The 57,671-nt window shown below is 49.1% G+C and carries 49 protein-coding genes and 1 pseudogene (1 of these 50 running past the window's edge); 21 read left to right on the top strand and 29 right to left on the bottom strand.

From position 1 onward, the window contains the following. From L7E55_RS08920 to L7E55_RS08905, 4 genes are all read right to left on the bottom strand, one after another. Positions 1–95, bottom strand: partial view of a flavin reductase family protein gene (locus L7E55_RS08920; RefSeq protein WP_277443798.1) — the 5' portion only. 484 nt of this gene lie to the left of the window's left edge; 95 of the gene's 579 nt are visible here — the first part of the coding sequence; it begins with the start codon at positions 93–95; its stop codon lies beyond the left edge, outside the window. A gap of 183 nt (positions 96–278) precedes the next feature. Continuing rightward, entirely contained in the window at positions 279–3,473 is a 3,195-nt protein-coding gene (locus L7E55_RS08915) for an AAA family ATPase (protein ID WP_277443797.1), read from the bottom strand. Next, a complete protein-coding gene (locus L7E55_RS08910; protein ID WP_277443796.1) occupies positions 3,473–4,768 on the bottom strand; it encodes a metallophosphoesterase family protein in 1,296 nt (431 codons plus the stop codon). The genes L7E55_RS08915 and L7E55_RS08910 overlap by 1 nt, the downstream gene beginning before the upstream one ends. A gap of 165 nt (positions 4,769–4,933) precedes the next feature. Beyond that, positions 4,934–6,493, bottom strand: coding sequence for a methyl-accepting chemotaxis protein (locus L7E55_RS08905; RefSeq protein WP_277443795.1), 1,560 nt, complete (start codon positions 6,491–6,493; stop codon positions 4,934–4,936). A gap of 386 nt (positions 6,494–6,879) precedes the next feature. Here L7E55_RS08905 and spoVT point away from each other — a divergent pair, with 386 nt between their 5' ends. Both spoVT and L7E55_RS08895 read left to right on the top strand, forming a co-directional pair. Then, positions 6,880–7,416, top strand: coding sequence for a stage V sporulation protein T (spoVT, locus tag L7E55_RS08900; RefSeq protein ID WP_277443794.1), 537 nt, complete (start codon positions 6,880–6,882; stop codon positions 7,414–7,416). Positions 7,417–7,596: 180 nt separating this feature from the next. Next, positions 7,597–7,782 (top strand): hypothetical protein, encoded by a 186-nt coding sequence (locus L7E55_RS08895; protein ID WP_277443793.1) that lies wholly within the window; start codon positions 7,597–7,599, stop codon positions 7,780–7,782. A 13-nt stretch (positions 7,783–7,795) separates the two neighbouring features. On the opposite strand, the gene hydG is transcribed toward L7E55_RS08895, so the two are convergent. The 7 genes from hydG to L7E55_RS08860 all read right to left on the bottom strand — a co-directional run bounded on the left by hydG (position 7,796) and on the right by L7E55_RS08860 (position 16,504). Beyond that, positions 7,796–9,202 carry a [FeFe] hydrogenase H-cluster radical SAM maturase HydG gene (gene hydG, locus L7E55_RS08890; RefSeq protein WP_277443792.1) on the bottom strand — a complete coding sequence of 469 codons (1,407 nt, stop codon included), beginning with the start codon at positions 9,200–9,202 and terminating at the stop codon, positions 7,796–7,798. A 36-nt stretch (positions 9,203–9,238) separates the two neighbouring features. Beyond that, entirely contained in the window at positions 9,239–10,291 is a 1,053-nt protein-coding gene (hydE, locus tag L7E55_RS08885; RefSeq protein WP_277443791.1) for a [FeFe] hydrogenase H-cluster radical SAM maturase HydE, read from the bottom strand. A gap of 51 nt (positions 10,292–10,342) precedes the next feature. Further along, complete coding sequence (hydF, locus tag L7E55_RS08880) at positions 10,343–11,575, bottom strand: [FeFe] hydrogenase H-cluster maturation GTPase HydF (RefSeq protein WP_277443790.1); 1,233 nt, start codon at positions 11,573–11,575, stop codon at positions 10,343–10,345. A 5-nt stretch (positions 11,576–11,580) separates the two neighbouring features. Next, complete coding sequence (locus L7E55_RS08875) at positions 11,581–12,999, bottom strand: aspartate ammonia-lyase (RefSeq protein WP_277443789.1); 1,419 nt, start codon at positions 12,997–12,999, stop codon at positions 11,581–11,583. Between the two features lie 12 nt (positions 13,000–13,011). Continuing rightward, positions 13,012–13,275, bottom strand: coding sequence for a TM1266 family iron-only hydrogenase system putative regulator (locus L7E55_RS08870; RefSeq protein WP_277443829.1), 264 nt, complete (start codon positions 13,273–13,275; stop codon positions 13,012–13,014). A gap of 264 nt (positions 13,276–13,539) precedes the next feature. Further along, positions 13,540–14,829 carry an MFS transporter gene (locus L7E55_RS08865; protein WP_277443788.1) on the bottom strand — a complete coding sequence of 430 codons (1,290 nt, stop codon included), beginning with the start codon at positions 14,827–14,829 and terminating at the stop codon, positions 13,540–13,542. 94 nt (positions 14,830–14,923) lie between these two features. Further along, positions 14,924–16,504 (bottom strand): thiamine pyrophosphate-binding protein, encoded by a 1,581-nt coding sequence (locus L7E55_RS08860; protein WP_277443787.1) that lies wholly within the window; start codon positions 16,502–16,504, stop codon positions 14,924–14,926. Positions 16,505–16,716: 212 nt separating this feature from the next. On the opposite strand from L7E55_RS08860, the gene L7E55_RS08855 reads away from it, so the two are divergent. Genes L7E55_RS08855 through L7E55_RS08845 form a run of 3 tightly spaced genes read left to right on the top strand, consistent with a single transcriptional unit; the run spans position 16,717 to position 18,704 of the window. Then, on the top strand, positions 16,717–16,932 hold the full coding sequence (locus L7E55_RS08855; RefSeq protein ID WP_277443786.1) for a hypothetical protein: 216 nt from the start codon (positions 16,717–16,719) through the stop codon (positions 16,930–16,932). Position 16,933: 1 nt separating this feature from the next. Next, positions 16,934–17,248: a spore coat protein gene (locus tag L7E55_RS08850; RefSeq protein ID WP_277443785.1), complete on the top strand. Its 315-nt coding sequence runs from the start codon at positions 16,934–16,936 to the stop codon at positions 17,246–17,248. A gap of 31 nt (positions 17,249–17,279) precedes the next feature. After that, a complete protein-coding gene (locus L7E55_RS08845) occupies positions 17,280–18,704 on the top strand; it encodes an FMN-binding glutamate synthase family protein (protein ID WP_277443784.1) in 1,425 nt (474 codons plus the stop codon). A gap of 143 nt (positions 18,705–18,847) precedes the next feature. Here the strand turns inward: L7E55_RS08845 and L7E55_RS08840 are convergent, their stop codons facing one another. The 3 genes from L7E55_RS08840 to L7E55_RS08830 form a co-directional block, all read right to left on the bottom strand. Further along, a complete protein-coding gene (locus L7E55_RS08840; RefSeq protein ID WP_277443783.1) occupies positions 18,848–20,215 on the bottom strand; it encodes a citrate/2-methylcitrate synthase in 1,368 nt (455 codons plus the stop codon). 385 nt (positions 20,216–20,600) lie between these two features. Continuing rightward, complete coding sequence (locus L7E55_RS08835; RefSeq protein ID WP_277443782.1) at positions 20,601–20,981, bottom strand: DUF4363 family protein; 381 nt, start codon at positions 20,979–20,981, stop codon at positions 20,601–20,603. Between the two features lie 25 nt (positions 20,982–21,006). Continuing rightward, complete coding sequence (locus tag L7E55_RS08830; protein WP_277443781.1) at positions 21,007–21,687, bottom strand: YetF domain-containing protein; 681 nt, start codon at positions 21,685–21,687, stop codon at positions 21,007–21,009. 182 nt (positions 21,688–21,869) lie between these two features. Here L7E55_RS08830 and L7E55_RS08825 point away from each other — a divergent pair, with 182 nt between their 5' ends. Beyond that, the gene (locus L7E55_RS08825; RefSeq protein ID WP_277443780.1) at positions 21,870–23,912 is read left to right on the top strand and encodes a hydantoinase/oxoprolinase family protein; all 2,043 of its coding nucleotides are present in this window, start codon (positions 21,870–21,872) and stop codon (positions 23,910–23,912) included. A 2-nt stretch (positions 23,913–23,914) separates the two neighbouring features. Next, positions 23,915–25,573, top strand: coding sequence for a hydantoinase B/oxoprolinase family protein (locus L7E55_RS08820; RefSeq protein ID WP_277443779.1), 1,659 nt, complete (start codon positions 23,915–23,917; stop codon positions 25,571–25,573). 311 nt (positions 25,574–25,884) lie between these two features. Here L7E55_RS08820 and L7E55_RS08815 read toward each other — a convergent pair whose 3' ends face one another. The 4 genes from L7E55_RS08815 to L7E55_RS08800 are packed head-to-tail and all read right to left on the bottom strand — an operon-like array spanning position 25,885 to position 30,163. Further along, positions 25,885–27,618, bottom strand: a complete 1,734-nt coding sequence (locus L7E55_RS08815) for an NADH-dependent [FeFe] hydrogenase, group A6 (RefSeq protein WP_277443778.1) — start codon at positions 27,616–27,618, stop codon at positions 25,885–25,887. Continuing rightward, on the bottom strand, positions 27,619–29,253 hold the full coding sequence (gene nuoF, locus L7E55_RS08810; protein WP_277443777.1) for an NADH-quinone oxidoreductase subunit NuoF: 1,635 nt from the start codon (positions 29,251–29,253) through the stop codon (positions 27,619–27,621). It abuts the gene before it with no gap. Between the two features lie 27 nt (positions 29,254–29,280). Next, a complete protein-coding gene (locus L7E55_RS08805) occupies positions 29,281–29,658 on the bottom strand; it encodes a (2Fe-2S) ferredoxin domain-containing protein (protein ID WP_277443776.1) in 378 nt (125 codons plus the stop codon). Next, positions 29,642–30,163: an NADH-quinone oxidoreductase subunit NuoE family protein gene (locus tag L7E55_RS08800; RefSeq protein ID WP_277443775.1), complete on the bottom strand. Its 522-nt coding sequence runs from the start codon at positions 30,161–30,163 to the stop codon at positions 29,642–29,644. The genes L7E55_RS08805 and L7E55_RS08800 overlap by 17 nt, the downstream gene beginning before the upstream one ends. Positions 30,164–31,074: 911 nt before the next feature. Between L7E55_RS08800 and vanR the strand changes: the two genes are divergently transcribed. From vanR to L7E55_RS08775, 5 genes are all read left to right on the top strand, one after another. Further along, positions 31,075–31,782, top strand: coding sequence for a VanR-ABDEGLN family response regulator transcription factor (gene vanR / locus L7E55_RS08795; RefSeq protein WP_420852030.1), 708 nt, complete (start codon positions 31,075–31,077; stop codon positions 31,780–31,782). Further along, the gene (vanS, locus tag L7E55_RS08790) at positions 31,760–32,899 is read left to right on the top strand and encodes a vancomycin resistance histidine kinase VanS (protein ID WP_420852029.1); all 1,140 of its coding nucleotides are present in this window, start codon (positions 31,760–31,762) and stop codon (positions 32,897–32,899) included. The genes vanR and vanS overlap by 23 nt, the downstream gene beginning before the upstream one ends. A 92-nt stretch (positions 32,900–32,991) precedes the next feature. Continuing rightward, on the top strand, positions 32,992–33,966 hold the full coding sequence (locus L7E55_RS08785) for a D-alanyl-D-alanine carboxypeptidase family protein (RefSeq protein ID WP_277443772.1): 975 nt from the start codon (positions 32,992–32,994) through the stop codon (positions 33,964–33,966). A 164-nt stretch (positions 33,967–34,130) separates the two neighbouring features. Beyond that, on the top strand, positions 34,131–34,355 hold the full coding sequence (locus L7E55_RS08780) for a type II toxin-antitoxin system HicA family toxin (protein WP_277443771.1): 225 nt from the start codon (positions 34,131–34,133) through the stop codon (positions 34,353–34,355). Positions 34,356–34,394: 39 nt separating this feature from the next. Beyond that, positions 34,395–34,739 carry a type II toxin-antitoxin system HicB family antitoxin gene (locus L7E55_RS08775; RefSeq protein WP_277443770.1) on the top strand — a complete coding sequence of 115 codons (345 nt, stop codon included), beginning with the start codon at positions 34,395–34,397 and terminating at the stop codon, positions 34,737–34,739. 236 nt (positions 34,740–34,975) lie between these two features. Here L7E55_RS08775 and L7E55_RS08770 read toward each other — a convergent pair. Together L7E55_RS08770 and L7E55_RS08765 are read right to left on the bottom strand one after the other, a co-directional pair. Further along, a pseudogene (locus L7E55_RS08770) lies at positions 34,976–35,513 on the bottom strand (MATE family efflux transporter); the annotation flags it as partial. Positions 35,514–35,520: 7 nt separating this feature from the next. Next, the gene (locus L7E55_RS08765) at positions 35,521–35,967 is read right to left on the bottom strand and encodes a MarR family winged helix-turn-helix transcriptional regulator (RefSeq protein ID WP_277443769.1); all 447 of its coding nucleotides are present in this window, start codon (positions 35,965–35,967) and stop codon (positions 35,521–35,523) included. A gap of 143 nt (positions 35,968–36,110) precedes the next feature. On the opposite strand from L7E55_RS08765, the gene L7E55_RS08760 reads away from it, so the two are divergent. The 9 genes from L7E55_RS08760 (at position 36,111) to L7E55_RS08720 (ending at position 45,080) form a co-directional block, all read left to right on the top strand. Beyond that, positions 36,111–36,323: a hypothetical protein gene (locus L7E55_RS08760; RefSeq protein WP_277443832.1), complete on the top strand. Its 213-nt coding sequence runs from the start codon at positions 36,111–36,113 to the stop codon at positions 36,321–36,323. 111 nt (positions 36,324–36,434) lie between these two features. Further along, positions 36,435–37,307 carry a carbohydrate ABC transporter permease gene (locus tag L7E55_RS08755; RefSeq protein WP_277443768.1) on the top strand — a complete coding sequence of 291 codons (873 nt, stop codon included), beginning with the start codon at positions 36,435–36,437 and terminating at the stop codon, positions 37,305–37,307. Positions 37,308–37,441: 134 nt separating this feature from the next. Continuing rightward, positions 37,442–38,326, top strand: a complete 885-nt coding sequence (locus tag L7E55_RS08750; RefSeq protein WP_277443767.1) for a carbohydrate ABC transporter permease — start codon at positions 37,442–37,444, stop codon at positions 38,324–38,326. A gap of 56 nt (positions 38,327–38,382) precedes the next feature. Beyond that, positions 38,383–39,549 carry an efflux RND transporter periplasmic adaptor subunit gene (locus L7E55_RS08745; protein WP_277443766.1) on the top strand — a complete coding sequence of 389 codons (1,167 nt, stop codon included), beginning with the start codon at positions 38,383–38,385 and terminating at the stop codon, positions 39,547–39,549. Then, positions 39,546–40,976: an ABC transporter permease gene (locus L7E55_RS08740; RefSeq protein WP_338091201.1), complete on the top strand. Its 1,431-nt coding sequence runs from the start codon at positions 39,546–39,548 to the stop codon at positions 40,974–40,976. The genes L7E55_RS08745 and L7E55_RS08740 overlap by 4 nt, the downstream gene beginning before the upstream one ends. Before the next feature lie 14 nt (positions 40,977–40,990). Further along, positions 40,991–42,118 carry an ABC transporter ATP-binding protein gene (locus L7E55_RS08735; RefSeq protein ID WP_277443765.1) on the top strand — a complete coding sequence of 376 codons (1,128 nt, stop codon included), beginning with the start codon at positions 40,991–40,993 and terminating at the stop codon, positions 42,116–42,118. A gap of 32 nt (positions 42,119–42,150) precedes the next feature. Then, entirely contained in the window at positions 42,151–43,530 is a 1,380-nt protein-coding gene (locus L7E55_RS08730) for an ABC transporter substrate-binding protein (RefSeq protein WP_277443764.1), read from the top strand. A 172-nt stretch (positions 43,531–43,702) separates the two neighbouring features. Beyond that, positions 43,703–44,638, top strand: coding sequence for a D-alanine--D-alanine ligase (locus tag L7E55_RS08725; protein WP_277443763.1), 936 nt, complete (start codon positions 43,703–43,705; stop codon positions 44,636–44,638). A 31-nt stretch (positions 44,639–44,669) separates the two neighbouring features. Then, on the top strand, positions 44,670–45,080 hold the full coding sequence (locus L7E55_RS08720) for an ECF transporter S component (protein ID WP_420852028.1): 411 nt from the start codon (positions 44,670–44,672) through the stop codon (positions 45,078–45,080). Positions 45,081–45,177: 97 nt separating this feature from the next. Here the strand turns inward: L7E55_RS08720 and L7E55_RS08715 are convergent, their stop codons facing one another. The 9 genes from L7E55_RS08715 to L7E55_RS08675 all read right to left on the bottom strand — a co-directional run. Continuing rightward, a complete protein-coding gene (locus L7E55_RS08715) occupies positions 45,178–46,911 on the bottom strand; it encodes an NADH-dependent [FeFe] hydrogenase, group A6 (RefSeq protein WP_277443762.1) in 1,734 nt (577 codons plus the stop codon). Positions 46,912–46,928: 17 nt separating this feature from the next. Next, positions 46,929–49,955 (bottom strand): NADH-quinone oxidoreductase subunit NuoF, encoded by a 3,027-nt coding sequence (gene nuoF / locus L7E55_RS08710; protein ID WP_277443761.1) that lies wholly within the window; start codon positions 49,953–49,955, stop codon positions 46,929–46,931. A 27-nt stretch (positions 49,956–49,982) separates the two neighbouring features. Continuing rightward, the gene (locus tag L7E55_RS08705) at positions 49,983–50,360 is read right to left on the bottom strand and encodes a (2Fe-2S) ferredoxin domain-containing protein (protein WP_277443760.1); all 378 of its coding nucleotides are present in this window, start codon (positions 50,358–50,360) and stop codon (positions 49,983–49,985) included. Further along, positions 50,357–50,908 (bottom strand): ATP-binding protein, encoded by a 552-nt coding sequence (locus tag L7E55_RS08700; protein ID WP_277443759.1) that lies wholly within the window; start codon positions 50,906–50,908, stop codon positions 50,357–50,359. Before L7E55_RS08700 ends, L7E55_RS08705 begins: the two co-directional genes overlap by 4 nt. A 71-nt stretch (positions 50,909–50,979) precedes the next feature. Beyond that, complete coding sequence (locus L7E55_RS08695) at positions 50,980–51,486, bottom strand: NADH-quinone oxidoreductase subunit NuoE family protein (RefSeq protein WP_277443758.1); 507 nt, start codon at positions 51,484–51,486, stop codon at positions 50,980–50,982. Positions 51,487–51,898: 412 nt separating this feature from the next. Further along, positions 51,899–52,744, bottom strand: a complete 846-nt coding sequence (locus L7E55_RS08690; RefSeq protein ID WP_277443757.1) for a hydrogenase iron-sulfur subunit — start codon at positions 52,742–52,744, stop codon at positions 51,899–51,901. Positions 52,745–52,776: 32 nt separating this feature from the next. Continuing rightward, entirely contained in the window at positions 52,777–55,875 is a 3,099-nt protein-coding gene (locus L7E55_RS08685; RefSeq protein ID WP_476748208.1) for an FAD-dependent oxidoreductase, read from the bottom strand. 49 nt (positions 55,876–55,924) lie between these two features. After that, complete coding sequence (gene fdhD / locus L7E55_RS08680) at positions 55,925–56,716, bottom strand: formate dehydrogenase accessory sulfurtransferase FdhD (RefSeq protein ID WP_277443756.1); 792 nt, start codon at positions 56,714–56,716, stop codon at positions 55,925–55,927. Positions 56,717–56,734: 18 nt separating this feature from the next. Then, positions 56,735–57,671, bottom strand: a 937-nt coding sequence (locus tag L7E55_RS08675) for a (Fe-S)-binding protein (protein ID WP_277443755.1), incomplete at its 5' end; no start/stop codon positions are given.

The raw sequence follows: 57,671 nt of genomic DNA, 5'->3' as shown, positions 1-57,671 counted from the left end.
CTGTTTTTTCCGACAGATGTTACCAGCACGGTCGGAATTGGTAAAAGAACCGTCGAAGGCACTTTGGTTATCTTCTTAATGGTAACTGAAACCATCCCCTTTAATTTTTTTAATTTATTTTGATAAAATTAGTAATATACGAATGATACTTAATTATATACCTTTTACAACTAATTTCACAGTATAAAAACTAACCTTCCCGGGTACAGATTAATTTCCGGTCCGTTATTGCCATTACAGGCAACCTCGTCTTCAAACCTTTGGAAGTCATGCGCGGCTCATATTTTCACACCGTCTTGCAGCCGGATTAATCCAAAATCATCCGGGTATTCGTTGAACGCTTCAAGGATATGCTCATGGCAGGTAAACAATATGACTTGCCGTTCACGGCTAAATTCCCCGAGCACTTTCACCGCGCCCCTGAGCCTTTCGCGGTCAAAGTCCACCAAGATATCATCCAGAATAACCGGCAGGCCTACACTGCCGTACTGGCGGGCGAGAGCCAGACGTATTGAAAAATAAAGTTGTGACGCCGTGCCACGGCTAAGTCCGGCCACAGCCACCCTGCCGCCATGCGGCGACTCCACCTCCAGCATATCAGCCCGGCCCACAGGGGCAATTACCATGGTATACGCCCCACCGGTCATCGGCTTGATATATCCGGAAGCTCTCTGCAAAACCGCCGGCTGCCGTTCACGCTCATGACGCTCTTTAGCCATTCTCAACAGGCGCAAACAGAGGGCGCGCACTTGCCACTCCCGCGCTTTGTCCTGCATGGAGGCAATTAACATTTCTTTCTCCTGTAAACGTATGGCCAGTTCTTCCCCATTCTCCAGCAAAGCGATCTGGTTATCCACCCTGCCGATTTGTTCCCCGGCTTCTTTTATTTTCTTTTCCAACTCCCCAATCAAGGCTGCAATACTGTCAAGTTCCCGCTCATGATCTGTTCCTACAGATTGCTCTAATTCTCGCTCCAGTTGAGCGCTTTCCCCGGGCAAACCGGCAATGATCTTTAAATCCCGTTCAAAGGTTTGAGCTTCCCTCGCCAGCCGCTTTCCTTCATTGTAATAAAACGCCCGGCGGCGGAAATCCTCCGCGTCAATCGCACCGCCCGCAGCCAGTAAAGCTTCGAATTCTTTTTGCAAGGTGTGCAAAGCGTTCTCCTGCCGTAGTTTTTGCTCGCGCAACCCATCCAGCTCCGCCTGTAAGTGTTCTTTTCCTTCAGCCAGCTTGGCGGTTTCCGACAACAATTCACCCAGCCTGATTGTCCTGTCACAGGCTGTTTCCATAGTAACAGCGTCGTATCCGACATTGGCAAGCAAGTTGTTCAGCCTTGTTAAAAATGCTTCGCTCTGTTGCCGCGTTTCTTTCTCCAACGCTAGAGACTTCTGCCATATAATATAACTCTTTTCCGCTTCTTCACAAGCGTCAAAGAACACCAGGGCTCCGGAGGGGGTAAGGCCCTGCGGCAAACCATGTTCTTTCAGCCAGTCAAGCCACTCTCCGCCAAGGTTAGCCAGAGTCCTGTCCGCCTGTTCAAGCTCCTTAGCAGCACCGGACAGTCTCTGCAATTCCATGTCTAAATTATTCTTTGCCTGTGCCACAACGCGTTTGAGGTCCTCCGCCCGCGCCAGAGCCAGTTTTTCTTCCTCCAGCGCCCGCCGGGCGGCGGCGATTTCTTCTTCCGCTACCACCGGCTTGCCCACCGCGGTCATGGCCGCTGCTTTCAACTCCTCAGCCAGTTCGTTTTCCCGGCGTGAAAGCTGTTCTATCTCGCCGGCCGTACCGTTAATGCGCTGACTGATATTTAAAAGATTTTCCTCCAGCCTGGTGCGGCGCGCTTCCATTAATACAGCCGCATGACGCCCGGCCAGCATCACCGTTGCCCAAAACGCGACCCCCGCGGCCAGTGTCAGAAAACCTGAGATTATCCCGCCGAAAAAGGCGGCGGTAATAGACACCGCTAGGACTACCGGCATAACAATCTGCAGCCAGCGAGGCAAAAGCCGGGATTGCAGCGTATCAAGCTCACTTTCCGCATTCCTTTTCTGCTGTTCCAGTTCCGCGAGACGGACGCGCAACGACTCAAGGCCGGCTCTTATCTGAAAGAGTCGCCTCATTCCACTTTCAAGAACATCCAGCGCCTGTTCACGGCCGGCCGGCGGCTGGTCCACAGGCGGAACCGGGATTTTGTGCGCAGCCAGTTCAGCCGTGGCGTTCCGGAATATCCATTCTTTATCTCCGGCGTTGTTCTTTAAACGGGCAATCTCACCCCTGAGGTTTTCGCGCCGGCTTTCCCCTGCAGTAAACTTCTGTTTATAACCTTCAACTATTTTCCTGGCGGACAAAGAAGTATCTATTGATGCCAGCCGCGTCTGATCATATTCATTGCCCAGTTTGTATATTTGCTTATGGTATTCTTCCCTTGCATGTTTAACCTCAGCAACCTGTTCCGGCAACCGCCGCAGCCTTTCCAACTGGAGGCCGCGTTCATTTTCCAGGGCTTTAATTTCAGCGGAATATTCAAGCAGCGAATATTCAACCAAAGTGTTATCCATACGCCTTTGCAACTGGTTTGCCAGCATGTCCGTGTCAGTTCGGGCAAGAACGAGGTCCCGCGCTTTATCCTCAAGAGCCTGCAGTCTTTCCACACCGGGTTCCGGAAAAGAAGATACGTGAGGCAAATTAGCAAGCTGCAAACGGGCTTCTTTCAGGCGCAACCAGCTTTCCCTCGCTATGATTACCGCTTCCAAACGCCGTTTGCGCGACTCCGCATCCCTTCTTGCCTGCTCCAATCTTTCCCTGTCCGCCCGTAAAGACAATGCTTCCTGCTTCAACCGATCATACTGTTCCGGTTCCTTCTGTAGCAGGCGGACAACTGCTTCGACATTCTCCAATTCCTTGATCAATTGATTGATGGCGGGCTTCGTCCCGGCAGGCTTGAACAGGTCGTTCAATTCCTCATGCAAGCGGTTTGTCCCGGCCGTGAGCCGGCCCGCCCGCAGTCCGGCGCCGGCGCCGTACACATGGGCACTTACCTCTCCGGCTTCCAGTTCTTTCAAACGGCGCATTTCTTCCACGTCAAAGCCAAACACATTACGGAACACCAGCGGCGTAATGCCCCGAAGAATCCTGTCCGCCAGGAACGTCTCATCCCCCGCCGCACCGCCCGGCAGTGTCACGACAACCTTCCCCCGTCTGCCGCGCAGCCTCCGCTCGACCTTGATAGACTCCCCGTTTTCGTCCGCGAAAACGAGAAAACCGCCCGGGCTGCCGCCCCGCAACGGCTCCCAAACACGCCCGCCTTTAACCTTGAATCCAAAAAGCATCACCCGGATAAATTCCATCAAGGTAGATTTGCCGGCTTCATTCATCCCGTATATTATCGTGATGTTTTTGTCCAGATCTTCCCGCCGCAAGTGCAAATCGTGCAGGATGCCAAACCCGTCCGCCATCAATTCAGCCAGGCGCACTATTCTTCACCGTCCCAGAGCAAATCCACCGCTAAATCCCCGGCCGCTTCAAGCAATTCCCCCAATTCATCATCATCCGGCACAGTCAGATACCGCCCCGCCCGGGGGTGCTCAATCAAAGCAGCCAGCGTTTTGCGCAGCTCCGCTTTTAAATCCTGGTTAACCCGCCCTTTCTTAACCAGGCTCAGGAAATCGCCCAGCAAGGTATCGGTATCGGCCAGTTCATTTTTGTCCACCTCCGCGCTGGTGGCAACCCGCACCGAATCAAGCCACAAAAAGTCTTCCTCTGCCGCGGGCAGCCGGCTTCTCAACTCCTGAACCAGGTTTTCAGCGTATGAAGCGCGGACCAGGTTCTTATGAAGAGATCCCCGCCCGTTTAACAATACACGCGCCACGATTGGTTTCCCACCCGCAGCCGCCCTAAAGCGGAACAGCTTGTCCTCTATATTTTCCAACAAAGTCAGATCATCAGCAATTCCCTCAATAGATACAGCCACTGATTCCCACCTGACCGGGGCTGTAGAGAAAAATTCAACCGCCACATCACTGTTTTCCGTCACACGAACCAGCAAACAGCCTTTTTCTCCGGTTTCCCGCGGGTGTCTGCCCTGCGGGCACCCGGGGTAAGCAACACAAGGCCCGGCCGGGTTGAGAATCGCCCGGTTATGAACATGTCCCAGCGCCCAGTAGTCGAAACCTTTCCGGAGAAGGTCGTCCAACCTGCATGGAGCGTAATTTTCGTGCCCTTCAATACCACCGACATTGCAGTGCAACAGAGCAATCGCAAAGGGAGTCCCGGCGCCGCGCGCGAAGCGGCTGGAATAATTCTCAACCACGGCCCGCCCGGGATAGCTGATGCCGGATACGCTGGCAATCTCCCGCCCGTCCCGGACCACCGGTCTTGACTCCACATCTTTATCGGAAAAAATATGAACAGTATCAGGCAGCTTAATTTCCGCCCGCCACCCGGAGCAATGATCATGGTTGCCATGAACAACAAAGGCCGGTATGCCGGCGTCGGCCAGCCTGGCCAGACCATCTCTGAACCTGAGTTGAGCGCGCAAGCTTTTATCGGCGACATCGTAAATATCTCCTGCCAACAGTAAAAAATCAACTTTTTTATCAATGCACAGATCCACGATATTGCTAAAAGCGTCAAAGGAACTGTTTCTCAACCGGCGTAAAACACAATCAGGCATCCTCCCGTCGCCGGACACAGCCCGTTCCAAGCCTTTAAACTGGCTGTCCAGATGCAAGTCTGCGGCATGTACAAAAGTTAAGCTGCCACTTCCCAAAGCATAGCCCTCCATTCGCTTACTTACCTGAGACTGAGATAAGTTAACGCCGCAATAATCATTATTAGCATCATCATTAGCAAAAGCCGGACTCATTCTATTTTATCAAGTCCGGCTTTCAATTAAAACCAATAAACTTTATTATTCAGGGACTCAGTATTCAATTTATACCCTAAACCGCCTGGTAACCTCTTCCAGCTTATGAACCAACCCGGCCAGGTCCTGAGCGGTATTTGACACTTCGTCCATTGCCGACGTTTGCCTATCGGTTGTGCCCACAACTTGACCGATCCCCGTGGACATCTGCATGGCAGCTTCCGAAACCTCCTGAAACCGGGAATGCAGTTCATAGACAACATCATAAATCCGGGTGAACTCCGTACCGGCTTCTTGTACGGTTAAAGAACCGTCACGCACCTTGTGCTGGCTGTCGGCCATCATCTGAACCGCATTTTCCGCTTTACCCCGGATCATGCGGGTGATTTCGTTAATTTCGTTGGCGGCTTCCGAGGATTGTTCAGCCAGTCTTCTCACCTCTTCGGCTACAACCGAAAATCCCTGGCCATGTTCGCCCGCGCGCGCCGCTTCAATAGCCGCGTTTAAAGCCAGCAAATTTGTCTGACCGGAAATCTGGGTAATCAACTCAGCAATCTGGGTAATCTTTTCAGTATTTTTGGCTAAATCCTCGATTGTATCAGCGGTAAGAGCCGTGAATTCACTAATCGTATTCATCTGTGTAATGGCAGAATCAATTTTATCCTTGCCGCTTTTCGCATAGTTGTTAGCTTTCTCCGACGCTTCAGAAACCAATTGAGTGTTGTCCGACACTTGACCAACCGTCGTTACCATTTGGCTGATTGATGCTGCCGTTTCGCTAGCTCCGGCGGATGTCTCCTCAGCCTGGGCAACCAACTGCTCTGTTGAGTTGGCTATTACTCCACTACTCGTGACGGTGTGCTTGATCAGCTCTTTTAAGCTGCTGACCATATAGTTAAACGATTGCGCCATCTTCCCAAGTTCATCATTAGATTTGTAATCGAGCTCTTTGGTAAGGTCACCTTCAGAGATTTTTTCTGTAAATTCAATAAACCGGGTAAGAGGTTTTGCAAAAATTTGTTGTAGCGTGAAATAACAAATCGCCAAACTTAATATTAGTCCAACTATCCCCGCAAAGAGAATGCTGAAAGCGAACTTTTCGACCGTCTGGTCGTAAAGACTGTTTGGCACCCCAACGTAAAAAATGCCGATTATTTTTCCCTGCCCGTCTTTGATCGGCTCATAGGCGGTTTGGTTCCATGTTCCCACCACCTGGGCTTTGCCTATATAAGTCTTGCCATCCTTCAGCACTGCCTGGGCTACTTCTCCGGCGACACTGGTACCGATCGCCCGCTGTCCCTCAGGCGTTTTTACGTTTGTGGCCACTCTTTTGTCACCCTGGAAAATAGTTACAGTATCACTGGTATAGCTGCCGATCAGATCAACCATTTCATAATTCTCATTCATTTTTGTCTCGCCTTTATAGATCTGATCATCCTTGATCGACCAAGGCCCGGGATACCGCTGGTCGAGTAAGGCGCTACCCATATTCAGATCAGACTTTAATTTTAACTGGGCTGACTCAATTAAGCGGTTGTTCATTGATTTAACAGAATACACGCCAATAATTGTTACAAGCAGTATCAGTACGAGTGAAACCATTAATACCAGTTTAAGACGAATAGTCATACTTGCTTGACGCCTCCCCTTTTCCGAATCCTTTATCTCTCTGTGAGCTCATCCCGTATTGAACTATTTATCACCTCCCTCATTTGAGATATCGCAATTATGGTTAGAACTCTTTACCATGTAAACCATCAGCCGGAATTTAGACTTTATGTCATAAAATTCTACAATATCAAAAGGGATCCTTCCATTTGAGAAAAAAATTGCAAAATATTTCTTGCCATAATTTGCATATCATAATGTCCCCATGGTCATTTTGCCGATTTTTCTTACTAAACTCATTATTCCTGCCGTAGCGGCTGATATTTTGAATAAAGATTTTTTTTCCTAACTTGATTAATTAATCTTTCGCTTGCGTATAATAAATCTAAAAAAGGGGGTGAAAGAAGATGAAGGCAACTGGAATCGTGCGCCGAATCGATGATCTGGGCAGGGTGGTAATCCCAAAGGAAATCAGGCGGACGATGCGGATTAGAGAAGGAGATCCCCTCGAGATTTTCACCGACAGGGAAGGTGAGGTAATCTTAAAGAAATACTCGCCCATTGGCGAATTAGGCGAGTTTGCCACAGAATATGCTGATTCCCTTAATGAAACTCTGGGCCATATCTCTTGCATCGCAGACAAAGACTCGATCATCGCAGTGGCGGGCGCCCCGAAAAAGCAGCTTATGAACAAACAGATCGGCAATATCGTGGAAAACGTAATGGCAGAGAGAAAAATGGCTGTATTCAATGAACCTTGTTACTTAACTTCCGATGAAGATATTAATTACAACTCAGCGATAATCGCGCCCATAATAGCATCAGGTGACGCAGTTGGCGCGGTAATTCTCGCAACCAAGGAACCAGACGTACAAATGGGCAATCTGGAAACCAAACTTGCTGAAACCGCTGCCGGTTTCCTGGCGAAACAAATGGAATCATAGAACCAGGCAAAAACTCGAAGCGGCTACCCCAGGCCTAGCCTAACGGCAAAGCCTGTTTTTTTTGGCTGCTGTTCAACAGCCAGTAGTCAGTAGCCAGAATATTTTGGGACGATAAACAGTAACTATTATCTAGGCACAGCGTTATCACCGTTCACTCAGAGGAAAGGGGACACACCTTCCTTGGTTAAACTAAAAACGAAAGTTTTTTGGGAAATCAGGGAAGGAATGTCCCCAATTAATTCCGCGCCGACAGCACCTCAGCTTGTTTCGGACCGGACTAGCGCCGCTGCAAAGGCGGCGATTGACTTGTTTATTGAAATCGCAAGTAAAGGAAATAATCATTTTATACTGACTACTGAATACTGACTACTTGTTTTTCTTAAAAGTACAGGTCCCTTGCCCCACCAGTAATTTGCTCCAGCCTGCGTTCCACCTCCCGCGCTACCGCTTGCCTGCCAACAAGCTCAAGATGCCTGGCTATTGTTTCCTCGCCCACTTGCCTTGTTTCAGGCGAAGCATAATCCAGCAAAAATTCTTTGAAGGTTAGAATGGCATTGGGCTGACAGACGTTTTGAATTTCCCCGCTCTTTGCTAGCGGCATAAAGCGGTCACCAGTCCGGCCGCTCCGGTAGCAAGCAGTGCAGAAGCTCGGAATATAACCGGAACGGCAAACGCTGCGGACAACTTCATCCAGACTGCGCAGATCTTCAAGTTTGAATTGGGGAGCTTCGTCCCCTTCACTTATGCCCATTTTATCCTTGCAATACCCGCCGACGCCGGTGCTGGAACCGGCGCTGAGCTGGGAAATGCCCACGGAGAGAAGCTCATCCCGAAATACCGGGCGTTCCCTGGTGGAAATGAGCATTCCCGTATAAGGCACCGCCAGCCGGATGATCGCGACTACTTTCTTAAAGTCAGCGTCCGGCACCAGGTAGGGGAAGGAGTTCAGGTCCATGCCCGCCGCCGGCTTCAGGCGCGGCACTGAAATCGTATGCGGGCCGACGCCGCAGACTTCCTCCAGGTGCAAAGCATGCAGCAGGATTGCCATCACTTCATACTTGTAATCGTACAGGCCGAATAATACCCCTAAACCGACATCATCTATACCGCCTTCCATCGCCCGGTCCATCGCGCAGGTGTGCCAGTCGTAGCCGGACTTGTGGCCGGAAGGGTGCGCCGCAGCGTAGGTGGGCCGGTGGTAAGTCTCTTGAAACAGGATATAGGTGCCGATTTTCGCTTCCTTGAGAAGTTTATAGTTTTCAACGGTGGTGGCGGCAATATTCACGTTAACCCGCCTGATGCTGCCTCTTTTTTCTTTAACTGAATAAATAGTATCGATAGATTCCAACACATAATCTATCGGGCAATTAACCGGGTCTTCACCGCATTCCACAGCCAGGCGCTTGTGGCCCATGTCCTCCAACACCTTGACTTCCTGAATAATCTCCTGCCGGGAAAGTCTGTGACGCCGGAAATTATTGTCCCGCCGGTAACCGCAGTAGACACAGTTATTGACACAGTAGTTGCTGATATAAAGAGGCGCGAAAAAGACCAGGCGCCGCCCGTAAATATTTTCTTTTATCTTGCTCGCGACGCGGTATATTTCAGCCAGCAAGTCAGGGTCATCCACCTGCAGCAACACCGCCGCTTCCTCAGGCGCCAGACCTTTAGCGTCTCCCGCTTTTTTTATGATTCGCTGCGCCGCCTCGCGGGGAACGTTTCGAGCTTCATTCAACAACCTGACAATAAGAGCGTCATCGATAAAATCAGCCTTTGATATCGCCAAATTAATCACTCCTTAATTTTTTGTAACAGGTAAAGTTTATATTGTGCAATAGTCTGGAGAATGCCCGTAACCCGTACCCACCCGGCGGCCCGCGTTTTCCACTATTTTCATTGCCCTGGCGTAGCTTTCTTCCGGGGTGTCGGACAACCCGGTTTTGCCGGGGTATATTTGGTAGCTTGCCCGGTACGCGGGAGGGGTCATATTCGGCATAATCACGTTCGCCCCGCACCGCAACGCCTTATCCCTGCCGCGCCGGTCAATTGTACCGGTGGCCGTGGTGGCGGGCATGTGCGCACGGGGCAGCGCGAGCCGGGCGGCGGCCAGTGTTTTTAATGTCAGCGCCAGTGTCCCGCCGGGGCATTCTCCCAGGGGAGTTTGACTGTTTGGAACAAACGGCCCGATTCCGGCCATTTCCACCCCCGTCTCGCGCATCAAAAGGATGTCTCCGGCTAAAGTTTCCACAGTCTGTCCGGGCAATCCGACCATGTTCCCGGAGCCGACCTGAAATCCCAACTCACCAAGCCATTTAAGCCTATTTACCCGATCCGCCAGGCTGGTGCCCGGCCGCAGGCCGGCGAAGAGTTCCGCATCGCAAGTTTCGTGCTTGAGCAAATAGCGGTCGGCGCCTGCCTCACGCATTTTTTGGTACTCTTCCCGCAGCCGGTCACCAATAGAAAGCGTAACCGCAACATCCATCTCTTTTTTTAATAAATATACAGTATCGGCAAGGATATCCGCCGTATAATAGCTGTCTTCGCCGGATTGGAGCACAATGGTCCGGCAGCCCAATCCGGCGGCCTTATGGGCGCTCTCCAATATCTCGCTTATAGTCATCCTGTACCTGGAAAGTTGCCGGTTATCACGCCGCAAACCGCAATAAAGACAATTTTTCGTACAATGGTTGGAGAATTCAATGATACCCCTGATGTGTACCTCATCGCCCATAAATTGTTGGCGGACCTGATCGGCAAGGCTAAAAAGAGCGGCGCTTTCTTCCTTATCCGCGTCAATCAGAACAACCAGCTCTTCTTTCGACAACTCCTGCAAATCAGCGGCTTTTCCCAACGCTTCAATAAATTCCGCTCTCATCCAATCCACTCCTCGACCTTCGGACATATAACGCGGCGCATGTTCGTCCTGCTACCTTTCCAACAACCGGCCGGCGGAAGGGAAAGGAGTCAGCGCCCGTTTTAATATGCCGTGCAGGTAAGCGATTAACACGCCGTAATTTACTATGGGCACCCCTGCTCCAACTGCTTCCGCTATTCTGTGCAGCATCTGCTTGCGGTTAATCATACACGCGCCGCAATGGACGATTAGCTGATACCGGTTTAAATTCGCCGGCATTTCGATCCCGCTGGCCCACTCAAAATGAAGCTCGCCGCCCACCCGTTGGCGCAGCCAGCGGGGAATCTTCACAGTGCCGATATCGTCGGCCACACGGTGATGAGTGCAAGCTTCCGCAATCAGGACCCGGTCTCCCGGTTTCAAGCGGTCCACCGCCCGCACCCCGGATACCAGCGCCTCAAGGTTGCCCTTATGGCGGGCAAACAGAATGGAAAAAGAGGTCAGCATGATATCCCCGGGGGTGTCGGCGTCCACCTTCAAAAAGGCCTGTGAATCGGTGACCACCAGCCTGGGCTTACGGTTCAGGTCCTGGAGCGCCTGCTTTAATTCCCGCTCTTTAACCACCATGGCGCAGGCGTCGTTGTCGAGGATGTCCCGGATGGTCTGCACCTGGGGGAGAATCAGCCTGCCTTTGGGAGCCGCCAAGTCAATCGGCACTACTAAAACCACGGTGTCGCCAGGGTTGATCAAATCGCCGACAATCGTCGGGGAAGCCCATTCCTTGGGCGCTGACTTGATTATTTCTTTTTTCAGATCTTCAATACCCTGCCGGGTCACCGCGCTAACCGGCACCACCCGGACACCCAGCCTTTCGCTTAACTCTTCCGGCGTTAACCCAGGGTTCAGGTCAACCTTGTTCAATACCCCGATCACCGGCACGCCCTGTTCCTTAGCTTTGCCGACAAGGCTTGACTCATAATCTCCCGTGTCCTGCCCGGGATCCACAACCAGGAGCATTAAATCCGCTTTATCAAGCACTTCAAATGTCTTTTTTACCCTCAACTCACCCAGTTCACCCAAATCGTCTATGCCGGCTGTGTCAATGATCACCACCGGCCCAACCGGCAAAATCTCCATTGACTTATACACCGGATCAGTAGTGGTGCCGGGCACTTCGGAAACGATGGCGATCGTCTGGTTGGTCAGGGCGTTGATTAAACTTGATTTCCCCGCGTTGCGCCTGCCGAAAATGGCAATGTGCAACCTCTCGCCGCGCGGCGTCTCATTCAGCCCTCCCGCACTCATGCAAATCAACCCTCCTTTTTTAAACGTCTGGACCCGGCTACACCCGGCCTGGTTAGTTCACCCGGGGTAAGTATTTCTTCCAAGTCTTCCTCCGTTAACAGGCCGGAATCAAGGAGCACTTCTCTTAGCCGCTTTTTCTTGAGCGCCGCTTCCCGCACCATATTGGCGGCTGGCTCATATCCCAGGTGCGGCGTCAAGGCGGTGATGAAGGCGTGGCTTTCTTCCAGCCAGCGCCGGCACCTGGCCTCGTCAGCCTTAATCCCCCTGATGCACTTTATATTAAATATGTTCACCGCGTTGTTCAATATTTCCAGGGATTGCAACAGGTTGTGCGCTATGAGAGGTAAAAAAGCGTTCAATTCGAGTTGGCCGGCGGACGCGGCATAGGCAATCACCTGATCGTTTCCCATCACCTGATATGAGACCTGGGTCACCATTTCAGTCATTACCGGATTGACCTTGCCCGGCATAATGGAGGAACCAGCCTGCGCTTCCGGCAGGTTGATCTCGGCCAAACCGCCCAGCGGGCCGGAAGAGAGCAGTCTGAGGTCCCCGGCGATTTTAGCCAGATTGACCGCGCATGCTTTCAAAAGGCCGGAGACCTCAACAAAAACGTCGGCGTTCTGGGTCAGGTCGACAGTATTCTCCGACCTGGCCAGACCAAATCCCGTAATCATCCTCAATTCCTCAATCACATTAAAAATATAGTTCAAATCAGCGTTCAAGCCGGTGCCCACCGCCGTCCCCCCGAGGTTGACCTGGCGCAGCCGCTCCTCCACTTTATACAGCCGCCAGCGGTCCCTGGCGACAGCCTCGGCGTAGGCGCTGAATTCCTGGCCCAGCGTCACAGGGACCGCGTCCTGCATTTCGGTACGCCCCAACTTGAGGACGCCGGCAAATTCCGCCTCCTTGTCCTGGAGGGCGGTTTGCAGACCGGCGAGTGAGTCGCTCAACTCCAGCACCATGCCGATTGCGGCTACCCGCAAGGCGGTAGGGAAAACATCGTTGGTAGACTGAGATAGGTTTACATGCTTCAGCGGGTGCACCAAATGGTAATCTCCCTTATTGCCGCCGATTATTTCGATGGACCGGTTGGCGATTACCTCGTTCACATTCATGTTGACAGAAGTACCGGCGCCACCTTGAAACGGATCTACGATGAACTGGTCAGCCAGACCCCCGGCAGCCACTTCGGCTGCGGCGGCTGCCACGGCCGCTCCAATTTCCCGGTCCAGAAGCCCGGCGCTTATATTGGCCAGGGCCGCGGCCTGCTTAACCTGCGCCATTGCCCGGATCAAAACCGGATGCGCTTTCATGCCGGAAACCGGGAAGTTGCCCGCCGACCTTGCGGCATGGATACCATAATAGGCGTCCCGCGGCACTTGCATTTCTCCCAGCAAGTCTTTTTCGATACGGTACTGCATGGCAACCTCCATTTAATCTACCGACGGCTTTTTCTTAACCAATGCCGATTTTACCTGAACACCCTTAATACCGCCCAGTTTTCCGGTCATAGCCCCAATTTCGTCAGTTGTACCGTCAATGATCAGGGAAATAACAGATAGATTACGCTCCCGGTAAGGTACTCCCATTCTCCCGACTATTATTTCGGAAAACTCGCTAAGAATGCCGTTAATCTTCCGGGCGGCATTCTCGCGGTCTTCCACCACTATTCCGATAACCCCGATGCGTTCTTCCAAAACCATCACCATCCTCTTGTGATTTATAAAAATAAAGCCCTTTTCCCGCAACAATGCGAAAAAAGGGCTGCTAAGCTAAAACTGATGTACTTTCTCCTTGAGAGCAGGGACTTCCCTTTTTCGCAGAGTTGAATTTGTGACCCTTGGGCACGGAAAACCCCATACCCTCAGGTAAAATCTAGCTTGCTATGCTTATTTTATCACTACTCAGCTTGAGAATCAATGCCTCCTTCAATCAAAAAACCGATGACAGCCGGTTCTCCATTATTTAGCAATACTTCGTTTGCGTGAGTCGGGTGTCCCGGTCAAACCCTTGTAAAGCGGTAGTTTGCCGGCAAAAACAACTGACCCGATAATACAGGATATTCCACAGATCAGCACTGTCTCAGGGGTTCCTATAATATGTGCCAGGCTACCGGCCAGCAGGCTCCCGATGGGAGCCATCCCCATGAAAGCCATTGTATAAAAACTCATTACCCTGCCACGTTTTTCGTCATCAACTATGATTTGCAGCAAAGTGTTGCAAGAAGCCATTTGAGTGATCATACCGAAACCGGTAACCAGCATTAAAAACATGGACAGCCAAAAAGATTTGGATAGCGAAAAAAGTATCAAGCCGGCACCAAAAATACTAACAGCGATCGTTATGTTCCTGCCTAAACCATGAAGCTCCTTTCGCGAAGCCAGGTAAACAGCTCCGATTAAAGCGCCTGTTCCGGACGCGCCCATCAAAAATCCAAGGGTGTGCGGCCCACCATTCAATATTTCTTTTGCAAAAATAGGCATTAACACCGTGTACGGCATACCAACCAAACTGATCAGACCGATAATAAAAATAATGTACCTGATGGGCTTATAACCAAAGGCATAGACGAAACCTTCCTTCAGTTCATTAAATATAAGCTCTTTGCCGTTGACTTTTTCTTTTTGTTCGATTTTCATCGCTAACAAAGCGATAATCACGGCTATATAGCTGAGTCCGTTAAGCAGAAAACATATTCCCTCACTTACAGTGGCAAGCAATATCCCCGCTATCGACGGGCCAATCAGCCGGGCGCCGTTAAACATTGAGGAGTTCAGGGCGATAGCGTTTCCTAAATCCTCTTTCTTATCGACGATATCTACGACAAATGACTGTCTTGTGGGCATGTCAAAAGAATTGACCAGGCCAAGGAAAAAACTAAGAGGAATAATGTGCCATACCGTCACGTTTCCCGTCAGTACCAGAATGGCTAAAATAAAAGCCTGAATCATTGAGAGAGTTTGTGTCACTAATAGTATCCGCCTGCGGTTCAACCGGTCCGCCAGCACACCGGCAAAAGGGGTCAGAAAAAAGGTCGGGATTTGTCCGGCAAATCCAACGATACCTAGCAATAGCGCGGAATTGGTCAGGTCGTATACCAGCCAGCTCATGGCGATGTTCTGAATCCAGGTACCCACTAGTGAAATTCCCTGCCCGCCGAAAAAAAGGCGGTAATTTCTATAGCGGAAAGAACGAAACGTGTGTTTAATACCGCCGGTTTTGTTATCATTCTTAGATTCAGTTGAATTCATTTAGATATTTTATCCCCCTCTTGCTTTTCCTAAAACTCAAGATCAAATTTATGAGTTAACTAGTGAGAGTGTAAACTTTACTAACAGGTCATACTTAATTATCCGCGCAAATGACTTCCACCAGGGCGGGTTTTCCCAATTCTAACGCGGCTCTAATTGTGTTTTGGATATCCGCCGGATCATCAATACGATAGCCTTCGGCGCCGCATGACTTCGCGAACTGGACGAAATCCGGCACTGTTAATTCGTATCCGGAAGGAATCAATCCTTCGGCAAGCATTTTATTCTTTTCTATGCTGTAAATATGATTTTTAACAATTATAACGCAAATGTCCAGACTGTAACGCACACAAGTCAGAAGCTCACTCATGGAAGCAATAAAGCCGCCATCCCCGACCATGGCTATCACCGGTTTTTTCGGGCAGGCGAATTTCGCTCCGATAGCGGCGGGCAGGCCGCAGCCGATACTGCGCCACCTGCCGGAAAGCAAAATCTCTTGTTGTTCCCCCTGAAAACCCAGATTGAACCAATGGGTAAATTCACCGATGTCGAGCGCAATAATTGCCTCGCCAGGCATTATATTATTAAGATCCAGCATTAGTCTTAAAGGGCTGATTGGCTTGGTATTGTTTGCTGATTCCGCCGCTAACTCCTGTCTTCTATTTTGTACCAACCTCTTAATTTCCTCCAACCAATCCCGGTTAAAGCTATGACCATCCAGTCTTTGAAGCAAATTCTCCAAAATTAAACCGGTATTCCCGCTAATACTCTCAACGGTATTTTGGTAAATATTTTCGAAGCGGTCATTTATTTGGATAACACTTGTGCCTTGTGGAATGAATTCCCGCTCATAAGAAGCGGCTCCAATTATGATTATACAATCCGCCTCGTGAAGAACTGGGGGAAGGTAGGCTTTCCCTATTCCTCCTAAATTCAACTCATGTTGGCCGGCAATTTTGCCTTTGGCTTCCCGGGCGACTATTAACCCCGCGCCTAACAGATCGACAAGTTTAAACACTTGCTCCTTAACTATCTTTGCCATGCGTCCTGCGATAATAAGCGGTTTTTGAGAACACTGGACAACCTGTAAAATGTTATCCAGGCTGCCTGAAACAAACGGCGCGGAATTTATTTCCACGAAGCTGGCAGACATAGTTTCAATAGAAACCGCTTTGGCAAATACATCTTTGGGAATTGATGTATGGGCGACTGAATTATTTAATTTCGCGGTTCGCACTGCTGCGACAAGCATACTTAACACTGACCCTGGCTCAACGGCAATGTTGGTTTGCTCTACAAAGCTACTAAACAAAGCTTGCTGATCAAAGTACTGTTTTACCCCGGCGCCGATTTCTTTTGATTCTACTTGACCGGTAATGGCTAAAACAGGACTTCCATCCATGAAGGCATCCGCCAAGCCGTTTAACAGGCTTACCGCTCCCGGCCCCGCGCTGGCGGCGCATACAGACAGCTTACCGGTTAATCTGGCTTCATAAGAGGACATGAAAGCGGCATGAACTTCCCCGGTGACAGCGATAAATTTAATTTTATCCTGGCGGGATATCGCGTCCAGCAAAGGAAATATCGCATCACCGAGCACACCGTAGATTCTTTCCACGCCCCATTCAGCCAGTTGGGCTAAGATCAGATCAGCAACGTTGCCATTAATGCGCATCCTGACAGTCCCTTCGTTTCAAATTGTTAGGGACATTCCTCCCATAATTGGGGACATTCCTCATTCGTTGGGGACATTCCTCCGACCCCAAATTCAGGCTCAAAAGAGAGGTGTGTCCCCTTTCCTTTATAATATTTTCACAGTTTCAATGAAAAATTCAGGATATAAAAGAGAAACCGGGGAAAAATAAAAAAAAGTCAGGAGGGGGAAAAATGGAACAGCTAACTCAGATGGAATTGCTGCAGCTTGAGGAATTATTGAGAGCGGAAGAACTGGCGGTGAAAAAGAGCGAGTTTTTCGCGGATAACTGCCATGACGCGGATTTAAAGAAAATATTTCAAGAAAGCGGCGGAGTCCACCGGGGGCACATGGACGGGCTTCTGAGGCAACTACGCAGCTTAAACGGCAAAGCGACGGGGGCTCACTAATATGATGTCACAACCAAGAAAAGGAGATGATTTGCTGGTGAATCTTGACGACAGGGACATGATCACAGATGTTTTGTTCATGCAGAAGCAGCTTATTGACACTTACATGACAACTGAGCGTGAGTCCGCGAACAGTCATTTAAGGGAAGCATTGCATGATTTTCATCAGGAGGAAGAAAACCTGCATGCAAAAATATTTCACAGCATGCACCAGCGGGGCTGGTATAAGACCCCGGTAGCCGGTCAGCAGGCTATTGAAAACGCTATAATCAGCTGGGAGCAAAAACTGGTGAGACAACCGGAGCTAAGAGCGTAACATATCATTCCCAAAGGGCAGGTGATCTTTTTTGTTTGCATGGCTAACACGTAAAATTACCAACGCGGTTTCGGACAGCATGATGAGCCGGATGCTTCAGGACCCGTATACGGAAAATATGTATTCCATGTTTCCGATTGCAAATAAAATAGGTTTCAGAAACATTGTTGAGGCAAGCATGAGAGCAGAGTCTGGGAAACCCATTGAGCGCCCTTTGGGAAGCCCGGTGGTGCTGTCTCCGTGGGAAAAGCTTTTGTTTAATCCTGTCCACCTGTTTAAAATGCCGACTCAAGACGGTGTGGGAATTCATACGGGTGTGACTATCGGTCCCAAAGCCAAAAAGCCGTTGCATTTAGAAATTCCAATTATCATCAGCGGCATGTCCTACGGCGGCGCGTTAAGTTTAAAAGCGAAGGTGGCATTGGCCAGGGGGGCGTCAATGGCTGGAACAGCCACAAATTCCGGTGAAGCTCCATTGGTTGAAGAAGAAAGAAAAGAAGCCCGTTATTTCATTGGGCAATACAATCGCGGCGGCTGGATGAATACCCCGGAACAACTGGCCCAACTTGACGCTATTGAGATTCAACTCGGGCAGGGGGCGCAGGCCGCCGCGCCGATGCGCACGGAATCCACTCAGATCGGCAAAGAACTTCGCATGGCTCAAAATCTAAAGCCAGGAGAAGACGCCGTAATCCATTCACGGCTGAAAGATGTAAACAGCCCACAAGACTTTATCAAACTGGTGGGCAACCTGCGCAAGGATTACGGTGTACCCGTGGGGCTTAAATTCGCGGCGACACATCACCTGGAAAAAGAGCTGGACATTGCGGTTGAAGCCGGTGTGGATTATATCGTTATAGACGGTTCGGAGGCAGGGACCCACGGCGGGCCGACAATCCTGCAGGATGACGTGGGATTACCCACTTTACACGCCTTGTCCAGAGCTATAAAACATCTCGATAAATTAGGCGCCAGAGATTATACCAGCGTGATCGCCGCCGGCGGGCTGGTCAATCCCGGGCATTTCTTAAAAGCCATGGCGCTTGGCGCAAACGCGGTATATATCGGTTCGATAGCGCTGATTGCCATGCTGCAAACTCAGATGAACAAAGCCCTGCCCTTTGAACCTGCCCCGCAAGTGCCCCTGTACCTGGGAAAGTTCAAAGAAGATTTAAACGTCGAAAAAGCCGCGGAACATCTGGCAAAATTCTTGAAGTCCTGCGTAGAGGAAATGAAATCGGCGGCTTACGCACTGGGCAAGACCGATCTGGCTCAATTCACCCGGGATGATATGGTCTGCGTAGATAAGGATTTAGCCTGGTTTTTAGATCTTGATTTTGCCGGCTTTTCTCACGAAGAACAACAACTTGCCCGGGAAATCTACCACACTATGCCTGACTGGCTGGCAGACAGAGATGAGGAGCTAGAGTCCCCCGCTGTTAGAAATATTCACTAGAAAACTTGCAGAGGAAAAGGGACACACCTCCCTAACGGGCTTATATTTAGGGTCGGAGGAATGTCCCCGATTATATGGGCCGAACATGAGAAGCGTTTTATACCCAAAGGTCGCCAACGCTGAATTTATTTATCTTTTTCACTTTATCTTTCAGCTATGGCCGTGTAGTTACGTCTTTTGGAAACGCTTTTGTATGCCGGCCTGATGATTTTGCCGTCGTTCACAATTTCTTCAATGCGGTGCGCGCTCCAACCGGCTATCCTGGAAATGGCGAATATCGGTGTGAACATCTCAGGGGGAATGTCCAGCATGCGGTAAACAAAGCCTGAGTAAAAATCAACATTCGCGCTTACGCCTTTATACATTTTACGGTATTTCGCGATAACTTCAGGCGCCAGTTTCTCAACTTTCAAATAAAGATTATATTCATCTTCCAAACCCTTCTCCATCGCGAGCCGGGCAACATGTTTTTTAAAAATAACAGTCCTTGGGTCAGACACTGAGTAAACAGCATGTCCGATACCATAAATCAGGCCTGAACGGTCAAAAGCTTCCTTATTAATTAATTTAGCAAGATAGCTTTCAATTTCTTCATCATCATGCAAATCCTTTACTGTTTGCTTCATGTCCTCAAACATTTGAATAACCTTGATGTTGGCTCCTCCGTGTCTCGGCCCTTTAAGCGATCCGAGCGCCGCGGCTATTACAGAGTATGTGTCCGACCCGGACGATGTAACGACATGTGTCACAAAGGATGAATTGTTGCCCCCACCATGCTCGGCATGCAGCACCAGGGCAAGATCGAGCAGTGCCGCTTCAAGCTTTGTGAATTTGCTGTCCGGTCTTAACATGTGCAGAATATTTTCGGCTGTGCTGAAATCCGGTTGCGGGCTGTGTATATACAAGCTGTTGTTTCCGTGATAATGAGAGTAGGCCTGATAACCATAAACCGCGAGCGCCGGGAAACAAGCAATCAGTCTGATGCATTGCTTTAAAACGTTTTTGATGGAAGTGTCGTCGGCGTTATCGTCAAAACTATATAAAGCCAGCACACTTCTTGCCAGCAAGTTCATCATATCCTTGCTCGGCGCTTTCAAAATCATGTCGCGGACAAAATCCTCGGGTAGTTTTCTATACTCGGATAAAAGCCGCTCAAAATCCATTAATGTTCCTTTATCGGGGAGATCTCCAAATAGCAGCAAAAAACAAGTTTCTTCAAAACCATAGCGTCCGTCTTTAAAGAAACCATTTACGATATTAAATATATCAATACCCCTGTATATTAATCTGCCCGCGACAGGAATAGTTTCATTTTCGTCAATAATATAGGCATGGACCTCGCCGATCTCGGTCAAACCAACAAGCACACCCTTGCCGTTTAAATCCCGGAGTCCGCGTTTTACGTTATATTTGCTGAATAACTCAGGTTCGATCAAGTTGTTGCTTTCAGCCATTTCACACAATCTATCAATTATTTTTCCCTCGATCTTTTCCAAGTTGTCATTATTCATAAAACAATACCTCCTTGGGAAAATTTCGTTTATAATTATAAATTAATAATAGGAAAACAACTAACCAGTTAAATTTAACAACATAAGAAACTGTTAAACATGACTCAAAGTTATCCAACTATTACAATAATGGCACTTAAATTAATATTATTACAGATTATTCTTATTTTTTACATAAACAGTATATCAAATATTAGTTTTGGTGTAAAGAAAGCACTAAGGCAAAAAATATAACCATCTTTCCTAATATTGCCCATTTTCAACATATCTGTTTATCTAACAACGTATTTCGTCATAATTCCCTATTATCTTCATAAGTCGCACATAAAGTATACATATTGTAGTTTTGCTGTAGTTTGTTAATCTTTCCCCACATTTGAATTTATCATAAAACGTTTTTCAGCCTTATTGCTTCTTTCTCCGGGATGTGATTAACCATTAACTTCAGCTCCGCTAATTGCCCCCAGGAAAGTGCGATATCTTTCCTCGCGATATATTCCTTGATCTTTGCCATGGAAAACTCGATATTATCGATTTCCTGGTGGTCCAGAACAGTAGGCCACCATTTCGCTTTATTTTCCCAACTTTTTTCCAGTTCAGCAGTTTGCTCGTAAGCTTCATTCCATTGATTACTCTCAAGCCTTTGTTCTATTTGTTCAATATTGCTCATTAATTCTCCCGAAGAGACTTGCAACCGGTGATTTGTCCAGAATCCCAAGGCAACTATTGCCGCAAATATGATTAATAGAGCCGACAAAAGTCTCAATTTTAAAACTCCTTCAGAGAAATTTTTACATCGCTTTTGATTTTACCTGATAAAACAACTTTCCTTCAGTGTCGAGACTGGCAAAAAGCACTTCCTTAAGGTTGTTCACGCCAAAATTTTTTAGCTCTGATTTTAGCCAGTCCGCGTCAAGGTTTATTTTGGCCAGATTTTTATGGAATACATAGCCGTCAATAATAAGTGTAACCGGCATACCTTCATAAGCCGTCGGCAAATTCATATCCGCCGGAACAACGGGCCTTTTCTGTGATTTGGGAATAACGTTTAATTTGCCGCTTGTTTCCAAAATGGCAAACTCCACATCGGCGATATTAGGCGTGTCCTTGGATCTGAGCTGCTCCAGCAAATCATTGATGTTGTAACGGAGCCGGTACAGTTCTTGCTCAACAATTTTTCCGTTTTCAATCAGTACACTGGGAGTGCCGCAAATTATCCCCCTGGCACGCTCGCTCTTCAAAGCGACATATGACAGGGCAACCTGAGCCACGATCAGAGTAAAAATCGGGAACAGGCCGCTGGCAAGCGGCACACCGGTATTCTCCATCGGAATCGCCGCCAGGGCTGAAAGCATAATTACAATCACAAGTTCGTATGGCTGGAGTTGGCCTATCTGCCTCTTGCCCATTAATCTCAAGCCGATCACTACTACGGTAAATAAAATTAGGGTGCGTATAATCCCAATCAGCATGTTATCCTTCCCGTACTTATTAATTTCTACATATTATTTCTCAGCGAAATTAATTATATTTTGCCTGTTTGTACCAATATGTCTTATAATGTTTTATGGGCACAAATTTATCACGGATTGTATTGGAGCGGCGCTTGTCAACAGGCTCACATTAACGTATCTTAACGCCGGGAGGTCTAAGTATGATTAGATACAAGCTGGCTGTCGACACCGGAGGCACTTTTACGGATTTTTGCCTGATGGGGGAAAACGGCGAGCTGCATATCGCCAAAGAGCCTTCAATTCCCGAAGATCCTTCCCGGGCCGTGCTGGCGGGGATAAAAAATATTACACAAAAAACTGGGGTTGACCCCGGCCAAATCGACTTCATCCTGCACGGCACAACAGTGGCCACCAACGCCATCCTGGAGCGAAAAGGAGCGCGCCTGGCGCTCATCACCACCAGGGGTTTCAAAGACATCATCTATATCGGGCGGCAAAACCGCCCCCATCTGTACAACTTCTGGGCTGTAAAGCCGCCGCCCCTGCTGCCCCGCCATCTGGTCCTGGAAGTAAACGAGCGGGTATTAGCCGACGGTTCTGTTCACCTTGCCCTCGAGGAAAAAGAAATCCAGTCGGTAATCTTGCAGGTTAAGGAAGCCGGCGTGGAATCAGTAGCGATTTGCCTGCTGCATTCATATATCAACCCGGTCCACGAAGCCATGCTCAAAAATGCCATAAAAGAGCATTTGCCGCACCTATCCGTCACAATTTCCGCTGAAATATTGCCTGAATTCAGAGAATACGAGAGAACCAGCACCACGGTGATCAACGCGCTGGTCAAGCCCTTGATGGACAAGCATATCAGCCGGTTGGAAAAAGATTTAACCACCACCGGTGTCAAAAGTGAATTATTCATTATGCAGTCCAGCGGGGGTGTAATCACCGCTCCCCAGGCGCGGGAGCAGAGCGCCCGCATCGCTCTCAGCGGGCCGGCGGGCGGCGTGCTGGCCGGTGTTCACCTGGCCGGCCTGACCGGTAACAAAAACCTGATCACGGCCGACATGGGCGGCACCAGCATGGATATTTGCCTGATTAATAACGGCAAATCGCGTTTTACCACGGAAGGCGCCATCGGCGGTTACCCGCTGCGGCTGCCCATGCTGGATATTCACACCATCGGCGCCGGCGGGGGCAGCGTTGCCTGGGTTGATCCCGGCGGCGCGTTAAGGGTGGGTCCGCAAAGCGCCGGTTCGGTTCCCGGACCTGCCTGTTACGGCCTGGGCGGTGAAGAGCCTACGGTAACAGACGCCAATTTGATTTTGGGCAGGTTGGACCCGGCTGATCTGGCCGGTGTGAAAATATTAAAACCGGAGCTAGCCGCCCGGGCTGTCAGTGAAAAAATCGGCGCCCCTCTCGGGCTGACATTAGAGCAAGCCGCGGAGGGAATCATCAGGGTGGTTAACGCCAACATGGTCCGGGCCATGCGGTTGGTATCGGTACAAAAAGGATACGACCCCAGGGATTTCACCCTGGCGCCGTTCGGCGGCGCGTGTCCCCTACATGCTGTGGAACTGGCGCGGGAACTGGGCATCCCCCGCATCATGGTGCCTCCCCACCCGGGCGTTGCCTCCGCGTGGGGAATGCTCTCCGCCGACGTGCGCCACGATTACTCTCTGACCCGCATTGTTGATTTGACCCCTGCCGTCTGCGCGGAGATCAACGGCGAATTTGCCCGGCTTACCGGACAAGGGCGCGAGGATCTGGCCCGGGAAGGATTCGCGGAACCGGAAATGAGCTTCAACAGGTTTCTGGACATCCGCTACCAGGGACAATCTTATGAATTAACTCTTTCCATCCCGGGCAATTCACTGATAGAAGCGGATATCCAAATCATCATCAGGCGTTTTCACCGCCTGCACCAGCAAAACTACGGCTACTGCCGGGAAAACGCTCCGGCGGAAATCGTCACTTTGCGTCTCACCGCCACCGGCGCCCTGCCGAAAATATCACCCCGGCTGCATACCGGGGCCAAAGAAGCAAATATTTCGGGGACAAGACAGGTCTACCTGTCCGGAGAATACCGCCAGGTGCCGGTACACGCCAGGCGGCAGATCGGCCCCGGCTGGCATACCGAGGGGCCCGCTATCATTACCCAGGCTGACGCCACCACTTTGATCTGGCCCGGGGACCGGGTTTACTGCGACCGCTGGGGCAACATTATTATTGAAACGAAGGTGCGGTAATTATGAGGACTGATCCTGTCACCCTGGAGGTGCTTCGCAACGCCCTGCAGTCAGTGGCGGAAGAAATGGGCGCCACTCTTACCCGTACGGCCCTCTCTCCCAACATCAAGGACCGCCGGGACTGCTCCACGGCGATATACACCCCGGCGGGGGATCTGGTCGCCCAGGCCGAGCATATCCCTTTACACCTGGGCCTGATGCCCACTGTGGTAAAAAAAGTGCTGGAAATTTTCCCGCCGGAAAATCTAGCCCCGGGCGACGCCGTGATGATCAACGATCCTTATGTCAGCGGCTCGCACCTGCCGGACGTGTGCGTGATCTCCCCCGTTTTTGCCGGGAACCGCCTGCTGGCCATCGTCGCCAACCTGGCCCACCATGTGGATATAGGGGGATCAGTTCCCGGCAGCATGTCCACTTCGGCCACAGAAATTTTCCAGGAAGGCGTCAGGATACCTCCCGTTAAAATATGCGGCAGGGGACAGATTAACGTTGACTTATTAAGGGTGCTGGCTCACAATGTCAGAACCGCCGATGAGTTTTACGGTGATGTCCAGGCCCAGCTTTCCGCCAACCAGGTGGGATGCAGGAGGATGCAAGAACTGGAACAAAAAACAGGATCGGAAACCTTGAAGGATTGCATGAATGAAATCATTAATTACACTGAGCGGAGGCTCCGTACGGCTTTAAGCGGTATTCCCGACGGCAGTTATCAATTCACTGATTACCTGGAAGGGGACGGCATCAGCGGCGACCTGATCAAAATCACCGCCTGCGTGCAAATCGACGGCGGGAGCGTCAAGGTTGACTTTACCGGCACCAGCCCGCAGGTAAAAGGCCCCGTCAATGCCACCAGGGGCGTTACCCTGGCCTGTGTCTTTTTTGCCGTCAAAGCCGTGGCCGATCCCGAGCTGCCTTCCAGCGAAGGCATAGCCAGGGTAGTGGAGATTATCACCCCGGCCGGCACCCTGGTCAACCCCTGTTTCCCGGCGCCTGTCGCCCACGCGAACATCAACACCGCCCAAAGGATCACCGACGTGGTGCTGGGCGCCCTGGCGCAGGCGGTTCCCCACAGGGTGACCGCCGCCGGCACAGGCAGCATGAGCAACTTTACCATCGGCGGCAGGGATGCCCGGCGGCGGTACTATTCATACGTGGAAACCTACGGCGGCGGCCAGGGGGCTAAATTTAACCAGGACGGAATGGACGGGGTGCATGTCAACATGACCAACACCATGAACACTCCGGTAGAAGTTATCGAAATGAACTACCCCTTGCGGGTGGACAGGTACGCTTTGATTACGGACACGGGAGGACCGGGCGAGTTCAGGGGCGGCACCGGCCTGGCGCGCGAGATCACCGTTTTGGAAGATGCCACCGTTTCTTTAAGCACCGAAAGAAATATCGTTAAGCCTTGGGGTATGCAAGGCGGGTTGCCCGGCCAGTCTTCCCGGTGCTTTATCAAAATACCTGGCGGAAAACGCGAGGAAATTCCGGGCAAAGTCACCCGGGAGGTGCCCGGTGGAACAACCATTATCCTGGAAACAGCCGGGGGCGGCGGCTTCGGGAAACCTTCCGGCAGAAACCCCGCGGCAGTGAGACAGGATGTTAAAAATGGCTTGGTATCGTCAACAGCGGCGCTGGAGGACTATGGCTTCAATTAGGGACGAATCAATTATTATTGTAGAACAAATACCTTTGGGCATATAACGCGGCTCATGTTCGGCCCTTTAATTGTTCGAGTTCTATCACCCTCGGGTTCGGTCAAACTCGGCGCTTTGCGCCTCAAACAGTTTCCTCTCTTAACCTCGGGCTCACTCGCTCTTTGAATTACGCCTCAAAATCGCCGCTTATTTATACCCAAAGGTCACTTATCAACAATTCTTGAAAAGCATAACTTCCTGTTGTATTAAAAGGGCTGGTCTAAATTCTGCTTAGACACAGCCCCTTCATGTTGGTCACTACCTAAAATACTTTATAACTGATTAAACTGCCCGCGCGGAGTGTATTTAGTGTGCAGCAATTCATGAGACTTATGCCCCAGCGGCTTCTCCAAAAATTCTTTGTACAACTGCTGAATCGCGGGGTTCTCGTGGGACTTCCGCAAGGTCATCGCCTCGTCGGCGGTGTATATGCCGTCAATCCGCTGTTGCCTGATTTCATAGTTAGTCGGGATTGGCTGGCCGCCGCCGCCGATGCAGCCGCCCGGGCAGCACATGATCTCGATGAAGTGGTAATTGGCTTCGCCGGCCTGCAGGGCGTCCAGCAGCTTCCTGGCGTTGCCCAGCCCGTGCGCCACGGCTACTTTTACGTCCAGGTCGCCAACTTTGACGGAGGCTTCCTTGACTCCTACCAAACCGCGCACGTCGACAAAATCTACCGACGCCAGGGTTTCCCCGGTAACTATTTCATAGACTGTGCGAAGCGCGGCTTCCATCACGCCGCCGGTCGCGCCGAAGATTACCGCCGCGCCGGTCGAGATGCCCAGCGGGTCATCATAATTTTCTTCGGGCAGTTCGTTGAAATTTATGCCCGCCTGCTTGAACATGCGGCATAGTTCCCTGGTGGTCAGCACTACATCCACGTCCTGATAGCCGCTTGAGTTCATTTCGGGACGCTGCGCCTCGAACTTCTTGGCGGTGCAGGGCATGATCGACACTGAAAAGACGTCGGCCGGGTCCACGCCCGCTTTTTCGGCGTAGAAGGTTTTAGCCAGGGCGCCGAACATCTGCTGCGGCGATTTGCAGGTGGACACATGCGGCAGCAGTGCCGGGTAGAAGTGCTCGATGAACTTAACCCAGCCTGGACTGCAAGAAGTGATTAACGGCAGAACTCCGCCGGTACCGATCCTTTCGATCAACTCGCTGCCCTCTTCCATGATGGTCAGGTCGGCGGTGAAGTCGGTGTCGAATACTTTATCAAAACCGAGCTTCCTGATTGCGGCAACCATTTGTCCGGTAGCGACGCTGCCCGGCTTCATGCCGAACATTTCACCGATGGCGACACGCACCGCCGGGGCGGTCTGGACCACGACATGCTTTTTGGGATCGGCCAGGGCGGCCCAGACTTGTTCTGTCTGATCCCGCTCGCATAGAGCCCCCGTCGGGCAAACCAGCACACACTGGCCGCAGTTGACACAATTGGATTCGGCTAAAACCATGTCCACGCCCGGCGCGATAACGGTGTCGAAACCGCGCCCCTGCGGGCCGATTGCGCATACGGTCTGCACCTTTTCACATACTGAGACGCAGCGACGGCACAGGATGCACTTTTCGGGGTCGCGCACCAGGGACACGCTGGAGTCGTCCACCACGTGCTCGGGGTTGGCGCCTTGATAATGAACTTCCCGGATTCCGAACGCTTCCGCCAGGGACTGCAACTCGCAATTCTGGTTGCGTACACAGGTCGGACATTGGAACGGGTGGTTGGACAGAATCAGTTCCAGCGTCATCCGGCGTGAATTGCGCACCGCCGCGGTATTGGTCAGCACAACCATATTCTCGGTCGCCGGGGTCACACAAGCCGCCTGCAGCGTGCGGGCGCCTTTGACTTCAACCACACAGATCCGGCAGGCCCCGATAACGTTAATGTCTTTTAAATAGCATAAGGTAGGAATATTTATATTAACTTTTTTGGCAGCCTCGAGAACAGTGGTACCCTGTTCCACCTGCACTTCTTTTCCGTCAATTGTTAAAGTAACCATTGGCATCTATCTCACCCCTCCTTCTGCCAGCGCACATACTGAAGCCGGACAATGCTTATCCCTGACATGCGCTTCAAACTCAGGCCTAAAGTAGCGCAACATGCTCAGCACGGGGTTGGGAGCGGCTTGTCCCAAACCGCATAACGCCGTGTTTTTAATATAGTCGCACAGTTTTTCAAGCGCTTCGATATCTTCCTCTTTCCCTTCGCCGCGGGTAATCCGCTCGAGTATTTCCAACATCCTCTTGGTCCCGATGCGGCAGGGAGCGCACTTGCCGCAAGATTCCTCGTGGCAAAATTGGACAAAGAATTTGACCAGGTCGACCACACAGGTATCTTCATCTAATACAGTCAGGCTGCCGGAGCCAATTTGTGTTCCTAATTCGTCCAGCGATTCATAATCCATACTGACATTAATGTGCTCGGCCGGAATAAAGCCGCCTGTGGGGCCACCCGTTTGCACTGCTTTTAATTTTTTGTTATTAACTATTCCGCCGCCAATGTCAAAAATGATCTCTTTCAAAGGTATGCCCATCGGAACTTCGATCAGGCCGGTGTTGTTTATTTTCCCGGTCAGGGCAAATACTTTTGTGCCTTTGCTCTTTTCTGTTCCCATGGAAGCATACCACTGGCCGCCTTTTAAGATAATCGGCGGGATACTGGAGAATGTTTCCACGTTATTAATTAATGTCGGTTTACCCCATAGCCCTTCATTGGCCGGGAAAGGAGGCCGCGGCCTGGGTTCGCCGCGGCGGCCTTCTATGGAAGCCAGCAGGGCGGTTTCTTCCCCGCAGACAAAGGCGCCGGCGCCAACCCGGATATTTACGTTAAAATTAAAACCTGAGCCTAAAATATTCTCTCCCAATAACCCGTACTCACTTGCCTGATTAATGGCATGCCGCAGTTTCTCCACCGCCAGGGGGTACTCCGCCCGGACGTAGATATAGCCTTGATCAGCTCCGAGCGCATAGCCGGCGATGGCCATCGCCTCAATGACGGAGTGCGGGTCACCTTCCAAGATTGACCTGTCCATAAAAACACCCGGGACTCCTTCGTCTCCGTTGCATACCACATATTTTTGCGTTCCCCGGGCTTTGGCGGTAAATTCCCACTTTAATCCGGTTGGGAAACCGGCGCCTCCCCGGCCGCGCAGGCCGGATTTTTTTATCTCGAGGATTACTTCCTCCGGCGACATGCTTGACAAAACCTTGGCCAACGCGAAATAGCCTTCACCGGCGATATATTCCTCAATATCTTTGGGATTAATAAGTCCTGCGTTACGCATGGCAATCTTGGTCTGTTTGGACAAGAAATGGAGATCTTTCATCAAAGGAACAGGTTTTCTGGTGTTGGGATCCTGGTATAGCAACTGCTTCACGATCCGCCCTTTAAGCAGGTGCTCGTTCACAATGACTGCCGCGTCTTCAGCCTTAACCCGGCAATACATTACTCCTTCGGGATATACTACGACAAGCGGGCCCAGTTCACAAAAACCCATGCAGCCGGTTTCTACAACTTTAATTTCTTCTTCGAGTTGATGCCTTTTGATTCCTTCTAAAATAGCTTCTTTAACGGCGTGGCATCCTGATGTAACACATGTCGACCCCGCGCAAACCAAAACATGTGCCCGGTAATAATGCATATTCAAATCCTCCCCTCGCTACTTCAATTAGGCTTGCTGCGCCAGCGCGCATTCCTCAACAACCTTGTCGTGAATAACATGCTCTATTACGATCCGCCGGGCTTTTTCCTTGTCTAAATGACCGTAAATAACCTGGGACTTATCAGGCCTGATAACTGCGAGCATGGGCTCATGCTCGCACAACCCGGCGCAGCCTGCCTGGGTGATAATTACATTAGAAATATTTCTTTTTTCTATTTCATCAATAATTGCCATCATCACTTCCCGCGCCCCGGCGGCTATCCCGCAGGTTCCCATGTTTACCACAATTGTTGTTTTATTACCAATCTGCCGCTCTTTGATTTTATTCAGCGCGGCTTCTTTTAACTTTATCAGTTCATCAACTGACTTAATCTGTTTCATCATCGATCACCCCGGTATAATTTTTAGCTTTGAGCTCATTAATGATTTCCGGGACAAGATCAGGCGCCATCCTGGCGCGTGGCTCTGAGTTGACGGTAATATTCGGAGCAACGGCGCAAGCGCCCAAACACCTGATTAAATTAAGGGAAAACATATTGTCGCCGGTATTATCATGCGGTTTAATCCCCAACTCTTTTTCAAACCGCTCCAATACTCGCGGCGCTCCCCGCAAATAACAGGCGGTGCCGTTACAAAGGGAAATCTCATACTTGCCTTTTGGCTTTGATGAAAATAGATGGTAAAACGTAATAACTCCATTAATAGTGCTTAAGGGCACATTCATTTTATCAGCAATTATTAGCTGCACATCTTTTGGCACATAGCCGTATTTGTCCTGTACCCAATATAATACCTCGATTAAATCGTCCTTCTTTCCTTCATGACTGGCAATCATTCTTTCCAGTTCAGTTTCCAGATCACACCGGCACTCGGTGACTGCCGCTTCCATTTGTTTTCCTCCTTGCCCTTTATTGTTAATCATATTGAGGATAACCAGCCCAAATTAATTGAATATTCAAACATTTCACCATGCGAAAACCCTAAATAGTTACCTTTTTACCATGTAACCTGCGAAATACCTTCGAGTACGGGGGTAAAACCCTCTAACATCATCTTCCCTCCTTAGTTGATTTTGATATACACCCTTAAAGATTACGGTAGTCTCCATGGGTGTAGATCAAGAAAAAATCCGGCATGGCGGCGAGGTTTCCCGACCGGCTTAAAGTGGGAGTTCACCGCCAAAGCCAACGCCACACAAAATTATTGTGTAACATAAAGATGATGCAATTTATGTGCCAGCGTAAAACCTATCGTGGCATCAGTAGCGTTGCACAGATAAATCATCTAAATATCAACCGTTAAATTCGACTAAAATCGGCCATTTACGATAAATAACATAAGAAATAAGTGGCGCCTTCCGGGGAACCATGTTTGCCACAATCATTAAGCGCTATCTCCGATGCAAATCGTGTCAATATAACTGGCACCTGTCCACATAATTGACAACTGTCCGTACAATTGACACCTGTCCATATAATTGACACCAGCACCATGTGTCAAGGGATGCGAGCAAAGGCATTCCCGTGGAGTATATAATTACCTCAGTAGAGGATACCATTGAAGAAGCACTCGCCACAAAGGAATTGATTGTAAAAATGCTGGATTGCTTAGCTCTACTCGATGACCGTGATAGGTACCAACCCTTGCTATTGACGAAATTGATATTTATATTTGTGTGTAAAAGACTATCAGTATTGCGATATTCAGAAAATCTTAAGATTTTAATAAGTAAAAAGCTATAAAATGGATTTTTGCTTCACTGTAAAATAATTATGGGGATATATACTTAAAAGAAAGAAGATGACGCTTTTGGTTGCAAATATTTTAATAGTTGATGATGAACAAGCTATTGCCGATTTGGTTGAAGTTTATTTGAAAAATGAGAATTATAATGTCTTTAAATTTTATAACGGCAAGGATGCCCTTAACTGTATTGAAAATGAAAAACTAGACCTCGCCATTTTGGATGTCATGCTTCCCGATGAAGACGGTTTTTCAATCTGTCAGCAAATCCGGGAAAAGCATAATTTTCCGGTTATCATGCTGACAGCTAAAGAAGAAGAAATCGATAAGATTACCGGGCTGACATTAGGTGCGGACGACTATATCACCAAGCCGTTCCGCCCTTTGGAACTTATTGCCCGTGTAAAGGCGCAGCTCCGGAGATTTACCAAATATAATTCCTCAGAGCCAAAACAGGAAGAACACTTGATTGCCTTTTCTGGCTTGGTATTGGACATGGATACCCATGAATGTACCTTGAATGAAAAAAGGCTATCTCTCACTCCTACAGAATTTTCCATTCTTTGGGTCCTTTGTTCCAATCGCGGACGAGTGGTCAGCTCGGAAGAATTGTTCCATGAGGTATGGGGAGACAAGTATTTCACCAATAGCAATAATACGGTAATGGTTCATATCAGGCATTTAAGGGAAAAAATGCACGACAGCGCGGAGCATCCTAAATATATCAAAACGGTATGGGGGGTTGGCTATAAAATTGAAAAGTAAGAGAGATAAAAGAAGGAATGATTATACAAAATTAAAAAGCAAAGTATTTTTTCAAATGCTTCTGATTACAGTTGCCGCCGCTGTAACTGTTTATCTATTGCGCTATATCCTGCGTGGACAGATCGGAGATCGTATCGTTCGATTTTTAGTCAACGCTTTTCATTTTAAAAATTCGGACGCACTGGAAATCTATCAGTTGGTGATTCGCAACAATATGGACACGATCCTTTTTGTTGTAATCCTAATATTTTTAGTTATCCTTTTTCGATTTTCTGTTTCTTGGTTCAAAAAATATTTTGATGAAATCAGCGCTGGAATGGATAAACTTGCTGAGGAATCCGATGCAGAAATTACATTATCGCCAGAATTGGATTTTATGGAAAATAAGCTAAATCAGATAAAAAACAACTTGGAAAAACAAAAGAAAGCCGCGCTTGATGCCGAGCAACGCAAAAATGATTTGGTAGTTTACTTGGCTCATGATATAAAGACACCTCTGACCTCCGTTATAGGATATTTAAGTCTTCTGGATGAAGCTCCTGACATGCCTCCTGAACAGAAGGCAAAATATGTCGGTATTACCTTGGAAAAAGCTTATCGGTTAGAGCAGCTTATAAATGAGTTTTTTGAGATCACAAGATTTAATCTTCAAACTATTGTTTTGAATAAAGAAAAAATAAATTTACTTTTCATGCTCCAGCAGTTAGCCGATGAATTCTATCCAATGCTGACTCCGCAGGGAAAGCAGGTGTCCGTCAATGTGTCTGACGGACTCACTCTGTGGGGAGATGCAGACAAATTGGCTCGTGTGTTCAATAACATTCTGAAAAATGCGATAGCCTATAGCTATGAAAACAGCGTCATTGACATTTCTGCTAAACAGCAGGACAAAAATATTGTTATAACTTTTACTAATCAGGGAAATCCAATCCCGCGGGCAAGGCTTGAAACTATTTTTGAAAAATTTTACCGATTAGATTCTGCACGTTCCACAAACACCGGTGGAGCAGGGCTGGGTTTGGCAATCGCACAAGAAATTGTCACGGCTCACGATGGAACAATCTCTGTGGAAAGCAACCCGGAAAATACTTCATTTACAGTAAAGCTTCCGTTATAAGAAAATCTTAAGAAGTTCATAAGATGAAATTCCAACATAGCTCTTTGTTCTGTGGTTAAATGATACCGCACAGAATAAGGAGCTGTTTTATTATGGTACGAAAAGCAAAAAAGAAAAAGTCAAAAACGCGGATATTACTGTCATTCCTGCTGATGGTTGTCATAGCTGTCTTTGCATGTAAATACATCATTACCCCTGTCGCCCAGCATTTATTTGAGAAATACGTTGACGATAGAACAACACCGGTTCCTCCGTCAAAGATAGAACCCGATCCCTCTGTTCCTATATCTCCCGATAAGCTGAAGAGTCCTAATGCGATTCTGGTCCGGTTAAAAGATCATACCATCCTGATGCAAAAAAACAGCGAAGAAAAAATCTACCCTGCTTCTTTGACTAAAATGATGACAGCCATTGTGGCGATAGAAAATTTATCTAATCTGAAGGGAGAAATCAAACTTACCAATTCTACGTTTCAGGGGCTGTACAAAGCAGATGCATCAATGGCAGGTTTCCAACCGGATGAGCAGGTCAGGGCAATCGATCTGTTATACGGAGTAATGCTGCCGAGCGGTGCGGAGTGCTGTATTGGGCTTGCTGATCAGATTGCGGGATCAGAGCAGAATTTTGTAAAAATAATGAATCGAAAGGCGGCTGATCTTGGTATGAAAAACACTCATTTTGAAAATGCCACCGGGCTTCACAATGAAAACCACTACACAACAGTCAAAGATCTGGCTATTCTTCTAAGCTATGCTTTGCAAAATGATACTTTCCGGGAGATTTTTACTTCATCCCGTCATTCCACACCACCTACTAATAAGCACCCTCGCGGGATAACCTTTTACAATACCATGTTTGAAGAACTCAACAATCAAAACATCACTGGTGGGGAAATTTTAGGAGGGAAAACTGGGTATACCGATGAGGCCGGTCTATGTCTAGCGAGTCTCGCCAAAGTGGGTAAACAGGAATATATTCTGATTACAGCCGGTGCCAAGGGAAATCACAAATCCGAACAATACAATGTTACTGATGCATTGGCTGTATACAACAGCATAAGAAAATAATAAGTTCTTCATAAGAATTTATTAAGATTAAAAAACAGATTAAATAATTTAGGTTGGCCCATAGAAAAGGCCCTTACCACCCCGGTTAAAAAGCAAAAATAATCCCTCAATAATATTGCAAAGTGATACTATATAAGATACTATAATAACAGGAGGTGTGAGGAATGGCGGGAGTGGAAAAGATAATCGAAAAAATGAAACGGCAACCGAACGGGATTCGTCCCGAAGAAGCCGAAAAAGTTTTAAAAGCCTATGGATACGAATATAAAAGGCAGAAGGGTTCACACCGGCACTACTTGCACCAAAGCGGAGATTTGATAACCGTAAAGATTGAAACGCCGTTGAAAGCGGTCTATGTCAAAGACATTCTGAACCGAATAGGTGAGTAAAATCACCTATTCCCAATAACTTAGAAAGGGGTTGTAAATATGCAAGTGGAAGAGTACATGAAACTGCCTTATACCAGAATCATTCAGGAAATGAATGATGAAAGCGGGCATTACTTTTACGGTAGAATAATGGAATTGGACGGTTGCCAGAGTACCGGGGATACCCTGGAGGAACTATATAAAAACATCAATGAAGCCCTGGAGGGCTATATCGAAACCAAGCTGGAAAACAACCTGGAAATTCCACGCCCGGCCAGCCAGGAGGATTATAGCGGCAAATTTATAGTAAGGGTTCCCAAATCCCTGCACATGAGGTTAGCGGTAGAGGCCGAAAGGGAGGGAGTTTCCCTCAACCAATACGCGCTTTACAAACTAGCCCGATAAAGCACCCAAAAACTAAATAATTTACCGAATAAAAGGCACTCGAAAGGGTGTCTTTTTGTATTGACTGAAAGGAGGTCTTGCCAAACCTCATGCACCGCTCGGGTCGCACCTCTGCGTTGCCCTATCCTGTGCATGAGTAAAAGCTACTTTTAGTATTACTAAATTATTGGAGTATTATTCCATTTACACGGTTTATGCTACACTCCCGAGTTAGGAGAGGTGCACTGTTCACAACTTATCCCGTTCAGGACAATCCCGAGCACCTGTGTAGACATAGCCATTATATGGTTACCCTCGGCCCGGATAAAGTTGTTCATCCCCATGCTTAGTCCGCTAAAAACCGAACCGAGCATAATGATGTGTGTAAAGTCGCGAGCGTAAGGCAGTACCTCATTACTGGCGCCGAATAGCCTCAAAATCGGATCTGCAAATGGCAGGTAGACTATCATGCAGATTAGAGGCAGCAGCACCAAAAGGACAGCGGCGTTGGCAGTCACAACTTCCGCTTCTTCCTTTTTTCTTTCCCCCAGCTTGATGGAGATCAAAGCGGTAGCACCAACACCGATCAGGAGAGCCAACGACAGCAAAATCACCATGATGGGGAAAGCAACCGTGGTCGCAGCAATGGCTAGAGTGCACCCCGCGTCCCACGAATATCCGGTCGACTATGTTATACAGGGCGTTGCACAGCATACCAACAATTGCGGGCCAGGAAAACTGCCACAGCAGCTTTTTAATGCTTTGGGTCGCCAATATTTCGCTTTTCATGTTCATCCTTCTCCTATAGTTTCTTCATAAATTCCACGGAAAATTGCAGGCATTCTATAAATCTTTGTAATTCCCGGTCATCGACTTTGTCCAACATAGATTCCAATACCTTGGTGTGCCCTGCTCTAATCGTGGCTATCGCTTCACAGCCGGCGTCACTAAGTAGTATCTGAAATTTGCGCCGGTCGTCCGGGTCATAACCCCGTATTACCAGGCCCTGCTCTTCCAGTTGGTCAATCAGGGTGGTCACGCTTCCTTTCTCCAGATCCAGCTTCCGGCCGATCTCAGTCAAGGTCAAGGATTGGAGGTAGGATAAAATGCCCAATATCTTGAAATGATTCTTTTTCAGCCCTAAAAAAGAGCCATCCTGCTGGCGAAGGCGCAGCATAAATTTTTCCTGAAATAGTCCTAAAAAGTTGAACAGCAGATCGTGTAGATCGAAATCCTTGGACTGGTTCATGTCATCACCCCATTTGTTTAGAATAATAATAGTAAGAATATTGACTGTAAGAATTCTAACTTTATGTTAGCATTGAAAATCCCTTTTGTCAAAATAATCTCCTCCGACGAGGGCGAAGGAGTGCCCGGAGGGTAAGTGCTGGTATGCGCAGCAGATTGGCACCAGGCCCCGAAGGGCATTCCGTTATTTCTGGAAACATAGAGGATAGTGGATTAAGAAAGGTCCGGAGCCTGTTCCTGCAGCGGGAGAGGGGCTTAGATAATATTCTGATTACAGCCGGTGCCGAGGGAAATCACAAGTCCGAACAATACAATGTTGCTGATGCATTGGCTGTATACAACAGCATAAGAAAATAATAAGTTCTTCATAAGAATTTATTAAGATTTTGATAAGTTGAAATTCCAACATCGCCTGTCTGATTTCGGTAAGATGAAATTGCCAATGCATGGACAAATAGGGTGGTAAAGATGAGAACTGGAAAATTAAAAACTAATAACGGCTGCCTGGCCTGGCTTATCCTCGGGCCCAGCCTGCTGGGTTTTTCTCTTTTTTATTTGCTCCCGTTTGTCACCGGCTTTTACTATTCCCTGGTGGACAGTCCCATTAACGGTACTTTTGTTGGATTACATAATTACGGCGCTTTGTTAAAAAACCCGAGCTTTTTTTTAGCTCTGGCGAATACAGCCAAGTTTACTTTAATCTGTGTACCTCTTAATATGATTCTCTCCCTGGGAGTGGCCTTGTTATTGAACCAAAAATTACAGGGCCGGAACCTGTTTCGCACCATCATGATAACTCCTTTGGTGGTACCCGTAGCTTCGGTAGTTTTGGTCTGGCAGGCTTTCTTTGATTTAAACGGCGTTTTAAATTCCCTGATCCATGCCCTGGGTTACCCGCCCGTGGATTGGATGAAAACCAACTGGTCCAGGGTGGTGATCCTGGTGGTTTATTTATGGAAAAACATTGGTTACAGCGTAATCTTGTTTCTGGCCGGATTACAAAATATACCGGCTGAATACTACGAAGCGGCCAGGATCGACGGGGCAAGCCGCCGGCAGGAGTTTTTCCGAATAACCCTGGTTTATTTGACCCCCACGACTTTTTTTGTTTTTGTTATCTCAATTATCAATTCATTTAAAGTGTTTCGGGAGACGTATCTTATCTCCGGAGAATATCCCCATAACAGCATCTATATGCTGCAGCACTACATGAACAATATGTTCATGGCTCTGGATTACCAAAAATTGACTTCTGCGGCCTTCATTATGGCTGCCTTTATCGTGGCCGTCGTTTTACTGCTTTTTATCGTGGAGAGAAAGATCACCAACATGATTAATTAGAATCTCAGGAGTCAGAAGTCGGGAGTCAGGAGTGTAAAGACCCTGAAGGAATGCAAGAAAGCCTACTGCAGGATGAAAAATAACTTTTTTCATGGGTAGTAACAAACTTAGAACCGGCGATAGGGGTGTGTGTGTTGAATCGTAACCACCGAATAAAAAATATACTCCATATTACAGTTTTACTGGTACTGGCTGTCATATTCATTTTTCCCCTGGCTGTAACCGTCACCAATTCATTTATGAGTGAACAGGAAATCGCCAATAATTATGACCCGGTGACGGACAAAAACTTAAGCAGCTATAACGATGACACCGCGAATCACTTCGCCCGGTTCCAGCTTATACCCGACGTGGTGGTACTGAAGCAGTATTATAACGTACTCATTAAAAAGACTCAGTTTCTTTTCATGTTCTGGAATTCCGTGCTGATTACCTTCCCTATCGTCATTGGGCAAACGATTGTTGCAACCCTGGCTGCCTATGCCTTTGTCAAACTGAAGTTTAGGGGCAGGAATTTCTTGTTTATTTTGTATATCATTGTGATGCTGATGCCATTCCAGGTAACTCTTGTGCCCAATTATTTAATGGCCGGCCAGCTTGGCCTGCTCAATAGCCACTGGTCCATTATCTTTCCCGGCATCTTCAGCACCTTTGGCGTATTTCTTTTAAAACAGTATATGGAGCAAATACCGGACTCCTATATTGAAGCAGCCCGGGTGGACGGAGCCAACCAGCTCCAGATTTTCCTCAAAATCATCGTGCCCATGTCCAGGGCCGGCATAGCAGCCATGGCCATACTTGTTTTTATCGATAACTGGAACATGGTCGAACAGCCGTTGATTTTTTTACAGGATGCGGCCAAACAGCCTCTTTCACTCTACCTTTCCAGAATCATCGACGGTGAAAAGGGATTGGCCTTTGCCGCGTCCACTTTATATATGATGCCGGTGCTACTGAACTTCCTTTACGCCGAAAAATACTTGCTGGAAGGGATCCGGCTTTCTGGAATCAAAGGCTGAGCAACTAGTGCCTTGCTTTTGTGTCGCTGCACTAAGTCAGGAAGGGAGACAGAAAATTGCAGAATGAAGCAATTGCGAATGATGCGCAAAGAAAAAAAGTGATCGGAAAGTTGAGCCTGCTGTTCCTAATGGCGATGATCGGGTTAACTTTCTTCTCCAATACCATCAATAACTTTACTCTGCCCAGGGTCCAAACGGCCCGGCCGACGAACGGGGCTTTAATCAAAGAAATATTCGGTGAAGGGACGGTCGAGGTCAAATCAACCCGGGAGGAATACGCTGATGCCAATTTGCGAGTAAAGGAGGTCATGGTGGAGCAGGGGGACATGGTTAGCAAAGGACAGCCTATTATTAGCCTGGACGTGGACGGCCTGAAGTCGGATTATCAGGATGAACAGGCCCGCTACCGGCAGCTGCAGCTATCCCTGGCAGGGGCCCGGGAAGAGCAGGCGCAAAAACAAAGGGATTACGATAACCTGAAGTACCTGTTTGATAATGAAGCTGAAACGGCGGTAAACCTGCAGAATGCCGAAAAGAACCTGGGGGACGCGAAAAGAAACTGTGAGAACATTCAGCTTAACCTGGAAATACAGGCCAGAAAGGTATATACGCTGGCCAGGCAGGTGGCAAACAATGGCGTATATACAGCGCCCGTGGGCGGCATGATCACAGAACTGAATTTCGCCGAAGGGTCCATGACCAACAACTCCCTGCCCCTGTTTAAATTGGCCGATCTCCGGCAGGGGTTCCGGCTGATAGTGCCAATTGACAATGATCTGGTTGATTATGTCAAGCCCGGAGATACGGTAAGTGTTAATATTCTCTCCCTGGGAGATAAAAAGACCGAGGGAAAAATTGACAAGATCGTGGAAAACAGCCAGCACAACGGAGAAGAAAAGGATTTGTGGATCGACGTGTCTCTGGAAGGCCTGACGGGCGGTGAAAAGGAAGAAATTTATTTAAGCAAAAAAACAAAGCCTTACGCCACCCTCGTACCCAACAGCGCGGTTTATAACGACAGCAGCGGCTCCTATATCTTGGTCCTGAAATCAAGAAAAGGACCTTTGGGCACGGAGAACTATTTACAAAAAGTTGAAGTGAACGTGGAAGACAGCGATAATGAAAAGTCCGCTCTCACAGATATGGTGATGGACGAAATGGTGACGCAAAGCAATAAACCGGTGGAGGACGGGGATAGAGTTCTGAAGGAGGCGGCAAATTGAAACCGGCCCAATCAGCCTATCCGGCCTATCTTATTCTGGCCCTGGGCATATTGGTTTTAACCTGGAGCACCGTCCTGGGGTCATCCCTGCCCGCCAAATTGGCGGATCTTGGCGGCCTGCACAAAACCAACAAAATCACCGCCACCTGGCTGAGCAATTCCCATCAGCCGGAGGCCGCCTCTTTTTCTCTGGAGAAAATGAGGCAGTTGGCTCAATACGACCTCCGGGACAATGATCTGGCTTACGCCATGGAAGCTTCAACTTCTGCCGTCTATCAAAAAAACCAGAGTCAGGCTCAGGTGCTGGGGGTGAATGACAGGTATGATCAATTCCATCAAATAAACCTACGATCGGGCTGTTTTTTAACTTCCGGCCAGGAAAACCAACAGGTTGCCGTAATTGATGAGGATCTGGCCCGGGCTCTTTTTCAGAACTGCAATGTGGTGGGCCTGGAGATAGAACTGTATGGCCGGAAATTTAAAATAGTCGGGGTGGCCGGGAATGACTGTTCTCTGATCGGAACTTTGACGGACAAGGGATACGGCACAGTGTACATACCGGTGAAAAAGCTGCTGGAACTGGAGGCGGATTCCCGAATAACCTCATTGGAATTGGAAACAAAGGATGCCGGCACCACGGGCCGCAATGCCGCTGTTTTGGAAACGGCCCTGGCCTCAATCGGCCAGGACCCCGCCAACTACAAAATCATCGATTATAACGTGGCGGGTCTCCTGATGGAACAAGAGAACCTGCTGCGCAATTTCGTGGCGGGGGCGGTGGCAATTGTGATAATTTTCGGCCTGCTCAGGCGAAAAATAAGGGTTATTTATCATTGCTGCCGCCTGAGACTCCGGGATAAATATTGGTCAGAGATGATCAAGGGGGACGCCGCCAGGCTTGTGCTTGGTATGGCGGAGGTATTAGCGCTTGTTGCAGTGATGCTGCTGCTATGGAAATTAATCAGGTTTACCTTATATATTCCGCCGGAAAACATACCCGATGAACTTATTGATGTTTCATTTTGGGCCGACCTCATTAAAAACGGGATTCAAGCCGGGCTGCAAAGCGCCGGATATGTAGCGCCGCCCGGAGAAGTTCAGTTGAATGTCCTCAATACCATTCAGAACTGGAACTTATTTTTAAACATCTTCCTTGGTTGGCCGCTGTTTTTGCTGGGGCTTTACCAGATCAAGCTGTTGGGGAAAAAACTGCTCAAAGTTGAAGTGTTCTGCGTCGTTTTTATGCTGGCCGTCTTAAGTCTGGGCACCATCTTGCTATGGATAATAAAAATGCCTCCCGTCATAGAGACCGGGGAGGTGTTGCTGGTATTCAGCTCTATATTTTTAACCGTAGTTACAAAAAAAGGTCAGGGGACACACCTGCTGAAGTCTTGGTATTTCTGCATGGACAGGAATGTCCCCAACTAATAGGAGGGCAGCGGATGGCGAGTTTATATCTGAAAAATCTATCTAAGACCTACCCCGGCAGGGTTACGGCAGTCAGGGATTTCTCTCTGGAAATAAAGGATCAAGAATTCTTAATCCTGGTAGGTCCCTCCGGCTGTGGCAAAACAACCGTTTTAAGGATGATTGCCGGACTGGAGGAAATTTCATCCGGTGAATTATATATTGATGACCGGCTGGTTAATGACGTGGCTGCCAAGGACCGGGATATCGCCATGGTTTTTCAAAATTATGCTCTTTATTCCCATCTATCGGTCTATGACAATATGGCTTTTGGACTTAAGTTGAGAAAGATACCCAAGGCTGAAATCAGGAAAAATGTGCAGGAAGCGGCCAGGATTCTTGCACTTGAAGATCTTCTGAAACGCAAACCCAAGGAACTTTCCGGTGGGCAAAGGCAAAGGGTGGCCCTGGGACGGGCTATTGTTAGGAAACCCAAGGTTTTCCTGATGGATGAGCCTCTGTCCAACCTGGATGCGCGGTTGAGAGCCCAGATGAGAATAGAAATTGCCAAGCTCCATAAAAATCTGCAGACAACTTTTATATATGTAACCCATGATCAAACCGAAGCCATGACCATGGGCACCAGAATCGTGGTGATGAAGGATGGCCTGATCCAGCAAATTGACAGCCCGCAATCCATCTATGACCACCCGGTCAATATGTTTGTGGCCGGTTTTCTCGGCAACCCCGGGATGAACTTTCTGGAAGTTTTAATTATAGAGCAAAACGGCTGTATTTTTACCAAACTGGCCGACGCCCTACTGCCTGTTCCCACTGCCGGGGGACAAAAGTTAAAAGAGCAAGGGTATCTGGACCAGGAAGTGGTCCTGGGGATAAGAGCGGAGCATCTCTGCGGAAGCGGAGATTTTTTGGACCGCCATCCCGAGTGTGCTTTGCGCGGGAGGCTGGAGTTTACCGAATTGAGAGGGGCTGAAACTTACCATTATGTAAGTATAGCCGGCAGAGAGGTGGTTGTCAGGGTGAGTCCGGAGTTGCGCGCCAAAACCGGACAGGAAGTCAGGGTGGGTTTTAATATGTCCAAGGCCCATTTTTTCGATCAGGAAAGTGGGGTGAACGTCTCCCTACTGAATTCTGGCTCCTGAATTCTGAATACTTAAAGAAAAGGGGTGTCTTGATGATAAAAAAGAAATGCGGAGTTATCCTAAGCCTGGTTCTGGTCCTCGGCCTAGGGGTATTTACCGCCGGCTGCGGCAATACTCAGGCTGCCAGGGAAGCTAATAATCCTGATTCCCTGACCATTGCGGTTGTGACCAAAGATATGTACCTGGATACGGCAGTAAAAAAGTTTGAGGAACTTCATCCCGGCGTCAGTGTGGAAGTGAAAGAATACACCTCCAGTACTTCGGAAAAAGGTGAAGGTGTCAGGGCGGCAGATCCCGGCGATATTGAAAAATATGTCACGACTATGAATACCCAGCTCATGTCCGGGCAGGGCAGCGATATCATTTTATTAAACGACCTGCCCTATCAGACCTATGCGGATAAGAATCTTTTAGTTGACTTGGGCGGGCTGATGCAGTCGGATCAAAGCTTCGACAGTGGCAAATACTACCAAAATATTTTCAAGGCTTTAGAATATAAAGATAAACTATATGGGCTGCCGGTTAATATCGGTATCGATATGATTGCCGCCGATAGAACCTTACTGGATAATTCCCAGGTGCAAATCGACGATAGCAACTGGGATTGGAACGATTTTGTCAAGACGGCGGAAAAGGTCATTAACGACAACCAAAACGGGGGAACCCAGGGGATGTATGCCTTGGCCGGGATGGATGAAAAAAGACTGATTGCGACTCTGGTTAAAGAAAACTATGACAACCTGGTCGATCCGGAGAAGAAAACAGCCAATTTTACCGGCCAAGAATTTCTTGATTTACTGAACCTGAGTAAATATCTGATTGACCACAAACTGGTTAATACGGATACAGCCCAGACCAACATTATGGACATGGCCTCCCGGGGTAAACTTGTTTTTAATTTCACTTCTCTTAGAGGGTTTTGGGACCTGCAAGTGGCCAAGGCGATTTTCAGTGAGGGTGTTCAGCTTTTAAAGCCCCCCGGAAACGTATTCTTTTCCACGGACTCCATGTATGGGATCAGCAGTAAATCAGCCCATCAAGAACTGGCCTGGGAATTTTTAAAATTTTTGGTCTCTGATGATATGATGACTCAGGGAGGAATGCCGATTAATAAGAGTGTGCTTCCCCAGATTGCCCAGAATTTCACCCAGGCTATACAAAAAAATGGTGGGAGAATGAGAATTAAGGACGACGGCATCCCTTGTCAATCTATAACACTGCAACCCCCCACGCAGGAGGATGTCGATTATATGGAAAACCTGCTGAGTCAAGCGAACGTCTACATCGGAACGGACCAGAAGATTATTTCCATTGTTCAGGAGGAAACCGCGGCCTTCCTTACAGGACAGAAGACAGCGGAGGCGACTGCCCAATTGATTCAGGACAGGGTGAGCACATACTTAAATGAATAATACAATGTTACTGATGCATTGGCAGTGTACAACAGCCTAGGAAAAGAATAAGTTCTTCATAAGAATTTATTAAGATTTTGATAAGTTGAAATTCCAACATCGCCTGCCTGATTTCGATAAGATGAAATTGTCGAATCGGACAGGCTTTTAACATTCCTGAGGAGTGATTGTTATGAAAAGAATAAAAGTTGCCGTTTTATTCGGCGGATGCTCTACAGAGTATGAGGTTTCTCTTCAATCCGCCTATTCTGTAATAACGAACCTAAATCCAAATAAGTATGAAACCATATTGATTGGAATCACTCGGCAGGGAGCTTGGTTGAGATTTTTTGGTGTACTTGAAAAAATTCAGAATAACACATGGATGGATGGCGGTGATTGTGTTCCGGCGATTATTTCTCCTGATCGGAATATTCACGGACTGCTCGAATTTCGTGGTAATAAAGTGATTGCAACCAGAATTGATGTGGCGTTTCCTGTTCTGCATGGAAAAAACGGCGAGGACGGAACATTACAGGGATTATTGACGATGGCCGGTATTCCTTTTGCAGGGTGCGGCACGCTTTGTTCCGCAATGTGCATGGACAAAGACATCGCTCATAAAATAGTGAATTTGGCCGGTATCAAAACACCTCCGTCCATTGTGCTGCGGTCCGGATTTACCGATGCCGAACTGTCAAAGCAGATTAGCTGTCTGACATTTCCTCTGTTTGTTAAACCGGCAAATGCTGGTTCCTCTTTTGGCATTACAAAGGTTTTCCAAAAGGACGAGTTATACGATGCAGTCACCGTTGCTTTTCAACATGACAATAAGGTCATCATAGAGGAAGCCGTCGATGGTTTTGAGGTTGGCTGCGCCGTCCTTGGCAAAGATTCGCTTGCCATCGGCGAGGTTGATGAAATAGAGCTGTCTCATGGGATATCGGCGGTGTCACCTAGCACCGCTAGCGTCCTTTCCAGGGCTTCAGAGCGGGTGCGTGTGTCCGCGGTCGCTACGAGGCGATCGAGCATCAGCAGGCGCCGTGACGCAAGATCCTTGGCTGTGGATTCAATGACCGTCGCTAGGAGACCGGCAACCTGCCCATGCTCATTGCGAACAGGCATGTGACTGGGCCGGGGGCGTTCTAGAAGGCCCGGTTGTGGGTATTCTAGTGGGCGCGGTTTTCGGAGTGTTTAGTCTTCTTAAAGCCAGCAACCCACTATTTGCTGATCCGCTGGTATCAATAGTCCCACGGCTGTTTATCGGTCTGGCGGCTTATCTTGCTTTTATAGGTTTTAAACGGTTCAACCTTTATTTGGCCTGGATTGCCGCAGGAATTTTGGGTACTTTGACCAACACCGTCCTGGTTTTGTCTATGGCCTTATTCAGGGGTTACATTACTCTGGATGCTTTGACTGCCATCATTCCCCAATCCATCGCGGAAATGGTTATCGCCATCGTTTTGACTATTGCAATCGCCCGGGGGATTGACCTCTTTCAAAGTGGCAAGGAATCCTGGTACGCTGGTGAAGACGATACAGGTGTATTGGACAGCGATTACAAAGAATAATAACCATAACCTTTGCCGGAACAGGTCCGGCTGCCTGTCGTACAAGCAAAGAGCCCCCAGTTGGAGGCTCTTTGCTTTGTTCATTATTTGAAATACTTTATAACTGATTATACTGCCCGCGCGGGGTGTATTTGGTGTGCAGCAGTTCATGAGACTTATGCCCCAGCGGCTTCTCTAAAAATTCCTTGTACAAATACTGGACCGCGGGGTTCTCGTGGGATTTCCGCAAGGTCATGGCTTCGTCGGCGGTGTATATGCCGTCAATCCGCTGTTGCCTGATTTCATAGTTGGTCGGGATTGGCTGGCCGCCGCCGCCGATGCAGCCGCCCGGGCAGCACATGATCTCGATGAAGTGGTAGTTCGCTTCGCCGGCCTGCAGGGCGTCCAGCAGCTTCCTGGCGTTGCCCAGCCCGTGCGCCACGGCTACTTTTACGTCCAGGTCGCCAACTTTGACGGAGGCTTCCTTGACTCCTACCAAACCGCGCACGTCGACAAAATCTACCGACGCCAGGGTTTCCCCGGTAACTATTTCATAGACTGTGCGCAGCGCGGCTTCCATCACGCCGCCGGTCGCGCCGAAGATTACCGCCGCGCCGGTCGAGATGCCCAGCGGGTCATCGTAATTTTCCTCGGGTAGTTCGTTGAAATCTATACCCGCCTGCTTGAACATGCGGCCGAGTTCCCTGGTGGTCAGCACAACGTCCACGTCCTGATAGCCGCTCGCATTCATTTCCGGGCGCTGTGCCTCGAACTTCTTGGCGGTGCAGGGCATGATCGACACTGAAAAGACGTCGGCCGGGTCTATCCCCGCTTTTTCAGGGTAGAAGGTTTTGGCCAGGGCGCCGAACATCTGCTGCGGTGATTTGCATGTGGACACATGCGGCAGCAGGGTCGGGTAGAAGTGCTCGATGAACTTAATCCAGCCGGGGCTGCACGAGGTAATCAGCGGCAGGGTGCCACCGGTCTTGATCCTTTCGAGCAACTCGCTGCCTTCTTCCATGATGGTCAGGTCGGCGGTAAAGTCGGTGTCGAAGACTTTGTCGAAACCGAGCCTCCTGATCGCGGCAACCATTTGTCCGGTCGCGACGCTGCCCGGCTTCATGCCGAACATTTCACCGATGGCGACACGCACCGCCGGGGCGGTCTGGACCACGACATGTTTTTTGGGATCGGCCAGGGCGGCCCAGACTTCTTCAGTCTGATCCCGCTCACATAGAGCTCCTGTCGGGCAAACCAGCACACACTGGCTGCAGTTTACACAATTTGATTGGGCTAAAACTGTGTCCACGCCCGGCGCGATAACGGTGTCGAAACCGCGCCCCTGCGGGCCGATCGCGCATACCGTCTGCACTTTTTCACATACTGAGACGCAGCGCCGGCACAGGATGCACTTTTCAGGGTCGCGCACCAGGGATACGCTGGAGTCGTCCACCACGTGCTCGGGGTTGGCGCCTTGATAATGAACCTCCCGGATTCCGAACGCTTCCGCCAGGGACTGCAACTCGCAATTCTGGTTGCGTACACAGGTCGGGCATTGGAACGGGTGGTTGGACAGAATCAGTTCCAGGGTCATCCGGCGTGAATTGCGCACCGCCGCGGTATTGGTCAGCACAACCATATTCTCGGTCGCCGGGGTCACACAAGCCGCCTGCAGCGTGCGGGCGCCTTTGACTTCAACCACACAGATCCGGCAGGCCCCGATAACGTTAATGTCTTTTAAATAGCATAAGGTAGGAATATTTATATTAACTTTTTTGGCAGCCTCAAGAACAGTGGTACCCTGTTCCACCTGCACTTCTTTTCCGTCAATTGTTAAAGTAACCATTGGCATCTATCTCACCCCTCCTTCTACTTCACATCACAACGCAGGCAGCGCATGGCCTCGGCCATAGCCTGCCCTTTAGTGAAACCATTTTCCACTTCGGCAAATGACTTGCGATCGGCAACCGGCAGGCATGTTGCTATTTCTCTCGCCCTCTTGTCCTCAATAACCTCACCGGAAACTTCCCGTTTGATGTCACGCGGCTCTACAACCACGCCGGAACCACCGAGGTACTTGTCAATAGCCGCCGCCGCTTTCTTACCGTGGGCAATCGCGCCGATTGCCGTATCCGGCCCGGAAGCGCAGTCACCGCCGGCGAATATATACGGTATATTAGTGGCCATGCTGTCAGGATCCACCGCAACCAGCCCGCGAACTGTCTGCACGCCTGCGTCTGTGATTCCGTCCAGTTGGACATTTTGCCCAATCGCCGCAATTACCACGTCCGCCGGAATGACGAAGTTGGAGTCTTCAACCGGCACCGGCCGCCTGCGGCCGCTCTTGTCGAAGTCACCCGGCACTGATTGCTGGCATTCCAGCCCGGTTACCTGACCGCCGGCTCCCTGCACGCTTATGGGGGCAGTCATGAAGATAAACTTCACTCCTTCGTGCTCTGCTTCCATAATTTCATCTTCAAAGGCCGGCATGTCTTCTTTGCGGCGCCGGTAAACGACCTGAACTTCTTTAGCCCCGTTTCTCACAGCGGAGCGGGCGCTGTCTATGGCCACGTTGCCGCCGCCTACCACCAGCACGGTCTTGCCTTCCACATCGGCGGCCTGTCCCAGTTTAACGTCACGCAGGTAGTTGATGCCTGATATAACACCATTGAGTTCCTCGCCCGGAACGCCCAGTTTCTGATCCGCGTGGGCGCCGACGGCGATAAACACCGCGTTGAAGCCTTGCTTCTCTAAATCGGCAAAGGTAACGTCTTTGCCAAAACGGGTGTTGGTTTTAATAGTCACACCCATTCCTTCGATTGCTTTTATTTCAGCCGCCAGGGTCTTAGCCGGCAGGCGGTAATCAGGAATACCCACTTTCAGCATACCGCCGGCAAACGGCAGCGATTCAAATACAGTAACCCTGTGACCGACTTTGGCCAGGTAATAGGCCGCGGTCAGGCCGGCCGGGCCGCCGCCGATTATTGCCACTTGCTTGCCCGTCGCAACTCCGGGAGGCTCAACCGGGAATCCTTTGTTCTGTTCATACACCCAGTCGGCCGCATAACGCTTCAATGCCCTGACAGCCAGGGGCTCATCCAACTTCGCGCGGTTGCACTTGCCTTCGCACGGGTGGTGGCACACGCGGCCGCAAACAGCGGGGAACGGATTTTCCCGTTTCACTTCCATGTAAGCGTCATAGAAACGCCCGTTCCGGATATGATCGAGGTAAATCGGTATATCCACTCCAGCCGGACAGGTATTTTGGCACGGTGAATTAAATAGGGACGCGCAGACGGAAGCCGGACAACGCTTATCCCGGATATGCGCTTCGTACTCATGCCTGAAGTACCTTATTGTACTCAGCACGGGGTTGGGGGCAGTTTGTCCCAAACCGCACAGCGCCGTGCTTTTAATGTATTCACACAGCTCGATCAGTCTTTCGATGTCTCCCTCTTCCCCTTCACCGCGGGTGATCCGTTCCAGTATCTCCAGCATCCGTTTGGTGCCGATGCGGCAGGGAGCGCATTTACCACAAGACTCTTCCTGGCAGAACTCGGTGAAGAACTTGGCCAGGTCAACCATACAGGTATCCTCGTCCATGACAATCAGTCCGCCGGAACCCACTATCGCTCCCAGTTCCGCCAGCGACTCATAATCAACACCGACGTTAAGGTGGTCTACCGGAATACAGCCGCCGGAGGGACCGCCTGTCTGGGCCGCTTTAAACTTCTTGCCGCCCATGATGCCGCCGCCGATATCGTAAATGATTTCTCCTAAGGGTATACCCATCGGGACTTCGATCAGGCCGGTATTATTAACCTTGCCGGTAAGGGCGAACACCTTGGTGCCCCTGCTTTTCTCTGTTCCCCTGGAAGCGTACCAGTCCCCGCCATTAAGAATAATCGGCGCGATGCTGGCGTAGGTTTCCACGTTATTTAGCAAAGTGGGCTTGCCCCACAAACCTTCGGTGGCCGGGAAGGGAGGTCTCGGCCGGGGTTCGCCGCGGCGTCCTTCAATAGATGCCAGCAGGGCCGTCTCTTCGCCGCAAACAAAGGCGCCGGCGCCGACCCGGACGTTGAGATCAAAATTAAACCCTTTTCCTAATATATCTTCTCCCAGCAAGCCGTACTCACGAGCCTGGTTGATGGCAATTCTCAGTCTTTCCACAGCCAGGGGGTATTCAGCTCTAACGTATATATAACCCTTGCTGGCCCCCACCGTATAACCGGCGATAGCCATGGCCTCAATAACGGAATGCGGGTCGCCTTCCAGAACCGACCTGTCCATAAAAGCGCCCGGGTCGCCTTCATCGCCGTTACATACCACATATTTTTGTGTCGCGTTGGCTTTGGCGGTGAACTCCCACTTTAAGCCGGTCGGGAACCCCGCGCCGCCACGGCCGCGTAGGCCGGATTTTTTCAGTTCGGCGATTACTTCCCCGGGAGACATGGATAAAGCCTTGGCCAGCGCGCTGTATCCTTCGCACCCGATATATTCTTCGATATCTTCAGGATTAATTAAACCAGCGTTGCGCAGGGCAATTTTGGTTTGCTTCGACAAGAACGGAAAGTCCTTCATAAAAGGAATAGGTTTCTGGGTTTCCGGATCCCGGTAGACCAGACGCTCCACTATACGCCCTTTTAATAAGTGTTCATTAACGATTTCTTCGGCGTCTTCAGCGGTAACCCGGCAGTATACTACTCCTTCAGGATAAACTATTAAGCGCGGACCCAAGTCGCAAAGACCCATGCATCCGGTTTCAATAAGTTGAATTTCATTATCAAGCTGTTGCTTTTTTATTCCTTCGGCAAGAGCTTCTTTAACGGTTTGGCAACCCGACAGAACACATGCCGATCCTGAACAAACCAAAACATGTGACCGATAAAACTGCATAACCGGACCCTCCTCTCACAATTTCAACTAATCTCGTTGCACTATCGCCCATTCCTCAATCACATGGCCGTTGACAACATGTTCAAGCACGAGCCGCCGGGCTTTTTCCTCGTCAATATGACCGTACATGACATTGGGCATACCCGGCTTGATTACTTCCAGCATGGGCTCATGCTGGCACATCCCGACGCAACCCGCCTGGCTGACAATTACGTCAGAAATATTTCTCTTACTTACTTCATCAATAATTGCCATCATTACTTCTCTCGCTCCGGCGGTTATTCCACAGGTTCCCATTCCCACCACTATTGTAGTCTTGCCGGCTACTTGCCGCTCTTTGATTCTATCCAGCGCGGCTTCTTTTAACGCCTCCAAATCCTGAATTGATTTTAATGGTTTCATCATTTCTCACCCCGGTATAATTTTTTAATACCATCCCGGCAAAATTCCTTTATCCAGCTCAAAACTTCAATATCATTCAGGGGCAGTTCTTTAAATTTACCAATTAACCAACTGGTGTCAAAAACAAACTGACGTCCGTCTACCAGATGATTATACAGTAAATTCACATCCGGATTGGCAGCCACCGCAGCCACTAATGTAGCGGCTACATCACCCAAGGGCATCCGGTCAATATGCGAACGCTGAAAGGTTGCCTTTACTGTCGTCCCTTTCCCTTTCTCCGATTGGATAATCAGATCACCCCCACAAGCGCGCGCCGCCTGTTGAAGCAAAGGTATGCCCAAGCCAACCCTTCTCAAACGGCGGCTTGTGACAAATGGATCAAAAATTTGTTCAATTTCTTCTTCATTCATTCCCCCACCGTTATCTCCAACCTCAAAACTCAAGATATCTCCGGCAGAGTCTTCAATTACCGTTATCCTGACGGTGGACGCGCCTGCAGCCAGCGAGTTTTCGATGATATCTAAAAGGTGATGAGAAAGTTCACGCATTTTATTGCTTTAGCTTCGCTCCTCTTTCCAAAATCATTCTTTTGGCTGTCGGCATTATGCTTCCGGCTTGATTATTCTTCTGAGTCCTTACTCTTATTTCTTAACTCATTAATGATTCCCGGGACAAGATCGGGTTTCATCCGGGGGCGCGGCGCTTTATTGATCGTAAGAACCGGAGCCAAACCACAAGCTCCCAGGCACCTGACCACTTCAAGAGAGAACATATTGTCGTCCGTAGAGTCATGCGGCTTAATTCCCAATTCTTTTTCAAACCGTTCCAAAACTTGCGGCGCTCCCCGCACATAACAGGCCGTCCCCTTACAGAGTGAAATCTCATACTCGCCTTTTGGCTTTAATGAGAAGAGATGGTAAAAAGTAATTACCCCATTAATAGCACTTAAAGGTACGTTCATCTTCTCGGAAATTACAAGTTGTACGTCTTTCGGAACATAACCGTAATTCTCCTGAACCCAATACAATACTTCGATTAAATCGTCCTTTCTTCCTTCGTGCTGGGCAATCACTTTTTCCAGTTCAGCTTGCAAATCACACCGACACTTAGTGACTGCTTCTCCCATTTGTTCCCCTCCTTACTCTTTGACCATTTTGTGATTATTTTAACTAACTACTTTATGATAAACTGCCTCTGGCAGATTATCTCAAAAGAACGACAGTACGACTGTTCATAATGAATTTCTTACTTAATAACTAAATGCCCTCGAAATAAAATACTGGTAACCCGGGAGTAACTTTAGTCAACTAGTAAAAAATTACAAAAAACGTACCAATTTACTTTTTAATAAAACTATTTCAATTAATCATGATATACATTTCACTAATTGTTGTCAAGAATTATGCATGACAAAGTAATTATTATTTTTTCTTTTGACAGCTATGCAGAACGCATGGCAGCTAAATATTTGAGACATAAAATGCCGGAATTTACTCCGGCATTTATGCTACTCCAATATGGTAATCACTTCCATTGCCTTAACTAACTTCCTTACCCTTTCTGACCACAGCCCTTTCTCCCTCAGGAAGGGGAGGCGGAACCGGCTCGCCGGCCTCAATCTTCCTGATCGCGCTGAAGCGGGGCGGGCAGCCTGCAATGCAGGCGCCGCATCTGATACATTTCTCCTGATCGATTATATGGACCTGACCCTTGGCGCTGATAACAGCACCCATTGGGCATCTCCTGGCGCAAGTCGTACAGGCCTGGCACTTCTCCGGTTCAATATAGTATGAGATTCTTTCATTAAGTAACTTGTCTATCTCGTCAATTGTGAAATACTTATCACATTCTTCCGGGTCTTCCGGGTTCACTTGACGTACCGCCAGCTTCTTATTCATCATTACTTTAATGTACGGAACCAGCTTTATAACTTTTTCTATCCTGGAAATCAATTCTTCTTTGTCTATTCCTTCATTTTTGCCAAACGGCCCTATTTCTTTAACTTTCTTGTTAAAGTCATTGACATGCTCGGCATAAAGGTTTCCTTCACTGCCGGACATAACTCTCATTCTTAATCTCTCGGGGTTCAGCCCGATGTGTTCCATTATTTTTTTGGTCAGAAGCGTCATGTTCAGCGCATGGAAATTCCCGCCGGCACTATAATTACAATCATTAAAATGGCAGCCGCCGATAAACACCCCGTCCATTCCTTTTGAGAAAGCTCGGAGTACATGCGCCATGTCGACCCTACCGGAACACATGACGTGAACAAGTCTCATTTCAGTCGAATATTGTAGTCTGGAAACTCCAGCCAAGTCAGCAGCGCCGTATGCTCACCAGTGGCATACGAAGCCTATTACCTTCGGTTTAAATTTTGCACTCATTCGCTCTCACCCCCTTGTTAGTAATCAAGGTTTTATTCCGCAAACATCGCGTCAATTTGGACCGTGATCTGATCATCGGTAAAGTGCTTCAACTGTATCGCCCCTGTGGGACACTTCGAGTTACAGAGACCGCATCCTTTGCATAGAACGGGATTTACTGTAACCTTCTTGCCCTGCCGCGTCTCCTGAACAGCCAGGGAGCCATACGTACAGACAGAGGCGCATGCCCCGCACCCCATGCACTTCTTCTCATCCACCTGGCAGACGGAACCGGAAGCTATAACTATATCATGCGAGAGAAGCGTTAACACCCGGCCGGCGGCCCCATAAGCCTGGTTGATTGTTTCCTGCAAGAACTTGGGATAGTGAGCCAGCCCACACAGATAAACGCCGTCCGTGTTAAACTCAACAGGTCTTAACTTGACATGCGCTTCCTTGAAGAAACCGTCCGGGCTTAAAACCACCTTGAATTGCGAGGCTATTTTATTGGTTTCTTCCGAGGGAACAATAGCGGCAGCCAAAGCAAGCACATCAGCATCCAATTCAATCTTATTCCCTAAAACAAAATCTGTCACGGTAACTTTCAGAACCGGCTTGCCCTCATCCGACTCGCCAGGTTCCACTTCGGGCTTATCATCCTGTTCATAGCGGATGAACCTAATATTTTTACTCGCTGCTTCCCTGTAATAATCCTCTTTTAATCCATATGTTCTGACGTCTCTGAAGAGGATGTAAATATCCATTTCCGGATTTATCTCTTTAAGCTTCAGCGCGTTCTTTACGGACTCGCTGCAACATACCCTGCTGCAGTAATTTCTGTCTTCATTCCTGCAGCCAACGCACTGGATCATCACGAGACTTTCCGCGTTAACCACTTTTTCGTCGCCTTCGTTGATCCGCTCCTCCAACTCGAGGTGGGTCATGACCCGGTCATCTTCTCCATAAAGGTACTCGGTGGGTGTGGACACTTCGGCGCCAATAGCGATAACGGCCGCGCCGTGTTTAATCTCAGTGACCCCTCTTTTAGACTTCACCGTGGTTACGAAATTGCCCACATAACCGGTGGCGTCAGTAATTTCAGCGTCAGTATACACATGCACCATGGGGTGCTGGTAAACCTTGCGCACCAGATCGTCCAAATAGGCCTGAACATCCAGCCCTTCCAGGGTGGAATGAATTCTCCGCGTTATTCCCCCAAGAACGGATTCCTTCTCCAGGAGGTAAACCTCGTGTCCCTGGTTGGCTATGGAAAGAGCGCAGGTCATGCCGGCCACGCCACCGCCGACCACTAACGCCGTCTTGTTTACCGGCAGTTCGAACTCCTGCAGCGCCTCCAACTTGCAAGCCCTTGCCACTCCCATCCTGATTAAGTCCCATGCCTTCTGAGTGGCTATTTCCTTTTCTTTCGAGTGGACCCAGGAGTTATGCTCCCGGATATTAGGCATTTCATAGTAATATTGGTTAATTCCCGCCTCCCGGACGGTATCACGGAACAGCGGCTCAAGAGTCCTGAGGGAGCAGGCGGCGACAACCACCCGGTTGAGTCCTTTTTCTTTGGTCACGTCCGTTATTTCTTTGGCGGAGTTGGTAGCGCATGAAAATATCTGTTCCTGAGCGTGGACGACATAGGGCAAGGTTTTGCAGTATTCAACCGTATCAGGAACATTTACCACCCTGCTGATATTAGCCCCGCAGTGGCACACAAAAACTCCGACCCTCGGCTCCTCTGCGGAAACATCCCTTTCCTCCGGGTATACCCTTTCTATAGAAAGATTGCCCCTCCTGTAGTTAAGCAGTTCACCAATCTGGGAGCCGGCCCCGCTGGCGCTGAAAACCGACTCGGGAATATCTATCGGACCCTGGAAGCCTCCGCTTACAAAGATCCCGGGCCTGTTGGTCTGCATTGGATTGACGGGATTGAGCTTGCAGTAATCGTGAGCGGTAAGTTCAACGCCGAATTTCTTAGCCATTTCCTTCGCGCCGACAGGAGGATTCAAGCCGATGGACAGTACCACCATATCGAATTCTTCTTCTTTCACACCGTCGTCGGGTGTGGAATACCGTACGGTGACATTCTTGGTTACCGGGTCCTCTCTCACTATTGACGTGTAGCTTCTGATGAACCGCACCCCGGGAAGATTGTTTGTCCTGTCGTAGAACCGCTCAAAATCCTTCCCATAGGAACGAATATCGTTATGGAAGATCACACACTCCGCATCCGCGTCGTGATCCTTGGTCAAAATCACATGCTTCTGGGCGTAGGTGCAACATACAGCCGAACAATAGCTGTTGCCGCCTTCAGTAACCTGTCTGGAACCCACGCACTGAATCCAGGCCAACTTATGGGGATGCTTCTTGTCTGAAGTGCGCAGGATCTCACCTGAGTATGGGCCGGTGGAGCTTAACAGCCGTTCAAAGTCCATACTGGTGATCACGTTCTGAAACTCTCCGTAGTGATATTCAGCCTTGACTTTGGGGTCATACGGCTCAAAACCGGCGGCCAGTATTACCGCCCCTACGTTTAGTATTTTCGTCTCCGGCTCTTGTTTCAAATCTATGGCGTTATTGTCACATACCGCTTCGCAAATTTTGCACTTATTCTCTTTAAGGTACAGACAGGTCTCGTCGATATACGCGACAAGAGGAATCGCCTGCGGGAAGAAGATATGGACCGCTTTGTTCATCGATATTTCCTGGTTGAATTCATCAGGATATTTTGCCGGGCAGTACTCCACGCATGTAGTGCAGCCCGTGCACTTGTCCTCGTCGATATACTTGGGTTTTTTCGTTACCTGTACCTTAAAGTTTCCTGCTTCCCCTACCACGCTGTCAACTTCAGTATAGGTGAGGACCTCAATATTTGGATGCCGGCCGACCTCGACCAGCTTTGGCGCGAGTATTCACATGGAGCAGTCATTGGTGGGAAAGGTTTTGTCAAGCTGCGCCATATGACCGCCAATGCTCGGCTTTTTTTCGACCAGGTAAACCTTAAAGCCGGCAGTAGCAAGGTCAAGGGAGGCTTGAATACCGCTGATTCCTCCACCAACAACCATTACGTCTCCAATATTTTTGTCGCCAGGATTGTTACAAAGTTGCTTAATTTTTTCTTTTAGCAACAGTTCTTCTTCCAATTTTCTATCACCTCATCAGGTTTTCCCGCGCTATCCGGGTTAACCATACTTAATTTGTTGAACAGCCAAGCCGCTCCGGGTGGGTAAACACCGCCAGACGGTCGCCACGGGCTTGGCCGACCAGGGCTATGCCCATGTCAGTGGCAAGCAAAATGGCGTTCTTCGTCGGCGCGTGCCGTGAAACAACAATCGGAGCCTGCATTTTCGCCGCCTTGAGCAGCATCTCGGACGATATGCGGCCGGTGATCAGCATCAGCCGGTCTCTGGTTGATATTCCTTTCAATAAGCATTCGCCCTGGATCTTGTTCAAGGTGTTATGCCGTCCTATATCCTCGGCCACTACCAGCAGGTTCTTGGTATCGGATAAAGCTGAAGTATGCACGCCGCCGCTAAGCGGATACAGCTCCATCTGCTCTTGCAGCCGCTTCATCAGTGACAGGATATCCGTGGGTGCGGCGACAAGATCCGAATCAACCCTCTGTCCCTGAGTTTTGAACACCGAACTGCCGCTGCATCCAAGCTTCCGCAACGTTGGCAACTCGTACTCAGGATTGTTCAGCCGCACATCGGCCAGCGCCTCCTCCTCACTCACCCGCATGCTCGCCACGTCGTCGATGCTCGAGATGATTCCTTCCGCGTAAAGATATCCGATGGTGAGGTAATTTAGCTTGGCCGCCGTGCACAGGATGGTGACCAGTGCTTTTTCATTCACATATATAGTGAACTCAATCTCGCTAGGCACGTGAACTGAGGTCCTGACCCATTCCCCGTCCGAAAAGCGATTGCAGACTACTTCCGCCGTAACGTCTTTTAGATTTGGCACGCCAATCGCTTCCTGCATGCTTAGCTTCCCGGTAATCTAAATCACCTCCTGGAGGATCTCCGTGATGTCTTTAATCTGAATGACGTCGTCATAATTCAGGACTGCCCTGCTATCCTCAAACATAGTGATGCAATACGGGCAGGCGGTAACGAGCACCTCAGCCCCAACCCCGATGGCTTCGTTTAATCTGAGGTTGGCAAACCGGTCGGCAGCGTGGGTTTCCATCCAAATCCTGCCTCCGCCCATGCCGCAGCAAAGGCTTTCTTCCCTTACCTCGACCATCTCAGTATAATCTACGCCGGGGATCTTCTTTAAGACTTCTCGCGGCTCGTCATATACGCCGTTATGCCGGCCGAGGTAACACGGGTCATGATAGGTGATCTTCTTCCCAAATTCCTTGCTGATCTGCAGTTTTCCCTCGTTGACCAACTGGAATAAGAACTGGGAAATATGAATCACTTCAAAGTTCACGCCGAACTCAGCATACTCGTTCTTGAAGGTGTGGTAGCAATGAGGGGAGTTGACCAGGATTTTCTTTACCCCGTTATCGATAAAGGTTTTGATGTTTTCCTTCGCTAATTTTTTAAACAATTCCTCATTGCCGGTTTTACGGATGCTTTCTCCACAGCAGTTCTCCTGTTCGCCCAGGATTCCGAAATCTACTCCCGCTTTGTTGAGAACGCTGGCTGTGGCTTGCGCTACCTTTTTTAATCTCGGGTCATAGCAGAGGTAACAGCCGGGAAAATATAGATATTCCATTCCTTCTTCGAATGTTTTTACAGAGAGGCCTTTTGCCCAGTCCGCCCTGTTCTTACGGCTTTCACCGAAGGGGTTGCCTTCCGCGGTGAGGCCAGCGCTCACGCCGCGGACCGGCTTGACCGCCGTTGGGAAAACGCCATATCCCGAAGCCATCCTGCGCAGGGCTTTCATGTCTTCGATCTGTTTTACGTCTCTGGGGCATTTCAGGGCGCAC

It is taken from the genome of Pelotomaculum isophthalicicum JI, from assembly GCF_029478095.1.
Lineage (GTDB): Bacteria > Bacillota > Desulfotomaculia > Desulfotomaculales > Pelotomaculaceae > Pelotomaculum_D > Pelotomaculum_D isophthalicicum.
The sequence above is the reverse complement of the archived record's forward strand: the minus strand, read 5'-3'. Positions and strand labels throughout refer to the sequence as shown.

Excerpts from the sequence above, each read along its gene's own strand:
- L7E55_RS08800 (WP_277443775.1), bottom strand. The coding sequence starts at position 30,163 with ATGGAAGCGGCAGTCACCGAGTGCCGGTGTGATCTGGAAACTGAACTG.
- L7E55_RS08830 (WP_277443781.1), bottom strand. The coding sequence starts at position 21,687 with ATGCTGATTGGGATTATACGCACCCTAATTTTATTTACCGTAGTAGTG.
- nuoF (WP_277443761.1), bottom strand. The coding sequence starts at position 49,955 with ATGCAGTTTTATCGGTCACATGTTTTGGTTTGTTCAGGATCGGCATGT.
- fdhD (WP_277443756.1), bottom strand. The coding sequence starts at position 56,716 with ATGCAGGAAGCGATTGGCGTGCCAAATCTAAAAGACGTTACGGCGGAA.
- L7E55_RS08815 (WP_277443778.1), bottom strand. The coding sequence starts at position 27,618 with ATGCCAATGGTTACTTTAACAATTGACGGAAAAGAAGTGCAGGTGGAA.
- L7E55_RS08805 (WP_277443776.1), bottom strand. The coding sequence starts at position 29,658 with ATGATGAAACAGATTAAGTCAGTTGATGAACTGATAAAGTTAAAAGAA.
- L7E55_RS08905 (WP_277443795.1), bottom strand. The coding sequence starts at position 6,493 with ATGACTATTCGTCTTAAACTGGTATTAATGGTTTCACTCGTACTGATA.
- L7E55_RS08715 (WP_277443762.1), bottom strand. The coding sequence starts at position 46,911 with ATGCCAATGGTTACTTTAACAATTGACGGAAAAGAAGTGCAGGTGGAA.
- L7E55_RS08725 (WP_277443763.1), top strand. The coding sequence starts at position 43,703 with ATGAAAAGAATAAAAGTTGCCGTTTTATTCGGCGGATGCTCTACAGAG.
- hydE (WP_277443791.1), bottom strand. The coding sequence starts at position 10,291 with ATGAGAGCGGAATTTATTGAAGCGTTGGGAAAAGCCGCTGATTTGCAG.
- L7E55_RS08865 (WP_277443788.1), bottom strand. The coding sequence starts at position 14,829 with ATGAATTCAACTGAATCTAAGAATGATAACAAAACCGGCGGTATTAAA.
- L7E55_RS08855 (WP_277443786.1), top strand. The coding sequence starts at position 16,717 with ATGGAACAGCTAACTCAGATGGAATTGCTGCAGCTTGAGGAATTATTG.
- L7E55_RS08785 (WP_277443772.1), top strand. The coding sequence starts at position 32,992 with ATGGTACGAAAAGCAAAAAAGAAAAAGTCAAAAACGCGGATATTACTG.
- L7E55_RS08780 (WP_277443771.1), top strand. The coding sequence starts at position 34,131 with ATGGCGGGAGTGGAAAAGATAATCGAAAAAATGAAACGGCAACCGAAC.
- L7E55_RS08825 (WP_277443780.1), top strand. The coding sequence starts at position 21,870 with ATGATTAGATACAAGCTGGCTGTCGACACCGGAGGCACTTTTACGGAT.
- nuoF (WP_277443777.1), bottom strand. The coding sequence starts at position 29,253 with ATGCATTATTACCGGGCACATGTTTTGGTTTGCGCGGGGTCGACATGT.
- vanR (WP_420852030.1), top strand. The coding sequence starts at position 31,075 with ATGACGCTTTTGGTTGCAAATATTTTAATAGTTGATGATGAACAAGCT.
- L7E55_RS08705 (WP_277443760.1), bottom strand. The coding sequence starts at position 50,360 with ATGATGAAACCATTAAAATCAATTCAGGATTTGGAGGCGTTAAAAGAA.
- hydF (WP_277443790.1), bottom strand. The coding sequence starts at position 11,575 with ATGAGTGCGGGAGGGCTGAATGAGACGCCGCGCGGCGAGAGGTTGCAC.
- L7E55_RS08820 (WP_277443779.1), top strand. The coding sequence starts at position 23,915 with ATGAGGACTGATCCTGTCACCCTGGAGGTGCTTCGCAACGCCCTGCAG.
- L7E55_RS08760 (WP_277443832.1), top strand. The coding sequence starts at position 36,111 with ATGCGCAGCAGATTGGCACCAGGCCCCGAAGGGCATTCCGTTATTTCT.
- L7E55_RS08735 (WP_277443765.1), top strand. The coding sequence starts at position 40,991 with ATGGCGAGTTTATATCTGAAAAATCTATCTAAGACCTACCCCGGCAGG.
- L7E55_RS08755 (WP_277443768.1), top strand. The coding sequence starts at position 36,435 with ATGAGAACTGGAAAATTAAAAACTAATAACGGCTGCCTGGCCTGGCTT.
- L7E55_RS08700 (WP_277443759.1), bottom strand. The coding sequence starts at position 50,908 with ATGCGTGAACTTTCTCATCACCTTTTAGATATCATCGAAAACTCGCTG.
- spoVT (WP_277443794.1), top strand. The coding sequence starts at position 6,880 with ATGAAGGCAACTGGAATCGTGCGCCGAATCGATGATCTGGGCAGGGTG.
- L7E55_RS08840 (WP_277443783.1), bottom strand. The coding sequence starts at position 20,215 with ATGAATAATGACAACTTGGAAAAGATCGAGGGAAAAATAATTGATAGA.
- L7E55_RS08775 (WP_277443770.1), top strand. The coding sequence starts at position 34,395 with ATGCAAGTGGAAGAGTACATGAAACTGCCTTATACCAGAATCATTCAG.
- L7E55_RS08860 (WP_277443787.1), bottom strand. The coding sequence starts at position 16,504 with ATGCGCATTAATGGCAACGTTGCTGATCTGATCTTAGCCCAACTGGCT.
- L7E55_RS08875 (WP_277443789.1), bottom strand. The coding sequence starts at position 12,999 with ATGCAGTACCGTATCGAAAAAGACTTGCTGGGAGAAATGCAAGTGCCG.
- L7E55_RS08850 (WP_277443785.1), top strand. The coding sequence starts at position 16,934 with ATGATGTCACAACCAAGAAAAGGAGATGATTTGCTGGTGAATCTTGAC.
- L7E55_RS08695 (WP_277443758.1), bottom strand. The coding sequence starts at position 51,486 with ATGGGAGAAGCAGTCACTAAGTGTCGGTGTGATTTGCAAGCTGAACTG.
- L7E55_RS08730 (WP_277443764.1), top strand. The coding sequence starts at position 42,151 with ATGATAAAAAAGAAATGCGGAGTTATCCTAAGCCTGGTTCTGGTCCTC.
- L7E55_RS08765 (WP_277443769.1), bottom strand. The coding sequence starts at position 35,967 with ATGAACCAGTCCAAGGATTTCGATCTACACGATCTGCTGTTCAACTTT.